Origin of the sequence: Occallatibacter sp., from assembly GCF_036502485.1 — a bacterium.
GTDB lineage: Bacteria > Acidobacteriota > Terriglobia > Terriglobales > Acidobacteriaceae > Telmatobacter.
Genome location: NZ_DASXYM010000027.1, coordinates 1 through 57671, shown reverse-complemented (window position 1 = coordinate 57671; position 57671 = coordinate 1). Strand labels below are relative to the sequence as shown.

Here is a 57671-nt window from a genome sequence, read left to right as displayed (position 1 = left end):
GTCTGGGGAAGCTGCTTGAAGTGGGTCTTCACGTCGTCTTCCTGCTCGGAGATGGTTTTGAAGATCAGCGCGTGACCGTTGATGTGCACATGGGTTTCAGTGATTTGCCAGATGCCGTCGCCGGTTTCGCGGCGCTCCACGTCAAAGCTGCCGCCGGCGTTGAGCTCGCCCAGCAGACCGCCCAGGATTTTGACGTCGCGGATCATGGTGCCTTTGAGGCTGGCGATGCGAAGCTGCCTGGTGTCGACGGCCATATCGCCTTCCATGGCGGCGAAGACCCTGGCTTCCAGATCAGGTGGATCGAAGTTGGGGTCGGGAGTGAAGTGCAGGAGGGTGCTGTCGCCGTCTTCACCTTTTTTGGTCCAGATGAACGCCTTGGGGAGCATTTGCAACATCTCGGTTGCTTGCTGGTCATCGTGCACGGAGCTCTTGCGTGCCTTGGCCTGGGCGCTGGTGTCGCCGAGGAAGCGATTGATGCGATCGAGCTGCTCGGACTGGCTGAGCGGATGGCCATCGATCTGGAGAATGCGCTTGAGGCTGCCGTTGGAGGTGTCGGCAACCCATTGCTTGACGGGGTTTTCCGGCTTGCGATCGTCCTCATAGTAGAGCCACCGGGTGTGGTCGATCTGGTCTTTGGCGAGCTCGTTCTGAACCGCCTTCTCGACGAAGGCGCGGGCGTCCTGCGGGTGGTTCTGTGCCTGGGCGTTCGCAGCCGACAGGCTCACGAACCAGGCGGTCAAAAGCCATGGAAACGTCCTGCGCATCGGTCAATCTCCTGATTGCAGGCGGCAATCCTTCAGAACCGCCCCACCAAGTTGGATGCGTGTTCGAGACCGCGAAGGAGCCTGGTGAGTTCAATAGGAGCGGCAACCGAGCTTCAGGGGCAACTGTAAGAAGCTTGGTAACCGGGTGCATCGAACTGCACTAGAATGATGTCGCGGCGTGGCCGCAGAAGGGCAGGAGGTTCAGGATGAAGCTTTCCCCATTGCCGCAAATCCAAGTGTCCCAGAGGCTTGCGGGTATTCCCCGCTGGAGCGAGCGGGGCGGCGAGATTGTGAGGACGTTCGAATTCAAGGATTTCAGCGGGTCATTGAAATTCATCAATAAGGTAGGCGAACTTGCTGAAAAGGCAGGCCATCACCCGGACATCGACATTCGCTACAGCAAAGTGCGCCTGGCACTGACCACCCATGACGCGGGCGGTCTGACGGTCAAGGACTTCGATCTGGCGTCTGAGATCGATCAGGTGGGCGGGATGTAGGGACCGAGGATTTCCAGCTTCGCCGAATCGCATCAATTTTGGCCCGACCCGGTTCGCATCGTGCTATGCTCCCGTCGTGTCAGCAACGGCTTCCCTTCCTCAGATCAAAACCCGGCGGCATACGGGCCTGGTGCGGATCACGCACTGGCTGACGTTTGTCTGCTTTGTGGCGCTGCTGGTTACGGGCGCCGAAATCGTGATTTCGCATCCGCGGTTCTACTGGGGCGAGACCGGCAACGTGAACATGCAGCCGGCGTTCGTGATTCCGATTCCGGCCTCGCGGGATACGGTGCCGACCGGGTATGGGTACGTGATGCCTGACCAGAACGGATGGAGCCGGGCGCTTCATTTCGAAGCAGCGTGGGCCATGGTGCTCACCGGACTTGTGTATGGCATTGCGGGGATGGTGACAGGGCATTTCAGGAGGCACCTGCTGCCGGGGCGGGGCGAGTGGAGCTGGCGGCCGTACGGCAGGCGGATTGCGCAATATCTGAGAATGGCTCCACTGGCCGCAGACGAGGCCGGCGCGTACAACGTGCTGCAGAAAGCAGCGTACGCGGGAGTGGTGTTTGTGCTGTTTCCGGCGGTGATTGTGACGGGGCTGGCGCTGTCGCCGGGTTTCAACGCGGCGTTTCCCTGGATCGTGGATGGGCTGGGAGGGAGGCAGTCGGCGCGAACGCTGCATTTTCTGGTAACGATTGCGCTGGTGCTGTTCCTTTTGGTGCACGTGCTGATGGTGGCGGTGTCTGGGTTCCGGGGGCGCATGCGGGCGATGATTACCGGCAGCGTCGATGGGGAGGATGGTCGATGATTCCGATATCGCGCAGGAAGCTGATTACCGGCGGGCTGGTGGCGACGGCGGGTATTGCGGGCGTGGCCGCGGCGGGTCCGCTGGTGCGGCGCTATGGATTGATTCCTCCGGATTGCCGTGGGGCTTACGGCGCGGGCGAGACGTTGACGTATGGAGCGCAGCGGCTACTGACCACGAACGCGACGGCAAGGGAGTTTCCGCGGAGCATGATCTCGAAGGTTCCATTTGCGAATGAGATCGCGCCGCCCTCGGAGGGGTTCAAGAAGCTGGCGGCGGGTGGGTTCGCGGATTGGAAACTGCAGGTTGACGGCATGGTAGCGCGGCCGACGACCTTCTCGGTCTCGGATTTGAAGCGCATGCCGATGGGCAGCCACATCACGGAAGTGTCGTGCGAGGAGGGCTGGTCGTACATAGCGGAGTGGATTGGGACGCCTCTGCACGAGGTGCTGCACGAGGTGGGCGTGCTGCCGCAGGCGCGCTATATCGTGTACCGGTCGATTGAGAAAGACTGGTGGGAGAGCGTGGACATGGCGGATGCGATGCACGCGCAGACGCTGCTGACTTATGCGATGAACGATGGCGATCTGCCGGTGAAGTTCGGCGGCCCGTTAAGGCTGCGGGTGCCGCGGCAGCTGGGATACAAGAGCGTGAAGTTTGTGGTGAGTCTGACGGCCACGGATTCGATGAAGGGATTTGGCAAGGGGCTGGGTTCGGCTTCGCCGGAGGCGGGGTATGCGTGGTACGCGGGGATTTGAGGATGGTACGAAGGCCCGGTGGTATTTACTAATCGGTAATACCGATGATGTGGTCCATCGGAAACAGGGGCTGAGATTTGCCTCCTGTTTTCAGCCTGAAAAGTGAACTGGATCACATACGGTCGACCATCTAAGTCTATATATTTCAACGAGTGGCCCTTGGCATGCGCAGAGATAGAAAAGAAACAACCTAATAATTTTGTAGTAAACCACAGCAGAGTACTTTCTGGATTTGGCTCTGAGGGCAGAACAGCTCTCAGGGCACCCCACGGCTTTGTTATTGTGACAGATTCCAATTTCCGGTCTGTGATAGCGGTCACGGGTGGGTGTTTGGGCAGAGGCTGGGACGGAGTGGACTCTGTTGGTTCGAGGCGGGCGGTGAGGGGGCGGAGGATTGGAAGATCGATCCGATGTTGCGTGAGTCATCTCCGGTTCTGAATGCCTGTCGCCGGCCTTCGTAGAAACTGCCAAAACAGGCAACCGCAGATCCCTCGACTGCGCTCGGGATGACAAGTCTTATGGGGAAAGTGGCTGCGGCGGGAATGATAGGAAGAAAAGCAACGACAAAAGCAGGTCCTTCGCTGCGCTCAGGATGACAAGGTTATAAGCAGCGGTTTATAGCAGGATCAGGGGTCAGATCGGTTCGAGGCGGGCGGTGAAGTGGCGCAGAAACGGCGCCTCGTACGTAAGGCGCAGGCCGCGGATGTTCTGCCGGTTAGCCCAGACTTCGAGGATGACTTCGACCAGGTAGTCGATGTGGCTTTGGGTGTAGACGCGGCGCGGGATGGCGAGGCGGACTAAATCCATCTGCGCGGATTTAGCGAACATGAGGGTGCCGATTTCGACGCTGCGGACTCCGCCTTCGAGATACAGCTCGCAGCCGAGGGCAACGCCGGGAAACTGCTCGCTGGGGATGTGCGGGAGGAAGCCGCGCGCATCGATGTAAATGGCGTGGCCGCCGGGAGGTTGCACGATGGGCACGCCGGCGGCGGAGATGGCGCGACCGAGGTAGGCGGTGGAGGCGATGCGGTAGCGGAGGTAATCCTCTTCAAGCGCCTCCTGGATGCCGACGGCGATGGCTTCCAGATCGCGGCCGGCGAGACCGCCGTAGGTCGGATAGCCTTCCGTCAGGATGAGCAGGTCTTTCTCCTGCTGGGCGAGGAGGTCATCGTTGGTGCAAAGGAACCCGCCGATGTTGGCCATCCCGTCTTTTTTGGCGGACATGGTGCAGCCGTCGCCGTAGGTGAACATCTCCTGGGCGATCTGCCTGGGGGTGTGGTCTTCGTAGCCGGGCTCGCGCAGCTTGATGAACCAGGCGTTCTCTGCGAAACGGCAGGCGTCGAAATAGAGCGGGATATTGTGACGCTTGCAGACGGCGGAGACTTCGCGGACGTTTTGCATGCTGACGGGCTGGCCGCCGCCGGAGTTGTTGGTGACGGTGAGCATGACGAGCGGTACGCGCTCGCGCCCGACGCGCTCAATGAGGCTCTCGAGCGCGGCCACATCCATGTTGCCCTTGAAGGGATGCGTGGAGGCCGGCTGCCTGCCTTCAGTGATGACCAGGTCGAGGGCTTCAGCGCCGGTGAATTCGACGTTGGCGCGCGTGGTGTCGAAATGGGTGTTGTTGGGAACGACGTCGCCCTTCTTGCACATCACGCCGAACAGGATGCGCTCGGCGGCGCGGCCCTGGTGGGTGGGAATGACGTGGCGGAAGGCGGTGATGTCCTGTATGGAGTTCTTGAAGCGGTCGAAGCTGCGGCTGCCGGCATAGGATTCGTCGCCCTGCATGATGGCCGCCCACTGATTGGTGGACATGGCGCCGGTACCGGAGTCGGTCAACAGATCAATGAGGACATTGTCCGCATGCAGCAGGAAGAGGTTGTAGTGCGCAGCCTTCAAAAGCTCTTCGCGCTGGGCGCGGGTGGTCCAGCGGATGGGCTCGACGCTCTTGATGCGGAAGGGCTCAATGATGGTCTTGATGGGCATGATGGTTCCATTGAGGATTGTATGCGGTGCATGCGGACTGAGATGACGGCGGTTGGAGGTCCAGCTTTGGCACGCCTGGAAGCAGACCGTTGCCGCCGCCGGAAACGAGAAGCAGTTTTTCCTACGCTGTCGGCGACGCTGGGCCGTAAACCACTAGAACTTGAATACGCACGCGGCGGAGTCTTTGATTGTCTCGTTATTGTCCAAATCAATCCTGGTCAGACGGAACTCGGTGCCCTCGGTGCTCTTGGCAGCCCATATCTTCTGATCGAATTGGACGTCAGGCCACTCCAGATTGTCCGTTCCTCCCGGCTTGATGTCCTCATCGGAAAAATAGGTTGCAGGTTCAAGATGTTTGCCGGTTTTATCGACGTAAACAGCTTCGAACTCAACCGACTTGACCGCCATGCCGGATACATTTTTGAGGGCGACAAAAACCTTGTATCCGGTTCCTGACTCGGACTTTGAAATCCTTCCGGTAGTCACTTCAACCGGACATGACGCGCTGTAGGCGCTCACGGATCCAACCAGGGCGAGAGCCGCTAACCACAAATACTTCATGCACAACTCCTTCCATAATTCGGAGCAGACGCGCGGTTGAAACCAGGGTTGCTTGCTTACCCTGGGGAGCCGGTCTGCGTTCACTAAATCTAGAGTTTGCCGTACATGGAGCTGGTCCGTCTGTGATCGCGTTCACGCGTGTGATGCTCGCCTTGATTGTCCCTGTGGCGGCAGGCGCTCGAAGGCTGGATGCGCAGAGAGATATTTTTGATTAACGCGTATACAGGAAGGTGCCGCAGAGGTCAGGGGAGTTGCGCACCGCCTCGAAGGTGAAGACCGGCATGTTGGAACCGGAGAAGAAAGCGACGTGGAGGTTGCGGCCGTCAATCCAGGTGGCCATCCACTGGGTCTGCTCGGTGCCGCAGAGCGTGTTTTTATGCATGAACTTCTGGGCGGCGGCGATGTTGAGGCGGTAGAGATTGCCGGCCTGCGCCACGTTGCTGTCGGCATCAAACACGGCGCTGATTTCCACGGGCGTGAGAGCGCGAATGGGAGCAAGAGGCCAGGAGAGGAAGTTCATGGTGATCTTGCTTTCACCGATGATCAAGTCCCCGGTGATGGAAGTGGCGGTCTGGCTGGAGGCGCGCCAGTAGCCTTTGTCCTGCGCGGCGGCGGAGAGTGAGCCAAGCAGCAGGGCAAGGCCAAGGAAGATGTTTCGGTTCATAGTCAAGGATGGCATTTGACGTGGGGCAGGGTCAAAGGCAGTCGCCAGAGCGGACAGGGTCATGCCTCTCGCGGGATTTGGTCCCGGAGTTTTGGAAATTGCGCCGCCTTTTCGCGGAGTTGCCTGTCGAGGCGCCTGAGCAATTCAGCCGGAAGATGCAATCAGGATCCTGCATGCTTTCCAGAAGAAGTCCACGTAGAATCGGACTCGTGTATGGAAGCGGGAGATCCTTGCGGATTTCGGCAGGCCCCAGTTCCTCTTCGATTGAAGATGACTGGACCGGGCCCAGCCGGCGTCGCAGCCTCGGATTTCCCGCATATACGAAACGCCTCACCTTCACCGTTTCACACAGGATCGCTTCTTCAACATCCTCCATCGGCTCGGCTCACTGAAGGCAAACTGAAAGTCCGCGCCGCCTAACCCGTCCGAGGTCCCCGTATGCAAATGAGTACACCAACGAAAGCGCCCGCGATCACGCCGTTTCTCTGGTTCGACGGCACCGCCGAAGAGGCGGCGGACTTTTACGTCTCCATCTTTCCCAACTCGCGCAAGGTCGGCGAACTGCGCAACACGGGCGATGCGCCAGGTCCGAAGGGCGGCATCCTCACCATCTCGTTCGAACTGAGCGGGCTGCGCTTCACGGGTCTGAACGGCGGCCCGCAGCACACCTTCAATGAAGCCGTGTCCTTTGTGGTGCAATGCGACAATCAGGAAGAGATCGACTACTACTGGTCGAAACTACTTGAGGGCGGAGGGAGCCCCATCGCCTGCGGCTGGCTGAAGGACAAATACGGTCTGCGGTGGCAGATCACGCCCACGCGCATTGGCGAACTGCTGCGGAGCTCGAAGGCCATGCAGGCCATGATGCAGATGACCAAATTCGACATTGCCGAACTGGAGCGCGCGGCGGCTTCCTGACCGCCGGCGCGGCGCCCGTCTCGCATTCCGGGAACATTTCTGGACGCGCCGGTGTCTAACCGGGCCGGACTCCCATGCTCGAACTCCGGCGTGTCTCCAAGCACTTCCCGGGAATTCCCGCGGTCGTACCGGTGAAGCAGGTGCCTGAGGCGGAGCGAGGCCGCAGGCTCGCTCCTGATGCTGCTGAGTTACACCCTGGCAGTGTTCGCAGCTTCGATTTCTTCGGTAAGAATCTCGCAGGCGCGAATGCAGTCCCCGCGGCTTACGTCGCGGTGGGTCACCAGGCGCACCAGCTGCGGCCCAACTGAGCTGACGAGCACGCCGCGTACCTTGAGGCGAGCGATGAGTTCGGCGGGCGGGAACGATGCGGTGAGGCGGAAGATCACGATGTTGGTCTCGACCGTCTCGGGATCGACCTCGACTCCTTCCATGTTGTGAAGCGCTTCAGCCAGCAGGCGCGCGTTGGCGTGGTCTTCCTGCAGGCGCTTCGGCATCTCTGTGAGCGCGATGAGGCCGGCAGCAGCGAGGACTCCGGCCTGCCGCATGCCGCCGCCCAGAGCTTTGCGGAAGATGCGCGCCCTGGCCATATCGTCCGCTGAGCCGACGAGCATGGAGCCGACCGGGGCGCAGAGACCCTTCGACAGGCAGAACATGACAGTGTTGAAGCCGCGCGTGAGGGTGTTCACGTCGATGTTGAGGGCGGCAGCAGCGTTAAAGATGCGGGCGCCGTCAAGGTGCACGGGTAGATTGTGCTCTTTGGCGCCGGCCCACACCTCTTCCATAACCGCGAGGGGCGTAACGCGGCCGCCTGCCATGTTGTGCGTGTTCTCGATCTCAATGGCGCCTGTAGCTGCGCGGAAGCCGCCCCACTTGTAGATCACAGGCTCAATGTCGCGCCAGGCAAGGATGCCGTTCTGCGTGGGCACGGCGCGGATCAGGCAGCCGGAGAATGCGGCGGCGGAAGCCATCTCCCAATCGAGGATGTGGGCTTTGGCTTCGCAGATGATCTCCTGGCCGGGCTGGGTATGCAGGCGTAGCGCAATCTGGTTTCCCATCGTCCCAGTGGGCACAAAGAGCGCGTCTTCACGGCCGAAGGTCTCGGCGGCGCGCTTCTCGAGGAGATTGATCGTGGGGTCTTCCTGATACACGTCGTCGCCCACTTCGGCCGCAGCCATGGCCGCGCGCATCTCGAGGGTGGGGCGGGTTACGGTGTCGGACCGGAGGTCGATGAGGTCAAGTTGTTCAGGCACTGCAAGTCCTTTCCGTTCTAGTTTCCAGTTCGCGGTCCGTAGTTCACAGTTTTACTTTCGCAGTTCCTGGTGCGTCGTGATTTACCGCCCGGCAACCGGGAGGCGCCAGCGGCTGCGAACTGTTCCTACCGGATCTGATTCATCGGCAATTCCATCACGGGAGTCGCTTTGCCGTTGATGAGGGCATACGCCCAGAGCCCATGAAAGCTTTGACGCAGGACGGGCTGCGCCTTGAGAAACGCGCTCATGACGGCGGTGGCCTCGGTGCGCTGGGCCGCGGGGTCGGTAACCCCGGTGCTTTCGTAGTTGATCCCCAGATCTGCCTCACGCAGCGAGGCGTCGAAGTGCACATTGTCGATTTTGAAACTGCGGTCGCCCGCGTTCACGGAGTACGGAAAGGCGGGAGCGTTCTTGATAGCCGCCTGCTCCTGGTCGAGTTTTTCAAGGTTCGGCGACGAGATGAAATCCACAGGCAGCAGAAGGTAGCGCGCCGCCTGGTAGGCGAAGTATGCGGCCCAGGGCGAGTCGGCCCGTGCCAGTTCGCGGGCGCGTTGCCAGTACCAAACTCCATCGTGGCCGCCGAGCATGGCGGGGCGGATGAACACGCCGCCCAACTTCCAGGCGTTGCCATCGAGGCCGAGGATGAACGTGACCTGGGCGACGATGCCCGGAGCGGAACCGCCGGCGGCAGCGCCCATCACGTACGACTGAATGACGGCGTATTTGCCGGGCGGCAGATTGCCCAGCGTGATAGTGACGGTCATGGAGCCCTCGGTATTGGAGCAGAAGAACTGGGTGTCGGAGGCCGCGGTGTTGGCGCTGGCATCCAGCAGGTACATGGCATTGATCTGGGGCTGGCCTCCCTTGACAGCGGGAGCGCCCTGCTCGACGGCCCCTCGGATGGAATCCCATTGCTGGGCCACGGCGGGCAGCAGAGCAGCCTGAAGTGTGCCGGGATCCTGCTGAATCACCGCCACACTCAGGCGCTGGGCGGCTGTGGCGAGGGTGTCGCGGTCAGCAGCCTGCATCTCTGCCTGGGACGTGCAAGTGGCCGCCTGAGTGGCCGAAGGCGCGAGAAATCCGCACAGCAAACCGCATGAAATGAGGGCCGGGGCCCATTGCTTCGAGAGGCGCATGGACAAACTCTCCACCCCGAAAAACCGGGGCCATGTTGAACAAAACCAAGGCCTGTTGTGAGCGTTTACGGGCCACTGCTAGTCTAGTACATGGATAGACGCTCGTTTCCGGCCGGGCGGGAGAGCCGGTTTGATGCTTGAGTGGATGAGGAGAACGAAGGCTTCAGGCGGCGCGGGAAACCGCGCCTTGCGCACGCTTGCGGCATTCGCCGGAGCGCTTGCAATGGGATCGGCGCTGTGGGCGCAGACGGCCCCCGCAAGCGGAGCATCGAAGCCGCACCGCACCCACAAGCCGCGAGCAGCGCAGCCCGTGATTGCGACTCCTCCGGCTGAAGCCGCTCCGCCGCAGGCCGAGGCACCAAAATGGCCCGCGAACGAAGCGCCCAGCCAGCCCAGGGTTACCTGGAACAGCCAGGGTTTGTTGATTCAGGCCTCCAACTCCAGCCTCAGCCAGATTCTGAATGCAGTTTCGACGCAGACCGGCGCCAAGATTGAAGGCGCGAACGGCGATGAGCGGGTGTTTGGCGATTATGGTCCGGGGACGGCGCGCGATGTGCTTTCCCAGCTTCTGCGCGGGTCGAAGTACAACTTCCTCATGCTGGGCGACCAAGGCCAGGGAACGCCGCGGCAGGTGATCCTCACGGCGCGGCGGACGGGCGGCGGCAGCAATCAAAACCACCCTGGAACCGCGCAGCAGGATCCCCAGGAAGTTCAGCAGGACGAGGAGCCACCCGAGCAGCCCGAGCCACCACCGGAAGAGCCGCCGCAGCCCATTCAGCCCCAGCCGCAGCAAGTGCCGCCTCCCGGCGAGCAGATGACGCCGGAGCAGCGGATGCAGTTGATGCAGCAGCAGCGCCTGCAGCAGATGCAGCAGCTCCAGCAGCAGTATCAGCAACAACAACAGCAGCAACCACAGCAGCAGCCGCAGTAACCGGACCTGGGCCTTCAGCCCTCAGCTTTCACTCTTCAGAGGCAAGCTGCTTCAGGGCGCGGCGCGCAGCAAACTCGCGCGGCGATGGGATGGGCGTGAGATTGCGGCCGGCAAACAGATCTTCGAAAAGCCGGGTGAGTTCTTCGTGGATCAGGCCGTTGGAGGCCAGCACTTCCCTGCTGTTGAGCTGAAACGGCCCGCTGCTGAAATCCGTAACGCGGCCACCGGACTCCTGCAGCAGAAGCACGCCGGCGGCGGTATCCCACGGGTTCAGATGAAATTCCCAGAATGCTTCGAAACGTCCGCAGGCCACGTAGGCAAGGTCGAGGGCGGCTGAGCCGGCGCGCCGCACGCCATGCGAGCGCAGGGTGAACTCCTGGTAGAAGTGGATGTTGGGACTGTCGTGTCGCTTGCGGCTGGGGAAGCCGGTGGCGACAAGCGACTCGGCCAGGTCGGGCACACGGGAGACGTGAATGGGGCGGCCGTTGAGGCTTGCGCCCTGGCCACGCTCCGCGGTGAAAAGCTCATCGAGCATGGGGTTGTAGATCACGCCCGCTACGAGCTGGCCGTCCTGATCGGCGGCGAGACCGGGCGTTCGATGCTCGAGCCCCATGGACACGCAGAAATGCGGAATGCCATGCGCGAAGTTGGTGGTGCCGTCGAGCGGATCGACATACCAGCGGTACTGCTGGTCGAGGCGCTCGCGCGTGCCTTCCTCACCGTACATGCCGTGATCCGGGAAAGACTCGGCAAGACGCGTGCGGATGAGCTTCTCGACGGTACGATCGGCGACGGTGACCAGATCGACATCACCCTTGTACTCGGTTGCGACGCCCTGGGCGAGGAATTCGCGCAGGCGTTCTCCGGCTTCTCGGGCGATTGCAGAGGCTTTGGGAACCCACTCGAGCTGGGTTGCGGAATTGTTCACAGGGCCGGACCAGCTGGCGAGTGAGCAGCCGTAGCCGCCTCGAGCGGGCTGCGGCGTTTGTTGGCCTCTGTGATGGTGCGGATCTGATGCTTGTAGATGAAGAGATTCGGCTTGCCTTCGCGGGTGAGGCGAAGCATGCCGTCATCAAAGTACTCGATCCACCCTTTCACCGTTTCGCCGTCGCGCAGTTTGACCGTGACGGGGATTTTGCGCTCGCTGAGGGATTTCAGGTAGAGCGCTTCCTGCCCGGTTTCGCCAGGCGGAGGTGTCTTGGAACGGCGGCGGTTCGGCAGAGGTGGAGTCATATTGCCATTTTAGATGCCGCGCGGAGCAGAAATCGACGCATGTTGTTTCGACTTCCGCCGCGGAGAACGATTGCCGGTCGCTTATTTGCCCCTGGGGCCGGTGGGGAAGTTTTTAGAGAGATCCTGAATGATGCCGTCGGACTGATTTCCGCCTTTGCAGGAGGGATGGCCGAAGCCGCTCTGGCTCACGCCGTTGTTGAAGTCGAGGATCAGGTTGTCATTGTGATCGGGGCTGGGACCCATGGGCACGGCATCGAGATGCAGTTCATGGCGGACCTTCCAGGCGATCACGTGATCGGTGCAGGAGGTGTCGCCACTAAGGCCCAGGGCGCCGACGATCTTGCCGTCGCTGGAGTAGAGCGGAAGGCCCCCGGCGAAGACAATGATGCCGCCAATGGCGAGGCCGATCATGGGATCAGTGGGCGTGCCGAAGGTGGTGGGGTTGCCGAAAACGGCGAGCGGGTTGGGGGGGGCCGAAGTTGCGAGGCTGTAGAGGCTCTGGCCTGGTTGTGCGGCTGCATACACGTTGGCTGTGGAGAGCGCGTAGTCGCGGCCGCTGAGGGCGTTCGCGGTGTTGGCTTTTTCCGCGGCGATAACCCGGCTGCCGGGCCACTGATCGGAGCGCGTGTTACCGCTGAACACGATGGCGCACACCTGGCCGTCCCGATTGACGATAGCCGCCCACTCCTGGTTTCCCATGCCGCCGTTTTTCGAGGCGCCTTCTCTCACCACGCTCTGCACCACGGAGCGCAGACGCTGCGCATCGGGCAGGCCGGGGCAGTCGGGTTTGGTCTGGGCAAGGACAGGCGCGGCGAGGAGAGGCGCGGCAAGCAGGCCTGCATGGAGCAGGAATGCGAGGTGAAGGGTGTGCAGTCGGAATCCAGCGTACATGGGGTTCTCCTGAAGGTTTATTGAAGCTGGCGGAGATACGCGACGAGGTCGGCCAGTTGCTCGCCAGTGAAGTGCGTGAGGTCAGGCATCTCCGCCTCGGGTTTGAGTGACTGCGCGTGGGTAATCCACGCTTCAAGCCAGGCGTCGTTGTTCTTGTAGTAATTGGCCGCGATCATCTGCCGGCTCCCAATGTGGGTGAGGTCGGGCGCGACCGATCCCCCTGCCGGCGTACCGCGCACGGTGTGACACATGGAGCACGGGCCGGCAAGAAAGATCTGCCGGCCGGCTTTGGCTGCGTCTGTGGCTGGCTCGGCTCCAGGCCGGCGCTGCGCATTGAGCCACGCTTCGTACTCGTCGGGCGGCTGGGCAATGGCCAGGATGCGCATGCGCGCGTGCTCCGCACCGCAGTACTCGGCGCACTGGCCCTGGTATTCGCCGGGCTCGGAGGCTTCAAGGCGCACATAGTTTGGCTGGCCGGGAATCAAGTCGACCTTGCCATGCAGTTGCGGAACCCAGAACGAATGCATGACATCGCGCGTTTCCAGGCGGATGTTCACGGGCTGACCGACCGGCAGGTGGAGTTCGTTGGCAGTGGTGACTTCTTTGGAATGATCGTCGTCGAGGTAGTGAATCTCCCACCACCACTGGTGCCCGACGATGAGAATGTCAGGCTTCATGCTGTGAGCCATCGTGTGGTGATTCGAGTCGCCATGCATGCCGTGAATGGGAAACGCGCGGAGCAGGTCGAGGCCCCATACAAAAAGGATGCTGAGCACAACGAGGGGAATGGCGAGGCCGCCGACCGCAATCCACATTTCGCCGCCGCCGGCATCAATAGGCGCGTGTTCGGTCAAATCGCCGCGCCGGCGATAAAACGCGTACGCAAACAGAAGCCACATGATGGCGGAAATGACAATAAACATCACTGTCATGAACGTCTCAAGGTGGGAGATCTGATTGGCTGCGGGCCCGTGCACGTCGAACGACGATTCCAGCGTGTGGCAGCCCGTCAGCGCAATCGCGCCGGCGATGCTTGCGGTGACACCGAGGCAACGGCGCAGCATCAGTGCCTCTCCGCGTGGCTGGTTTGCTGGGCCTTGCCGGGCTTCTCTTCCTGCTGCGGATCAGGCACCTGCTCATGTGCAGGTTCAACCGGCGGGTCAGGCTCCTCAGGCGTGCCCATCGTCTTGATATAAGACACGAGTTCCCATATCTGCTGCTCGGGAATCTTGGTGCCCCACGCGGGCATGCCGCGGGAGCGGCCGTGCGCGATGGTGTCAAAGATCTGGTCGTCGCGATTGCCATAGAGCCAGACGGGGTCGCGCAGGCTGGGCCCCATGCCGCCGCCGGCGTGGCCTCCGTGGCAGCCGGAGCAGTTGTACCAGTTGAAGAGCCGGCGGCCGTCCTGCAGTGCAACGGCATCATGGGTGTAAGGGCTGGTAGGGTAATGAACGTTTTGCACGCCACCTGGAATGGGGCCAACAGGGTTATCTGTAATTGCCTGGCCGTTAACCGAAACGGAATTCGAGTTGGAGGATCGGCGGCACCCGGCAGCACACACCAGGAGCGATCCGGCAAGCACGAGTACGCTGATGCCCTTCATTGAGTCCTCCCCACTTCACCTCCCGCGCGGGCGGCCTGAACCGGGCGCTCTGCTGGCGGAATGCCGTAGTTTTTGAGGATGCGATCGATGTCGGCTTGCCTGCGATCGAGTTCATGATCGAGCAGGTCGCGCCAGCCCGCGTCTCGCTCACGCACGCCAATGCCGATGTCGAACTGGAAGGGGATGTCGGGGTGCTTCGAGTCCGCCTCAATAGGCGTGATGCTCAGCGGCACAGACGCGTTGCGGCTGAAGTAGCCGCCCAGCGGACCCCAGACGATTGCCACATCGACCTTGCCGTCCTCAAGCGCGTGAATCACATCGGCGGGAGGATTTTTCTCATTGAGATTGCCGAAGATGCTATAGCCCACCAGGTTTTTGACGATGCCGCGGCGGATGAGCGCGTGCACGGGGGGCGTGCTGTCATTGGCATCGCCAAGAATATGAACGCCGATGCGGACAGTGCGCAGGCGCGGATCGTCGAGCGAGGTGATGTCAAGATGATCCGATCGCCGCGTGATGAAGACGTACGTGGAGCGATAGTAGGGCTTGGTGGTTGCCGCTTCATCAAACCCGGTGGGAACACCCATGACAATGTCGCAGAGGCAGCTGTTGAGCGTGCGCTTGAAAAACTTCTCGCCCTGACGGAACCAGAGGTATTCGACGTTCATATTGAAGTCTTTGGCGATGAGATCGGCGATCTGGTTTTCAAATCCCTGCTTCTGTTCGTTGGAGTAGGGCAGGTTGTTGGGGTCCGCGCACACACGGAGGGTATGCGGCAGGGCGGGCGTAGCGGCCTGGGCAGGCGCCTGCTGGGCGCAGGCGCCTGCAATCATCAAAATCGCCAGGAACCTAGAGACCGAAGACATAGAGCAGGTCTCCTGGCGGGCTGAGGGTTTTGATTTTCTTCATGGCCCCGACCGTCCCGAGCGCTGCATAGGGATCGTCGGTCGAGACCTCGGGCAGCGCAGTTGCGCCCATCCATCCGCCCACGCCCGAATAGATGGCAACGTATTGCTTGCCGTCAGGGCCGGTGAACGTCATGGGATTGCCGACGATGCCCGACGGCGTTTTGAACTGCCACAAAATCTTGCCGCTGTGCGCATCCAGCGCGCGGAACCAGCCGTCCATGGTGCCGTAGAAAACAACGTCGCCGCCGGTGGAGAGCACCCCGCTGTAGACCGGCAGGTCAGGCTCCTTGACGCCCCACACCTTCTTGCCCTGCGCAACGTCCCAGGCTACAAGTTCGCCCTGGTAGCCGCCCGGCCCGGGATACATGCGCACGCTGGCGCCAAGATAAGGCGTGCCCGCGATGTAATTCACAGCGGTCCCCATGTAATCCATGCAGGTGTTGTGCGCGGGAATGTAGAGCAGCCCGGTGCGCGGCGAAAACGAAGACGGGATGAAGTCCTTGGCGCCGGTGGACGAAGGACAGATGTCCTTGGTGTATTTGCCGAAGTGCGTCTCCTTCTCTTTCACTTCGATGGGCTGCCCGGTCTTGAGGTCGTAGCTGGTGGCCCAGTTCACTGGCTCAAACTGCGAGGCCGACAGCACTTCGCCGGTTTGACGATCGACGACGAACATGAAGCCGTTGCGGCCGGGATGAATGAGCAGCTTGCGCATCTGCCCCTTCCAGGGCATGTCGACAAGAATGTTCTCCATGATCTCGTCGTAGTCCCACTCATCATGCGGGCTGATTTGCCAGGCCCACCTGGCCATGCCGGTGTCGGCGTCGCGCGCGAAGAGGGTGACGGTCCACTTGTTGTCGCCGGGGCGCATGTCAGGGTTCCACGGGCCGGGGTTGCCGGTGCCGTAGTAAATGAGATTGGATTCCGGATCGTATGAGACCCAGCCCCAGATGGTGCCGCCGCCGGTCTTCCACTGGCCGGGCGTCCAAGTTTTGAGGCCCTGATCTTTGCCCTGCTGCTCATGCGCATAGAACGGCTTGAAGTCGGAGCCGATGCGCACGTCTTCATCCGATCCCGTGCTGTAGGCGATCCAGTCGATCTTGCCGGTTTTCACGTCGAGCGCGGTGAGCTTGCCGCGCACGCCGAGTTCGCCGCCGCTGTTGCCCACGTAGACTTTGTCCTTCACCACGATCGGCGCCATCGTGGTCGTTTCGCCGTAATGAATATCGCCCACCTGGGTGCGCCATGCTTCATGCCCGTTCTCGGCATCCACGGCGACTACGTGCGCGTCAAGCAGCGCGTAGATAATCTTTCCGTCAGCAAAACTCGCGCCGCGATTGACCACGTCACAACACGCAACGCCCTGCGATGCCACTTCGGGGTGCGGTTCGTACTTCCACTTCAACGGAAAGTTCGGCTTGCTGAGGTCATAGGCGAGAAGATTGTTGGGATAAGGCGTGACCATGTAAAGCGTGGCGCCAACGACGAGCGGGCCGCCTTCGTGGCCGTGCGGAATGCCATCCGTCATGTTCGCCACAACGTGCAGGTTGTGCACATTACCCGTATTGATCTGCGCGAGAGGACTGTAGCGAAGATTGCCGTAATCGCCGGCAGGCATGGTCCATTGCCCATTGGCCAGAGGCGACACCGGATGGAAGTTCGGCAACGCGCCGGGAATGTCCGTCGTCATGCCGCTGCCTTGTTCTTTCTGTGCTATTCCAGCACCGGCCGCAACGATAACAACTGCCATGGTTGCGCGCCGGAGGATTGGAATCAGTCGATCCATGATGTTCCTTCCCTTCCCCTCAGGGTGTAGAGATAGGCTGCGATATCGTTGGCCTCATCCTGGGTAACTCCCAGTTCAGGCATGGCCGTTTTTGGTTCAACCTCTCGCGGGTGCTGGATCCAGCGGGTTAGATTGGGCGGCGTGTTGGGCAGTTCGCCCGCAATCATGGTGCGCTGGCTGAGGTTGAGCAGCGGCGGCCCGACTTTGCCGCGCGCGCCGCGCACGCCGGGGATCATGTGACAGGCGCCGCAGCCATAGTTGGAAATGAGCTGGCGGCCGTGCTCGGAGTTACCCAGGTTGGCGACGCTCACCTCGCGCGTGGTCTTACCGTCGTTACATCCTGCCATGGCGACACAGAAGGCAATCCAGGCAAGCCCGGCGATACCGAAGCGGGCGTTCATCGCGCCCTCCAGCAGAGATCGAGGAACAGCGGCGGCAAAGCAAGCCAGAGAATACCCATTCCCATGGTGATGGCGACGATGACGCCGCCGATGGCCAGGAACTCGCGACGCTCCACCCCCTCGGCATCGAGCAGGGCCCGATGCGCCGACAGGTACCGCCACGTGCGATAGGAGGTAAAGCCGGCCCACACGGTGACAGCGAGCAGAGCCACGGCAAGCGCGAAGTAGAGAATACGCGCGCCGGGATGCGACGGGGGAATGCCGTAGTCCTCCTGCACCATGCACGCGCGCCACGTGATGACAAGGTCCGCGCAGCCCAGCAGCACCCACGCGATGGCCGCGCTGACAGTGCCGAACCAGAGCCGCCGCGGCGGCACGGGCTTGCCTTCGCGCAGGCTGAGGTTCTGCTCAGTGGTGGACATGCATATACCTCTGCAGGTTTGGAATGATGTAGAGCAGCAGCACAATAAAGACCCACACCGCGTCGACGAAGTGCCAATACATGCCGACGGTGGTGTAGGGTTTGTGCGGGGTGCGAGCCGTGGGCCCGTAGCGCGGCATCACTCCCACGTACATCAGCAGCAGCAGCCCCGCGATCACGTGCAGAGCATGCAGGCTGGTAATGGCGTAAAAAATCGAGCCGTACGAGTCGCTGTAGGGGGTCGTGTCCTTCCACTCCACTGCGTACTCAAAACCCTGCAGCGCCAGAAACCCGAGCCCCATAAGGACGGTTACCCAGAGGGCGATGCGTGCGGCTGTAAATCCACCCTTCTTGACCTGGTGCTCACCCCACATGAGCACAGCGCTGCTGGCCAGCAGGATGACCATGAGAATCAGGGCCAGCCACCACTTTGGCGCCACGAGGTCTGCCCAGCGATCCTTGTTCGAGCCCAGGTAGTAGTAGGCCGCAAACATGGTGACGAACAGCATGGACTCCGTCGCGATCACGCACCACATGCCATGCATGCCGCGTTTCTGATCCAGGGGGAGCGTGGCAAGGCTTACGCGCGGAGGAGGAATCTGAACGGTGCTCATTCGATCACCACCTCCTCTTTGGTGCGCGGCCACATCCAGAAGCAGCCGATGAGCAGCGTGAGGATGAGCGCTGACAGCGTCCACCACATCATCTGGTAGATGATGGCGAGAAAGAACCCAAACAGAGCCAGGCTCATGAGCAAGGGCGCGAGGGAGTCCTCGGGGATGGTGGCGACCCCTACGGGTATGGCATCGAGCACGGTGCTTGTCGGTGTCAGCCGACCCCAGTCGAGTACGCGATCGTTTTCGGGATCCTCTTCCTCGTCAAAGTCGTCCCATAACGGATGGCGTGTAGCGACGAGGGGGATGTGCTCTGAGCCGTAGGCCTTGGGCGGGGAGCTGGTCGACCACTCCAGTGTGTCGGCGTTCCAGGGGTTTTCGCCGGCGCGCGCGCCACTCTTCATGCTGTAAAAGAAGTTGCAAATACTGATGAGAACTCCGATACCGAACAGGAACGCGCCGAAGGTGATGAGCTCATTCATGCCGTCGAATCCGACGCCTTGGGGATAGGTATAGATGCGGCGCACCATGCCCAGCAGGCCCACGTTCTGCATGGGGAAGAAACCCAGGTTGAAGCCGATGAACATGACCCAGAAGCTGAGCTTTCCAATCTTCTCGTTCATCATGCGGCCCGACATCTTGGGAATCCAGTAATAGAAGCCGGCAAAGACCGGGAATACGTTCGATCCGATCAGCACATAATGAATGTGCCCGACAACGAAGTAGGTATTGTGAGCCTGCCAGTCCACCGGAATCACGCCGGTGAAGACTCCGCTGAGGCCGCCGATGACGAGCAGCACAATGGAACCCACGGCGTAATACATGGCCGTGGTCGCGACGGGCCGGCCCTTCCAGATGGTGGCCAGCCATGCAAACACCTGGATGGTGGTGAAGATGCTCACCGTCATGCTGCCGGCTGAGAAGATGCTCATGGCGATGTCAGACATGCCGGTAGTGAACATATGGTGCAGCCACACGCCGAAGCCCACCACGCCGGTGAGAAACGTGGCGATGGCCACAAACGGATAGCCCACGATGGGCCGCCGCGAAAACACCGGCACAATCATCGACAACATGCCGGTTGCGGGCAGGAAGATGATGTAGACCCAGGGATGGCCGAAGAACCAGAAAAGCTGCTGCCAGAGAAACGTGCTGCCGCCATCGGCGATGCCGAAGAAGTGCGTGCCCCAGCGCCGATCGAGTTCGAGGAAGATGCAGTCAGCGGTGAGCGCCGGCAGCGCGAACAGCGTCACAAACGAGATGGTTCCGGTGCTGTAAAGGAACAGGGGCATGCGGCTGATGGCCATGCCGGGCGCGCGCATACGCAGAATGGTGACAATGAAATTGATGGCCCCGCCCGTCGTAGAAATAGTGAGGAAGATCAGCGCGGCAGCGTAGAAGTCGAGCCCCATGCCGGGAGAAAACTCGGTCAGCGTGTAAGGCACGTAGGCAAACCAGCCGGCATGCGGAGCCTGCCCGAGGAAGGGCGAGATATAGAGGAAGAGGCCTGACAGCAGAAACATCCAGTAGGTGAACGCGTTGAGCCGCGGGAACGCCATATCGCGCGCGCCGATCATCAGGGGAACAAGGAAGACAGCAAAGCCGGAGAGAATGGGCTGCGCGTACCAGAAGATCATCGTCATGCCATGCATGGTGAAGATCTGGTTGTATTGCTCGGGCGTCAGGACTGACATGTCCGAGTGAAACAACTGAATGCGCATCAGGAGCGCTTCAAGGCCGCCGAGGATGAGAAACGAGAATGCCGTTACCAGGTAGCGGATGCCGAGGGTTTTGTGATCGACAGTGGCAAACCACCCGTAAACGGTTTTGGGCGACTCCCATAATGTCGTGAGGCGACTTATTGTGGTCGTGCTCGAAGCCATTCGACGTCCCTTATCGCTTACTCAGAACGGCAGGCTTAGAACGGCGCTAGCCCGCAGGTTGTCAGAGGGTACGCCGGATAAATTGCTGTCCCCTGGCGTACTCTCCCCAAGATGCGGGTGTGTTTCGGCGAGTTGTCCGTTTCACGATGTGAGAAGGATGCGAATTTCTTCTGACCGGAGCCCCCCGGCCTCCTACACCGCCACGGGACGCACCTTGCGGCGCTGACGCCAGGTGAGCACGGGCCGCGCCAGCAGCAGCACGATAACCGCGACGGTGAACGGCAGCGGAAGCAGCACACCCGTCTTCACCTGCCACCAGTAGTGAATGACACCGCAGAGGGCAGCCGCATAGACGAGCTTGTGCAGAAGATTCCAGCGCTTGCCGCCGAGCTTGCGAATGGCCCAGTTGGTCGACGTGAGAGCGAGCGGGATCAGAAGCAGATATGCGGTAACGCCCATAGTGATGAAGCGCCGCTTGGCTATGTCCTCAAGCATGGACTGCACGCTGAATCCCGCATACAGCCCGACATAGGCCAGCATGTGAACCGTGGCATAGAAGAACGCAAACAGGCCGATGAGGCGGCGGAACTTGATCAGCCAGCTCAGGCGCGGCGAGACCCGGCGCAGGGGGGTGATGCCCAGGCCAATGGTCAAAAGCATCAGTGTGGTGTAGCCCGTGGTGAGTTCGATATGCGCGGTCGGATCAGCGCCCAGCGTATTGTTGACCGCGCCCCAGGCGAGCACCGCGAAAGGCCACAGGCAGGCGATCCAAGCCAGAGTCTTGAGCAGGACAAGATTTGATTTCTTCATCGATCAATGCCGCCTAGTAGTTCTTGCGCAGATCCATGCCGTTGTAGAGCGAGGCCACCTGCTCGCCGTATCCGTTGAACATGAGCGTGGTGCGGCGCTGCGCATAGAACGGCTGCCCGATGCGCCGCTCCGTCTTCTGGCTCCAGCGCGGATGGTCCACAGTCGGGTTCACGTTTGAATAGAATCCATACTCTCGCGCGTTCTGCTGCTGCCACGTGGTCCCGGGCTGCTTGTCAACAAAGCGCACCTTGACGATCGATTTCGCTGACTTGAAGCCGTACTTCCACGGCACCACGATGCGCACAGGCGCGCCGTTCTGGTTCGGCAGCACATCCCCGTACAGGCCGAAGGTAAGCAGCGTCAGCGGATTCATGGCTTCATCCATGCGCAGGCCTTCGGAGTAAGGCCAGAAGATCGACGTCTCCTGCGTGCCCCACTTGTCGATCTTCTTGTCATAGAACGTGAGGAACTGCACGTATTTCGCGGTGCTCAGCGGCTCACAGTCCTTGATGAACTCCGAAAGCGAATAGCCCACCCAGGGAATCACCATGCTCCACGCCTCGACGCAGCGGTGGCGATAGACGCGGTCCTCCAGCGGCCGAAACTTCAGCAGCGTATCGATGTCATAGGTCTTCGGCTTCTTGACCAGCCCGTCCACCTGTACCGCCCAAGGCCGGGTAGGCAGGATTCCGGCATTCTGCGCGGGCTTGTCTTTCTCCACGCCGAATTCGTAATAGTTGTTGTAATGCGTGATGTCCTGGAGGCTGGTGAGCTGCTCGCCGCTGGTGCTGAGCGGGCTCTTTACAGTCTGCAGTTTCGTATCTGCGAACACGCGCGCCGAGGGCGAGATCAGATCAACCAGACGGTCAGCGCCCAGCAGGGCAGCACCCGCCCCCAGGCCGCTTGCCACCGCCCCCCGCAGGAAGCGCCGACGATTGATGTACTCATCTTTGGGCGTGATGGCGGAAGAGGGGAACTCGGACGGTTTGCGGATGAGCATGGGCGACCTCGTGGGGAAGTACAGCTTCTATTAAATACCTACGCGCGGAATTTGACTTTGGATTTGTTGCGGATCGGGCTGATTGGGCTATGGAGATGGAGGGCTGTGGAACGGCCACTCTCGCAGTCCCCTGGCCCGAACCAGATAGATGATGGTTCCTGACAAGCCGATCCCTCCCGCCACGGCGAACCCCATGAACGCGTTGGGGCGATAGATGAGCAAGTAGACAAACCCTGCCATGGCCGCCAGGGGCGGCAGCGGAAACAGCGGCATGCGGAACGGCCGAGGCAGATCCGGCCGCTGCACACGGAGCAGCATCACCCCCGCCTGCTGCAACAAGAATTGCAGGAGGATGCGGGTGATGACCAGCATCGTAATCACCTGTGAGAGCGACAGGAAACAGAAACACGCAGCCACCAGCCCCAGCGCCACCAGAGAACGGTGCGGAATGTGGTGCCTGGGATGGACGGCGTCAAGGAAGCGGAAATAGTTGCCATCGCGCGCCGCGGCGTAGGGCACGCGGGAGTAGCCCAGCAGCAGCGAGAACACGGAGGCGAAAGCTGTCCACATCACCAGGGCGGCCATCAATGCGCCGGCCCAGGTTCCGAAGGCGGATTGAGAAATGTCCGCCACCAGTTGCAGCCGGGATGCCGCTTGCGTGAGCGCCCGGCCGGCGCCCGTTGCCGCGTCGTGCACAGCAGGAAGCGCTGCCAGATTCATGACCACATACATGGCGGAGACCAGAACCACCGACAGCAGAATCGCGCGCGGAATGGTCTTCTCCGGCTGTCGTACTTCACTGCCGAGGAACGTGATGTTGTAGTAGCCCCAGTAATCGTACGTGGTGATCAGCGTAGCCTGGGCCAGGCCGCTGGCCGCCAGCGCAGCCGAAACGCCCGGCGAAGTGGGCATGTGCCAGCCCCCGGTAGCGGCCGCGTGCACAAAGCCCGACGTGATAACACCGGCGATGGCCGCCATTACGCCTGCAAACAGGATCCATGCCAGCCCGGTAACGATGCTGAGGCGGCGATAGAGCATCCACGTGACCAGAAGGCACGCTGCCGCGGCGGCGAAGTTGCCGTAGTGCAGTTGAGGCAGTGCTGCGAAGGGCGCGTGATCGAAGCCCGGCCAGAACCAGGCCAGAAAGCTCGAGAGCCCGATGCATCCTGAAGCGATCGACAGCGGCGCCGAGAAGCTCAACTGCCACACATAGAGGAAGCCTAGCCAGTTTCCAGCGCGGTCGGGGCCATAGATCTCGCGCAGAAAGGCATAGGAACCGCCCGCGCGCGGAAAGGCGGCTCCCAGCTCCGCCCACACCAGGCCGTCGGCCACGGCAATGGCCGCGCCCAGCAGCCATGCCCACGTGGAAAGACGAAACCCCGCTGCCGCAATCACCAGCGGCAGCGTGATGAACGGACCCACTCCGATCATCTCCAGCATGTTGAAAAGCACCGCGGAGCGCAGCCCGATGCGGCGCTCGAGGTGGGGTGCGTTGTCAGGAGATGAAGAGGCGGTGAGCACGTGCGATTCCCTCGGGTTCTCTGGCGGATTGTACACTGAGCGCAGCTATGTTCATGGGCGCAAAGGCAGGCAAGACGGCGGCTTCATCAACCACAACAAGCATCATTACAGCCATTCTTCTGGGCGCTTTTCTGCGGATGGAAGCGCTGGCACAAGCTCCGGACCCCTCGGTGGTCTCGTTCGCGGAGCCCAGTGCCATCGCCTTGCCGCTGCCGGAAGACCGCGGTGCGAGCGCGCTCGAACAGGCGCTGAAGCGGCTGCACACAACAGCCAGCGTCATGATGATCGTGGCCCATCCGGATGACGAAGACGGACCGCTGCTGACCTATCTGAGCCGGGGGCTTGGGGTGCGCTGCGTCCTGTACACGCTGACCCGCGGCGAAGGCGGACAGAACGTGATGTCGGCGGACACCTACGATGCACTTGGCGTCATCCGCACCAATGAGTTGCTTGCCGCCGATGAATATTACGGCGCGAAGCAGTTGTGGGGCACCGAGGCAGACTTCGGTTTCTCCAAGACCCAGGAAGAAGCCTTCTCGCGCTGGGGACACGAGCGCGTGCTCTACGACGCCGTACTCGCGGTGCGTCGCGAACGGCCGCAGGTGATCGTGGCAACGTTTGTGGGCGCCGTGAGCGATGGCCACGGCCAGCACCAGGTATCAGGCGAGATTGCCCAGGAGGTGTTCAAGGCGGCGGGCGATCCCAAGGTCTTCCCTGAGCAGTTGAAAGACGGGCTTGAGCCATGGCAGCCGCTGGCTGTCTACGGCATGGTTCCGTTCGCGCCCATCAACGACAAGGGCATGATGTTCGATTACGCGACCGGCAAGTGGGCGCCGGCCCAGTTCCGCAATTACGTCACAGGCGAGATCGTGAAGGGCGCTCTCTCCACCGATGCCACCATGGAGGTGGGCAAGCGCGATTCCCTTCTGGGCCGCAGTTACACGCAGATCGCGCGCCAGGGATGGGGCGAGCAGCGATCCCAGAACGGCGGAGCCAACCCCACGCTCAGCGATCCGGGAACCGCGAGTTATCACCTCTGGGCAGTTGCACCACCGGCGGCTGTCGACAACGAGGGCTCCGCGAAGAATCTTTTTCAGAACCACTCGGTGCTCATCGACACCCGCATCGTAGGCCTGGCGCAGCTTGTGTCAGGGCAGAAGCCGGCCTGGCTTCTGGAAGGTCTGCGAACCATGCAGGCGGAACTGGACGCGTTCGAAAACCAGCGCCGTGCCCGGGCTGAACTGGAAAATGCGCGGAGCCTCGCGCAGATTTACAAGCGCGCCATCGACCTGCGCACGCGCGTCGCCGACAGCAAGGAGATGACCGCATCGTCTCGCGCCGGCCTGCTGCTTGAGCTCGACGCGAAACAGATCCAGTTTCAGAACGCGCTCCAGGAACTGCTGGGCATCGACGTGATCGGGTTTCGCACCAAAGAAGCCAAGGTATCGGGCGGCGGTTTCCGCGGCAACTCAGCCGATGAGACATCGGACACAGTCTCTCCCGGTGAGGCGTTCAACGTGCGGGTTCACACCGCGGCAAGTTCCGCCGATGCCCACCTGAACAAAATATCGTTCGACGCGGAAGGCGGCGCGTCATGGCAGCAAGGCGATGCGCTCAGCACAGCAGGCACCCCGCCTTATTCCGATAGCATCTTCAAGCTGCAAGTACCGGAGAGCGCGCGGCCAACACAGCCTTTCTTCACCCGGCCTTCGATCGAGCAGCCCTACTACAACATCAGCAATGAGAACTGGCGCGAGCGCTCCTTCGCGCCGTGGCCGGTCAGTGCCACAGCCGAATTCACATTCGACGGCGTCCCCGTTCGCGTAAGCGAGGTGGTGCAGAGCCTGCAACGCGTCTCCGGCCGCGGGGGCTTTTACCAGCCTCTGGTGGTCGCTCCGGCGGTGGGCGTGAGCGTCACGCCGGAAGCCCGCATTCTGCCCCTCGATGGCGGCGCCCTCCCGGTGAAAGTGATGGTGCATACAGAGCGCGCAGCCGAAGGCACAGTGAAGCTCAAGCTGCCCGCGGGTTGGAAGTGCGATCCCGCAGAGGCGCAGTTTCATCGCACGGATGCCGGCGATTCCGCGCCGATCATGTTTTCAGTCCGGCCGGAAGATGGGCAAGCGAACGCGGATGGCACTTTCACCGTGCAAGCCATCGCGCAATCAGGCGGCCGCGACTACAACAGCGGCTGGCGCAGCGTTGGTTATGCGGGTCTCCGCCCTTACAACATCTATCGCGATTCGGTCCTGGAAACGCGGCGCGTCAACGTGAAGCTCGCTCCGGGGCTTCGCATCGGCTACGTGATGGGCCCGGGGGATCTGGTGCCGGACGCTATCGAGGCAATGGGCGTCACTCCTCACCTGCTCACCGCGGACGAACTCGCTTCCGACCTGTCGCAGTGGAACGTAATCGTGATCGGGATTCGCGCCTATGCCACGCGCCCGGAGCTCACCGCGGTTCAGCCGCGCCTCGACGAATATGTCCGCAACGGCGGTACGTTGATTGTTCAGTACCAGAGCGCGACCTTCCCCGCCCCTCTGCCGCTCTCGCTGGGCCGCATACCCGAGCGAGTGGTCAACGAGGAATCCCCGGTCAAGCTGGTCAACCCTGATAACGCGGTTCTCACCTCGCCGAATCGCATCACCTCGGCGGATTTTGACGGATGGGTAGAAGAGCGCGGCCACTCCTTTCTCAGCACCTGGGATCCCGCCTATACACCGCTCACGGAGACGGCCGATGACGGACAGGATCCGCAACGCGGAGGACTTGTCGTAGCCCATCCCGGCAAGGGTACATACGTGTATGTTGCCTACGCACTTTACCGGCAGCTTCCGGAATTGGTGCCGGGCGCGTACCGGCTGCTCGCCAATCTGCTGAGCGCCGGCGCGGCGTCGCCGGCAACTTCTCCGCGATAAAAAACGCAGCCTGGAACACACTTGCCGTTCGCCGCTGAAATGGTGTTCGGCCCGCCTTTGTGAACACACGAAGAATTTCTTCCACTGCTGCCTAAGTGCCTCAAAACTCCAGCATTTGGCCTCGTTAAAACTGTGTGAATTCGTCAAATATTCATCTGCATTTGAGAAGCTTTGATTCGGAACCAGGCCAGGGATAAGGCGCTTCACACGCGATCTTCCAGGCTCCAGGTCTGCATTTGCCCAGGCGTCGCCTGCAACACCGCAACTTCGCGGGGCACCGAACTCATCGCGCTCGCCGGGGGGTGAGCGCACTCAACTAGCAATTGGAATTGACGGAGAAGAGAGGCCAAATGAACTCACGTCTCAAGGCGGCTGCCGCACTCGTATTGGCAGCCTGTGTCGCCGGCTCGTCCTATGCGAGCGATGCCACACCGCCCGCCAAAAAAACTCACCGCAAGGCTGCCCCCAAAGGTCCCAGCGTTGACGACCAGATCCAATCGCTGCGCCAGGACTTGCAAAACCAGATCAATGAACTCAAGTCTGATCTGGCCAGCAAGGATGCCCAGCTGAAACAGGCACAGCAACAGGCCGCGGATGCGCAAGCTGCTGCAGCTCGCGCCCAGGATGCCGCCAACACCCAGCAACAGGCCGTCACGGAAAACCAGACTGCGGTGAACTCGCTTCAGTCTACGGTTACCGACCTCAAGGCCAACGCGTCCTCGCTGGCTGTGACAGTGTCCGACGAGAATGCCAAGATCAAGCAGCAGATAACGAGCCCGGATGCCATTTACTTCAAGGGCATCACCCTCTCTCCCACTGGCAGCTTCCTGGCGGCGGAAACCGTGTGGCGCCAGGGCGCAACAGGCGGCGATATCAACACCGCGTTCACCGGCGTTCCGCTTGATCACGCCGATGCCGCCCAACTGAGCGAGTTCCAGGGGACAGGCCGGCAGTCGCGTCTTGCCCTGAAAGCGACCGGCAAACTGGCAAGCGCCACACTCACCGGCTACTACGAAATGGACTGGCTGGGCACCGGCATCACGTCGAACAATAACCAATCCAATAGTTATGTGCTGCGTATGCGGCAGCTCTGGGCAGATGCTCGCTTCACCAACGGCTGGGACTTCTCCGCCGGCCAGGGCTGGTCTCTCGCGACGGAAACCACCAAGGGCCTGCAGCGCACCAGTGAAATTCTGCCCTCCGTTATCGACCCGCAATACACCGCTGGCTTTGTCTGGACCCGCCAGTACGGCGCGCGTGTCACCAAGGACTTTGGGAACAAGTTCTTTGTGGGTATCTCAGCCGAGAATGCTGAGACTCTGAATCCGGCCGGCGCCAATTTGCCCACCAACCTCCTCATCGGCTCCCCGGGTGTAGGCGGCGGTCTGTACAACTCGACGGCTAACTACTCCTTCAACCTGACGCCCGACTTCGTCGCCAAGCTCGCGGTTGAACCCGGATGGGGCCACTGGGAAGCTTTCGGCATCGGCCGCAGCTTCCGTGACCGCATCTATCCAACTGCCGCCGGCGCAACGCCCTATAACGACACGGTCTGGGGCGGTGGAATCGGCGGTGGCTTCCGCGGTCCGCTCGCAAGCAAGAAAGTATCCATCGGACTCAAGGGCCTTTGGGGCCAGGGTGTCGGCCGCTACGGTTCGTCCACCATTGCAGACGTAACCCTGCGTCCGGATGCCACCATCTCTCCGCTGCACGGATTCTCAGCGCTGAGCACGTTGGAATTCACGCCCACGCCGCGTCTGACAGCGTATCTCAACTACGGCGCCGACTATATCGGTCGTAACTGGGCGGTTGATCCGGCGACCGGAAAGAAAGTCGGCTACGGCACCTACGATGTAGACATGTCCGGCTGCAATGTTGAGTCAACCACCGGCGGAGCCTTCAGCCCCAGCACCCCGTCGGGCTGCAAGGCCAACAACAAGGACGTGCAGGAATTCACGGCCGGTTACTCCTACAACCTCTACAAAGGACCCAAGGGCACTTTCCGCTACGGTCTGCAGTACGCTCTGTTCCGGCGTGATCTCTGGTCGGGCAACGGCGGGACAACCAACCCCGGCAATGGAGCCAAGGGCACAGACAACATGTTCTGGACCCAGGTTCGTTACTACCTCCCTTAGTCACTCTGTTGCAACCAACGCAAAAGGGCAGCCCGCGCGGGCTGCCCTTTTGCGTTGCCTGTTCTGTGTTTTGCCGGTTCTCGTCTCAGGGAATGATCGGCTCTCCTGTCGATCGGAAAGCTACGCCGCCGAGCGCCGTACCGGAGGCCAGCACTTCGCGCAATCGATCGGGATTTGCGCCGCCCTGCCCAACAGCGATCCGCAGCATCTGAATCGCCGCGGAAACGCGGGTTTCCGCCGGCATCCTGAATATCCACGGAACATTGGTCGAAGTGAGCGTCTTGTCATCGCTCATGGCAATGACGGGCACAAACACCTTAAGCGCCAATTGCTCCGAGAGGTGCGCCGCGTCCCGATCGAGCGCCACGATGGCTACGGGGTGTTCGTTCATCAGGCGCTGGACGAGCTGGGTCGACGCGGCGCCCCAATTCTGCTTGCTGTCGATGGCGAGGAGTTTCCAGTCCTTCCCGCCGCCTGCAACACTGAGCGCTGATTGCACCTCGGCCGATTGCGCGAGCTCGGCGGCGTGGGGTCCGAAGAGGACCACGCGAACTTCGTCACTCTGATCCTGCCCGCGGCCCGGCCCTGCATAGCTCACGCCCTCTTCGCCCACACGCGCATAGGGTAGCGGGGTCGCAGCCGCGGATCCCGCCTGCGGTTGCGCAGATTGCTTTTCCAACGGCATCAGCCGGTATGAGATCGCGCCCTGGTGCACGGTGGCCAGGTACATGGGCGCCACATTTTTCTGATTCGGGTCGAACACCATGTGTCCGGTAACCCCGTCATAGGAATCAATGTTCGCTAAGGCGTCATGGATGCGTGCGCGGTTGAGCCCGGCCTTGCAGATCGATTCCAGCAGAGCATTCATGGCGTCATAGGCCAGGGCTGCAAATTGCTCGGCAGGCTCGTGGAACTGCACTTCAAACCGCTGCTGAAAGCCAATCCACTTCGGGTCATTGCGCGTGGGGTCATAAGGAAACACTGCCTCAAAACCCTCTGCCGCCTCGCCGGCCTGGGCCAGCAGTTCCGGCCCCAGCGTGCGGTATGCGCCAAACACGCGCTGCTTCAGGCCGAGTGCGCGCATCTGCTTGAGAATACCCGCGGTCGGCGCTTCGTCCGCCCACAATACAATCGCATCCGCGCGCGAAGACTGAATCACCTTCAGGGCGCGCGCGAAGTCCATATCGCCCGGCATGAACTTTTGCTCAATGACGATGGGGTGGCCGAGCCTTCGCGAAGCATCGCGCAGCTTCAGTACACCGAATCGTCCGTAGCGATTGTTAACGCGAAGGATCGCAACCCGCTTCAATCCCAACTCCGTGAAGATGCGCCGCGCCAGCGTATAACACTGCACACGATCGTCCTGCAAGTCAGTGAAGTACCACGGAATGTAAGTCTCCGGAATGGTGGGGTCAGTCGAGGCGGAGTTCACAACCGGGATCTCTGCGCGCAGCGCCACACGAATGGCAATATGCGTCGACTCCGAACTGATCGATCCGAAGATCGCCCAGTCCTGATCGTCGTAAACCATCTTCACGGCTTCATTCGAGGCCGAGCCCCAGATAGTGGGATCGGTGGGCCGGTCTTCGCCATAAACCGCCTTCGCCTGCCAGTTGTCATAGTCATTGTGGAGCATGAGGCGGAACGGCTTTCCGCCGTAACCGCCGCTCGCGTTCCACTCATCCACCGCAAGCTGCGCGCCGTGCAGCATGCGCAGCCCGAATGCCTGATCAGGGTTGTGCTCAATGGGACCGAAGAAGCCAATGCGCACTTCCTTCAGGTCTTTCGGCTCCGGCGCATCGCGCCCCGCGCCTGAGTAGATGTTCGGATGGATGTAGTTGTAGTCGTATGGAGCCGCGAATTTGGCGTAGGGACTCATATCCGCGGGCTCACCCGCATACGGTGTCACCACGCGATCTTTCGGCGGCCCTGGCGGATGCGCGCCGCATGGACATACGTGCGCATCCTGAGCCGGCGCGCTCCATGCCATCAGGGCGCATGCTGCAACCAACATCCATGCCTTCGGGTTCACAGCCTTACTCCTTGGTGTTTGTGCGATCCGTCAGAAACATTGCAATGGCTTCAATCTCGATAAGCAACTCGGGCCGGCAAAGGTGCGCCTGAATGCCCGTCGAAGCCGGCAGCGGATCGAGCCCCTGCTCCGCGAAAAACTTGGTGCGCTCCTCGTTGAACACGTCGTAGTCACGATCGATGTCGCGCAGATAGCAAGTGGTCCGCACCATGTCCTTCCATGTGCATCCCTCGCTTGCCAGCAGCCCGGTGATGTTGTCGTAGGTTCTGCGCAACTGCGCGCGGAAGTCGCCGATGTGGACGCTTTGTCCCTGCTCATCAATCGATGCCGTGCCGGAGATCAGCAGGATGGTGACTCCGTTCAGGTCGATGCGCATGCCCCGCGAGAACGAACTCGGCTTGGCATAGGCGTACGCCTCATTGAGTACACCGTGATTGGTCATCGCCCGCATTTGGATGGGCGCGTGCGCAATGGTCTCCAGTACTTCAGCAAAAGTGCTCATGATTTCTCCTTATGGATGTTGTCGAATCCCGTGACTTAAACCCTTGGCGGTGGCGACCCAGACGTCATCTCCCTGAAAGTCGATACCGAGAACATAGTTGTGCGCCGGAGCGGTGGTGACGTGAACGGGCGTAACCACTCCGTTCGCATCGCGCACGCTCATCTCCGGTGTGCCGTCTTTGAGCGATGGCCGATACACAGCCCAGTTCGTGCCGTCGTAGTAGGCCAGACCCCTGTCCGTGCCGAACCAGGCGCGGTTCGCGTCAATGCCTTTCACCACATTGGTGAAGTTCGAAGGCAGACCGCTGTCTTTGGTAAGAAAGTTATGCCAGTAGCGCCCGTCATAACGGCTGTCGCCGAAGTAAGTGGCCGCCCACACGATGTTATCGACATAACTCACCGATGTAACGATCTCGTGGATCAGGCCTTGATCTTTGAACAGCACCATCTCGGTCTCGCCATCCGGATCGTCGTACTTATCCCAGCGGCCGGTCTTCTGGTCATACTCCAGCAGGCCGCTGCCCCACACCGCCAGGTACACCTTCGTGGGCGTGGCATGCACGCCGTACACCCAGATCTCACTCATCGGCGTGTTGCGTTCGTTATAGAGCGTCCATCGATTCGTCTTCAGATCCAGGCGCGACGCCCCGGCGGCAGTCGCCGTCCACACGTTGTCGCCTTCAACGGATACGCCATACACAACATCGTTACTCAATCCGGAGTTGAGCTGCGTATAACTGTCAATGCGTCCGCCCGACACGCGGCTGAGCCCGCCCATGGTGCCGGCCCAGACATCGCCCGTCCGCTTGTCCAGCGCCAGCGAAAGAACAGCACGATGCGCAAGCCCATCCGCGGTCGTAAATGTCTTCCACGCGCCGCTCTCGTACACAGCAAGGCCGTTCTCGGTTCCCGCCCACACGCGGTCGCCATCCACCAGCACTGAAAACACATGATCATTCGGCAGTCCGTTCGCCGTGGTGAAGTTCTCAAACCGGAAATACGGAACCGCATCTACCGCAGCCATCTTCGATACATCAGGCTTTGCGGTGGCAGGATGAGCACCGCTCTTCGCGGGCGGCGCGCCACAGGCCAACGGTCCCGCAGCCACAAACAATGCGATTGCACAGAGCTTCTTCATCGCGTCCTCAGGTACTCGATCAGGTCGTTGAGTTCGTCTTTGGTCAGGTCGTTGGTGCGGCCGTGCTTGTCCTCCGGGTTGAACACGGTCCATATCTCTTCCAGAGTTTTGGCCGACCCGTCGTGCAGGTACGGCGCCGTCAGCCCCACGTTGATCAGCTGCGGCGTATCCAGCAGCCCCCCATTGTCCGTCGGCTTCTTCGTCCCCACATCGAACGAGCGCTGACTGGTCCCCTTCGGGCCGCTGTGGCAGTATGCGCAACGGTTGGCCTCCGCAATGGGCTTGCCAAACTTATCCGTAGTGCGATCGAACAGCGCCTTCCCGCGCTCCTGCGCAGGCGTCACGCTGCCGTCCGCCTGCCGCCACCGATTCGGCCGCAGAGGCAGATGCCGCACATACACCACAAGATCCGTAAGGGTGAGATCGTCGTAATTCTCTGACCGCCAGAAATACTTCTCCGTCCGCGGCCCGCACTCCATCGGAAGATTGGGATTGCCGCCGTTCCACTTGTAGGGCTCAGTGTCGCGAATGTCTTCAAGCAGCCGGTTATCGACGATGTCACGCCCGAACCCATCCGGCTCCAGATCCCACGTCAAGCCGTCAAAGGTCGAGTCGATGTGGCAGCTCGCGCAACCTATCTGTCCCTGAAACGAGTACCGCGACGTGTAAAAAGCCTGCTCTCCGTTCCGCAGGACTGTGATCCCCGTCGGCCCATCCAGATGAAGAGTGCGGATCACCAGGTTTGTGCGCGTATCGACCACACTGATCGAATCGTCAAGCCTGTTGGCAACCAGCACTCTCGAACCATCGCGCGTCATCACCATGCCCCGAGGATCATGGCCCACCGCGATCCGCGTGATCACATACTTTGCGCTCGCGCTCAGATCGCGTGCGCTCGACCCCGGGTGTGCGCGGGCGAACTGCAGCAACCGCGGCACGTCAATCACGGTGACGAATTCCGCGCCTCCGCTCGTCACGTAAATGCGGGACTTGTCAGGCGCAATCGCCACGCCGAATGGCCGCGTCGCATAGCGTTCCAACTCGTCCAGCGGCACCTCCACCGGCTCGCCCACGTCAGCGCCGAAGAGCATCAGCGTATCCGCAAATGCGCCGCTGTGCTCCAGGTGCGCAAGCGGTACAAGGTTTTTAGGATGCAGTTGCGCCACTACTCCGAGTCTGCCATCGTGTGAAAACGCCACATGAAATCCATGCGCGACGCTCTTCAGGCGAATGCGATCAGTGACCGTCGCGCGCGACGCATCGATCACAGTGATCTCCGACTGCGGCACGCTGCGATTCCCCATCTCTGTCGATTCACGCGGCGGATTGGGGTAGACGTGCGTCACATAGAGCCGCGCACCATCGGCAGAGGTCGCAATGTAACTTGCTCCTCGGCCGGCTGCCAGGCGCTTCACTTCCGCACCCGTGGCCGCGTCCAGCACGGCTACGTCATTCGAAATGCGGTTCGCCACGAAGACTTGCTTGCCGGCGCGATCTTCGGCCACGCCTGACGGCTCCGCACCCACAACCCACGTCGCTGTAACCGCCAGCGTGCGTGTGTCGATTACGCTGACCGTGTCGTCCCACGTGTTCGTCACCAGCAGGCGCCGCCCATCCCGCGATAGCGACATCCCGCGCGGAACATGTCCCACCGCCACGTTCTTGATCACTGCCCAGGTTGCGCTGTTGAGAACACGTACCTGATCGCTTCCCTGACACAACACGAAGAGCCGCCCGCCATCGAGCGAAAACGCCATCTCCAGCGGTGATGCATACGTGAGCACTTCCTGCGACAGCGGCTTGTGCGTCGCAGCCTTCACCTCTGTGCCGCAACGCACGGCTATCCCGAGCATCGCAACCACAGCCGCCAACAGCCCTCCCGCAATCACGAGAGATGCGCGTCTCTGGAGCCGACGACTCACCTTGTCTCCTCAATCGTGATCACGCGATCCAGCGCGGGTTTCTCCACGGTCTGCTCTGTTCCGCTCGGCCAATGCACAACAACCTTGTCCACCGCGGATGCCGCGCCCAGTCCGAAATGCAGCCGGCCGTCATTCTGCGACAGGTAGCCGCTTCCGCCCACGCGCTCAGCCAGCCAGTGCTTGCCGCCTGCGAAGACCTCCACCTTGGCGCCAATTCCATCGCGATTGCTCTTCGTGCCCTTCAGCTTCACATCCACCCAGTGACCGGTCGCCGCAGACACGTTGTGAACCAGCGTGCCGCGCGCGCCCAGGTTCACGACAAAGGCATCCATCCTGCCGTCATTGTCGTAATCTCCAAAACATGCGCCGCGCGCCGTGGTGCGCACGCTCAACACGGGGCCGGCATCGCGGGACACGTCTTCGAACTTGGCCTTGCCGAGGCCGCGGAAGACCGTGTGCTCCTGCGGAATAAGGTGGATCAGCCCACCATGAAAGATCAGTATGTCGAGCAGCCCATCGTTGTCGTAGTCGTATACGCCGGTGCCCCAGCTTACATATTGAGCGTTCGTTTGAGACACCCCATTCGATGCTCCGGCGTCCTCGAACCCCTGCTTGCCCGCGTTGCGCAAGTAGCGGTTATAGTGCCCGTCCGTGACCCACAGGTCGAATGCACCGCGCTGTTCAAAGTCCGCGAACACCGGCCCCATCGACGAGGTCGACTCGCCGTTCTGCCCAAATGCCGTACCGGTCTCGTTGGCAACCTCTTCAAACGTGCCATCGTGCTTGTTATGAAAAAGGAAGTTCTCCGTGCGATCGTTGGCAACATAAATGTCGTCCCATCCGTCGCCGTCATAGTCCGCAGCGGTCACGCCCATCGTGCGCCCCACAAAGGCGCTGATGCCCGACTTCTCAGACACATCCGTGAATGTGCCTTTGCAGTCACCGTGAAACAGTTTGTTGGTCTCGCCTTCGTAATCAAGAGGCCCCGGATAGTTATCCGCGGCGTAGAACGCGCGATACTTCGGATCGAACTTCACATAGCGCCCAACAAACAGATCCAGGCATCCATCCTTGTCGTAGTCCAGCCATGTCGACGCAATCGCCCACCCGTCCACCTTGAGGCCGGACTTCTCCGTCACGTCCGTGAAGTGTCCGTTGCCGTCGTTGTGGTAAAGAGCTAGGCGCCCGTAGCCCGTCACCAGCAAATCCACAAAGCCGTCGTTATCGTAGTCAGCCGCGGCCACCGCGATCGAATACATGTCCGGATTCAAGCCGGCCTTCTCTGTCACATCCGTGAAGCGCCCGTTGCCGTCGTTGCGATACAGATGGTTATGCGGCAGCGGGTTGGGCTTCTCTTTCAACGGATACGGGTGCATCGCATCGTCAAGCGGCCGGCCGTTCACCACGTACAGATCGGGCAAGCCGTCATTGTTGTAGTCGAACCACACGCAGCCTGCGCCCGTTCCCTCCAGCAGCGACCCCAACTGTCGCGATCCAAAGCTGTGCACAAAGTCGATGCCTGCTTTAGCAGTCGCATCTTCAAATTGAATAGCCGGCTTCGGCGATGTCTCCTGCGCCTTCCCCTGCGTCCATCCGTACGGCGCTCCTGAAACACCAATCACTGCAATCGCAACAAGCAACTTCATTTTCAAGGTCTCCCCGCAACCGCCGGCTGCGCTGCCCCGGTCAGATCCACTGCGGTCGTGGTGCGCAACAGAACAGCCGGCACGCGATTCTCTGCAGCGCGTTCCGGGCCGGTATGGCAGCCCACGCAGATCCGCTGTTCGCCTTTGCGCATCCAGAACCAGCCGTGCTCCTGGCGCAGCACCTTCCCCTTCGCATCCAGCAACGCAAACCGAATCGGCGCGTCCGCCGGCGCCTTCACAAAAAACGATCCATCCTGTTCCACCGGCGCGCTGCCCAGCGCAACCGTGTTTCCGCCGGCATCAAGCATGTCCAGCCGCACGCGCGCAGGGACCTCCGTCAAATCGCCCTCACGCGATTCCCGCGCATCCAGCGCCAACACATTCCCGTAGTTCCAGTCGTGCAGCGCCGACGGATGGCGGTGCGGCCGCATCCGCTCCTTCACCAGCACCGGCTGCACCAGGCTCTCTCCCGGCAAAGAAAAAAACGGCTGCAGTTGCGACGCTCCCTGTTTCCATAACTTGAGCGATGCGTGCGCGCCGCCTGGCTCTCCGGCGCTCACCAGCCACTCGCCCGTACGCGTCTCGACAACCCCACCCATGTATTCCGCCCTCGGCGCTGCCACGGGCGCCTCAGCCGCAAGAGGCGAAGCAAACCGCGCCAGCCCTGCCCCTGCACCCGCCCCGTGCGTAAACACCACGTCTCCCGATGCAAGCTGCTTTCCACCCCACCGTGCCGCGCCATGGTCACAGCGGTATGACTCCACACCTGAACCATCCGAGTAGACCAGGTAGAGTTCCGGCGTTTTGCCCCCGCCCAGCGGATACGCTGACTCAAAAAGAATGCGTCCATCTGCCAGCACGTCTGCCGGAACCGCGCTGCCAGGAATGTGCGTGAGCTCAACCCGCTCCGATCCATCCAGCTTTGCCGCCGTCAGTTGGAATCCATTCTTGGTTCGCTGTGCAAACACCAGGCGATCGTCAGGCAGATATAGCGGCCGGATCCTGTCCGCATCACCGCCCGCCACCTCGCGTACCGAACCGTCGGCGAGCGTCACTTCCCAAATCGCCCACGGATCGCTTTGGTTCTTCTTACCGGCGAAGAGCGCCCTCTTCGCGTCAAACGAGACATCCCCATCGGCCGTGGCGGCAAAGCCCTCTACGAGGGGCTCGGCTTTTCCATTCCTGATGAGGAGCAAGCGCGCGCCACGCACAAATCTCTCTGCACCACGCACGGCAGCAGTGGCGTCGTAGGCCTCCGTGGCCGTCACAAGCACCGGTTCCTTCACTGTCGAGGCGATTTGCCCGCCAAATCCACAAAAGCTCAGCACAGCTAAACACGGAGCGGAGGCTGCAAGCAGTCCGTACAACAACCTCATCCCACGGCCTCCATCGCACGCGTGCGCTCGCCCCCGCGGGCCGGCACGCGCTGCCGCAGGGCCACGTACGGTTCAAGCGATGCCATCATCTCGTCGAAATCGGCGAAACTCAGCGTCTGGTCCGCATCGCTCCATGCCTTGTCCGGATTGGGATGCACTTCAACAATCACGCCATCCGCGCCGGCCGCCACCGCGACGCGCGCCAGCGGCGCCACCAGCTCGCGAACGCCCGCCGCATGGCTCGGATCAGCAATCACCGGCAGATGCGATATCTGCTTCAGCAGCGCAATCGCAGCCACGTCGAAGGTGTTGCGCGTCGCCGTTTCGAACGTGCGGATTCCGCGTTCGCAAAGGATCACATGGGGATTGCCATTATCGAGAATGATCTGCGCCGAACGCAGAAAGTCCGCAATCGTCGCCACCATGCCGCGCTTCAGCAGAATGGGACGGCCCGACCGCGCCGCCGCCTCCAGCAGCGAGTAGTTCTCCATGTTGCGCGTGCCGATCTGCAGAATGTCCGCATACTCTGCCACCGCCGGCACATCGCACTCGCTCATCACTTCGGTCACAATGGCGAGACCGCTCTCCTCGCGCGCACGAGCGAGCATCTTGAGCCCTTCCAAACCCAAACCCTGAAATGCGTACGGAGAACTGCGCGGTTTGAATGCGCCTCCACGAAGGATGCGCGCGCCCGCGCGGCGCACATGATTGGCGGTCGCCAGCAACTGGAACTCCGTCTCCACCGAGCACGGTCCAGCCATGGTAATAAATTCGTCGCCGCCGATCTCTAAGTCCAGCACCGGCACAACCGTCTGTTGATGCCGCGTGCCTTTTAAAACATCCGGGGACTCGGAAAACTGCTCGTGCCAGCTAGCTCGCACGTCCGCTCCATTCCGGGGAAGAAGGTTCAGCCTACGCTGTTCGCCGCCTCCCCGCCTCCACCCAAAGGTTGAGCTGCCTGAGCCACTTACGGCCGCACCAGCCTCTCCGTTTCTACCGGCGGAATAAACGTCTGTCTGTGACGGATGACCTTGACCGAGATCCCAAAAAACGTTTGTAGTTATGTGCTCGAGAGACAATCACGGCGCTCATCTGCGCCGAATCCTTCACATCTCAATCGAGTCAGCTTCTCGCACCCGGCAACTATCCGCGCGCCAGGGCCGGCGCTCGATATCCAAACGCCGCATCCAGCACCGCCGCCACGCCCAGCACCACTTCATCGTCGAACGGCCTCGACGCAATCTGCACACCAATGGGCAAACCTTCCTTCGACTTGCCCACCGGCACAATGGCCGCTGGCGCAGCCATCGCATTGAACCATTGCGTGTAGCGCCATGCATCGAGGTACTCCACGCGCTGTCCCTCAACCATCCACGCGCGCTCCCCATGCCGAAACGCCGGCACACTCGCCGCCGGGCACAGCAGCACAGGATAATCGCGCAACTCCTCCAGCGTCTTCGCTCGCAACACGTCCAGCTCGGCCCAGGCATTGAGCAGTTCCGTTGCCGACAGCGGTCCAGCAGCCTCCGCAAACCCAAGAAACTCGCGAAACACAGGACTCAGCCGCTCCCGTTTGCCTCGGATCGCCGGCTCATAAAACATCGCGCCGCATTGAACAAAGAAGGTGTTCCACAGCTTCCGCAACTGCTCCAGCGTGCGCGGCCGGAACGGCTCCACTATGAACCCAGCCTGGCGTAAGGCCTGCGCGGCACTCTGCACCGCAGCACGCGTTTCCTCGGTCACCGGCGCAAAACCGTCATCCTCAAACAATCCGATGCGCCGCTGCCGCAGTTCATCCAGCGTGTGCGTGCGCAGAGGCACCGGCGGGCTCATCGGATCCTCAGCATCCTGTCCCGCCAGCACCCGGAACATCAGCGACACATCCTCGATGGTTCGTGCCATCGGCCCAATCGCTCCCAGAATCGCAAACGGCCCCACGCACGGCGGACAATGCCCGCGCCCCGGCACACGCCCCGGCGTCGGCTTCAGCGAGCAGATGCCCGTGAAATGCGCCGGAACCCGCACTGATCCTCCGCTATCGGATCCCAGCCCCGCGGCCGACATACCCGCCGCAATCGCCGCCGACTCGCCGCCACTCGAACCTCCCGGCGACCGCTCCAGATCCCACGGATTGCGCGTCTGCCCGTGCAGCAGGTTCTCGGTCTCATACGCCATCAGAAACTCGGGGCAGTTCGTCGTGCCCAGGATCAACGCCCCCGCCGCGCGCAGTCTCCGCACCACCTCAGCATCCTCCCGCGGCACATCGCCCTTGTTCAGCAGGCTCCCAATCTCGCACCGGTATCCCGCCGTCGCAATCGACGACTTCACCGTCACTGGCAGCCCGTGCAGCGGCCCCCGCGGCTCGCCCGCCGCATCCATGGCGCGCGCTTGCACACGCACCCGCTCCCCATCGAAATCTGCAAACGCGTGGATCTGCGGCTCCAGGCGCTCAATCTGCGCGATGTGCTCCTCCGCCAGTTCGCGCACGCTCACTGCACGCGCGCGTAACATTGCAAGCTGCCGCACGGCAGGAGCCAACACCAGTTCGCTCACCTGTGCGCGGCTCCTCGTTGTGTGCTCTTATCCTCGGCGGGAGTAGAAACCAGATCGCGATAGTCAAATCGGAACGCCCGCACCGGTTCCCCTGAATCGAAGCGGTTGTTCCAGTCCAGCTGATAACTCAACGCGCCGTTGTCATCCGGGAACGCCTCGCTCGCCGGATACGGATACTTGCTCATTCCATGGAACGGCATCTGCGACACCGTAAACGGCGAAGCATCCCACCAGTCCATGTCCTTCACAAACCCGTTCGCGTAGAAGAAGTAGTCGCGCTTCCATCCCGCAGGCAGCATGGGCAGCTTCGCCTCATCAAACTCCGCAGCGATCTCTTCACCGCTGCCGAAGATGACATAGCGATCGTCAATGCCCTTCACCAGCTCCGTCACGTCGCCAAAGCGCGTGTAATTCCCGCGCTGATGCTGGAACGGTCCTGTCAGGCTCACGCGATCGTAGTCGTAATCGAGGTCGCCCGGGCTCGCGCCCTCCATCTGCTTCGGATAGCCCCGGAAGTGCAGCGTGGCCGCGCTCATCGGCACCTCGGTAGTCTGCGCCTGCGCATGGGCGCTCTGATCAATCAGCGCCTGGTCCCAATAAATTTCGAGGTTCGTCATCAGCCGGATCTTGCGCGTACCCGCCGGCACCTTGCCCGTCAGATCAATCACGATGGTGCGCTCCAGGCCTGCCGGGAATCCCGCCTCGCCCGGCGTGATCCGCTGCCATGAGCCATCCGCCATCTGCGCCTCCGCATACGGCGACACCGGCTTGATCCCCGCCTGCCACGCGGCATAGAGCGACGTCGCGCTGAAGTAGTTCACATACCCCGTCATCAGCAGCCGCAACGGGGACTGCGCGTCCAGCGAACCCACGTCGATTGTCAGCGCATGCAGATTCGCGAATCCGTCGTACGGCGTCGCCGCAAATCCGCTCGCGAAGCGATGATCGCGCCGGCTCAGCGCATCGAGCACATCGTGGCCCTCCCCATCCCATGCGCCCAGCGGCAGCCGCGCGCCTTCTGAAGCGATCACCCGCCCCGATGCAAACGGCGGATCATCCAGGAACTTCTCATCCGGATTCACCTCCACATCCGCCCGATGATCCACCGCGACCAGCCGCAACTGATCGATGTAGTTCACCTCTTCCATGGGCTCGATGAAGCGCAGGCTCAGCTTGCCGTCCACACTCGCTAGCTGCTTCCCATCCACCTTGATCCACTCGCCGGGATTGGGAATGTTTCTGCGCGTCGGCGTGAACCAGTGCCCCACCACGCCGGCGCCGATCACATCCGTCACCAGCTTGTACTTATGCCCGTCCCACGCAAACAGCACCGGGCACGAGCTGCCGCGCCGGTCTGCTTCCTTCATCGCAATCACCGGCCCTTTGGGCAAATCAATCTCATCCTGCAGCACGCCCGTGGGCCAAAGGATGCGCAGCAACTCCACCCGGTCCGCGTCCCCCAGCCCCACCAGGATCTGCGGCGCCGACTGCGTTCCATACCCCACCGCGCCCGCCAATTCCCACTTCTGCCAGTGCCCTTCTGCAAACGCCTCCATCTTCACGCCAATGGCCGTCTTGTTATCGGCATAGCCGCTCAGGTCGAGCCGCACGGAATGATTCTTGTTCCCCCCCACATTGCGCAGCAGCACCGGCGCCGCGTTCTCCTGCGTCACAATCAGGTCCGCGGCCCCATCGCCGTCCACATCCGCTGCAATCAATCCGCGCGGCGCCGTCAGCTTCACCGCATCCAGCCCCAGCGTTTTGCTCACGTCCTCAAAGCTGCCGTCGCCTCGATTGCGCCACACCCGTACCTGCGCCCCCGCTTTGGTCTCAACAATCGCGGCCAGGTCAATCCACCCATCATTGTCGATATCCACCGGCGTCAAGCCCCAGCCGCGAACCGCGCCCTCCACTGGCAACGTCGCGCGTTCAAAACGCCGCGCTCCCTTTTCGCCCTCCACATTCCGCCACAGGGTCACGCCGGGCGCACCGGCATGCGTCACCGCGATGTCCATCCAGCCGTCTTTGTTGAAGTCGAGCACCGCAATGCCTTCGGTCGCCGCAAGCTTCTCCTCATACAACGCCTGCGTCGGATACTTCCCTTCCCGCGGATTGACAAACAGAACCGGCGCAGCCCCGTCGCCGGTGGTCGCAATGTCCACTGCGCGATCATTATTGAAATCCGTCAGGATCGCGGCCGCGGTCTTCCCCGCTCCGCCCAGGCCGGTCGGCTCAGTCCACTCCGTGAATGTCTTGTTCCCATTGTTCCGCCACAGCACATTCGCAGTAGCAGCGGCCCCTGCCGAACCCGTCACGAACAGATCCAGATCGCCATCATGATCGAAGTCAATCCACGTGATCCCCGTCGGCTTGTTCTTCGCAGCCAGCCCCGCCTCATCCGTCACATCCTGGAACTTGCCCATCCCAAGATTGCGATAGAGACGCAGCGAATCATCCATGGCCACCGCCAGATCGTTCAACCCATCGGCGTCATAATCCCCCACCGCGCACGCCACCGCACGCCCGCTCGCCTTCAGGCCCGCCGCCGCTGCATCCAGGCTCTCGAACTTCCCGTCAGCCTTCCGATGCATCACCCCAATCGCCTGCGCCCCCGACTGCATCAGCACCAAGTCCATCTGCCCTGACCCAGTCACATCCAGCATGCATGCCCCGCCGGTAAACCCGGTTGCCGGTACGGGTGCAGGTGCGTGTGCAGGTGCGGGTGCCCCATCCAGGCTTTGCTTGGGTGGGCTGGCAACACCCATCGCCTCCCCCACCAGCTTCACCGCGATCATCGCCTTCCGCCCGCCCTCATGCTGCTCAATCGGCGTGACGGTCGAGTAATGACCCTGCTCTCCATACGCCAGCCCGATGGCCGAGGAAATCTTGGTGCTGGTCAAATGCTGGAACGTCTTGAAGTGCTCGCGCGCGTCCTGCGTATTGCCTGACCGCTGCAGCGCGCGCGCCAGCGCAAATTCCGCCGAGGCATGCATGGGATTGATCGCCAGTGCCTGCTTGAAGGTGGCGATCGCCTTGTCATATTCCTTCAGCTCCGCGTAGCAAACGCCTTCGAAGTAATACGAATCCACGTCGCGCGGGTCCAGCTTCACCGCCTCCTGGAAGCTCTTCAGCGCCGCCTCCAGTTCGTTGCCCGCATGCTGTGCCAGCCCCAGGTTGTACCACGCCTGCGCACTCTTCGCGTCCAGCACGATCGCCTTCTGCAGCACTTCTTTGGCGCCGTCCAGCTTCTGCAGCGTCATCAGCGCGATGCCCTCATTGATGGCGGCCTGCGCCATCTTTGGATCGGCCTTCATCGCCTCCGCAAAGCTATCGGCGGCCTTCTCCGTAAACTGCTGGCTCATCTGCGCCACGCCGCGATTGTTCAGCCGAGCCGCCCGGTCGTACTCCCCATCCGCGCCATAAGCGGGAAGCCCCGCCACCAGCACCGCCAACGCAATCCAAAGCCTCGTCCATCCAGTCAACATCTTCCCCACTTCAACCCCAGGCGCAAGCGCGCATTTCCTGACCCGTCTGCTGTGAAGTTCCAGTGTATTTCAGCCGATCCTCCGCCGCCTTCCACCCCGCCGCCGCGTTCAGTGCGATCAACAAAGTTGAATCAGCCTTATACTGCAGGAGTGATCGCTAAGATGGGCAGGCTCGATTGGCAACCCCTTCTCGCCCGGCTCCGGTTGCCTTCTCCGCCGCTCCAGGTGCTCGATCAGCTCTATCGCCAACCCATACTGATCACCGGGGCCGGCGGCACCATCGGCTCCGCCCTTGCGCTCCGCCTGGGAAACATCGGCCCGTCCTCGCTCCTTCTCCTCGACACCGCCGAGAGCCGCCTCTACGATCTGCAGCAATCCTGGCAAACCGAAGGCGTTCCCGGCGCGATGACACCCATTCTCGGCAGCACCGCCGACCGTGCCCTGCTCGACGAGATATTCACCACTCGCGCCCCATCCATCGTCTTTCACACCGCCGCATTCAAGCATGTCGCGTTAATGGAAGAGCAGCCCCTTGCCGCCATCGCCAACAACGTCTATGGCACCTTGACGCTCTCGCGAGCCGCATCCGCCGTGGGCGCGCGCACCATCCTGCTCTCCAGTGACAAGGCAGTCGAGCCCGCTTCCGTCATGGGCGCCACCCGGTGGTTGTCGGAACGCATTGTGCTCGCGGCCGGCGGCATTGTTCTCCGCACCGGCAATGTGCTCGGGTCCCGCGACAGCGTCACCGAAACCTTCGCGCTCCAGATCGCTGCGGGCCAGCCGCTCACCATCACAGATCCCGCCGCCCGCCGCTACTTCCTCACCCTCGACGAAGCCGTCAACCTGCTCATGATGACCCTCGCGGAACCCCCAGGTTCGCTGCTCGCCCCTGAACTTCGCGAACCCACTTACATCACCGACCTGGCACACTTCATGGCTCAATCTCTCGCGCCCGATCGCAGCGTGCCGATCGATTTCACCGCCCCACGCCCCGGCGAGAAAGATCCGCTTCACTTCTGGGCGGCCGCCGAGTCGCCCCGCCCTGCCGCCCTGCCCGGACTGCTCTCCCTGCAGTACCACCCCATCGACGTGCCGTCCCTCGAATCAGGACTCGCCGACCTCCGCGCAACCCTTGAAATGCGCGACGCCTCTGCCGCCATGACGCAACTCTGCGAACTCGTTCCTGATTACACGCCCAGCCCTGCCGTGCGCGCCGCCTCCAACCTTCGGGTCTCTTCGTGACGCCTCCTCCGGCGCGCCGCCGCATCGGCGTCGTCACCACCTCGCGTGCCGATTACAGTCACCTCTACTGGCCGCTTCGTGAACTGGCGGCCCGGCCTGACGTCGAACTCGGCGTCTGCGTTCTCGGCCCCCACCTCTCGCCCACATTCGGTTCCACGGTGCAGGAGATCGAACGCGATGGCTTCCCCATCCGCGCCCGCATTGAATGTCTGCTCAGCTCCGATACCGACACCGCCATGGCTAAAACCATCGGCGTCGCCATGCTGGGCCTCGCCGACGCGCTCACCGCCTGGCGCCCTGACATCCTCCTGCTCATCGCCGATCGCTACGAGATGCTCGCCCCCGCCGCCACTGCTCTCGCCATGCGCATTCCCATCGCCCACATCGAAGGCGGTGAAGTCAGCCAGGGCGCCATCGATGACGCCGTGCGCAACGCCCTCACCAAGCTCGCCCACATCCATTTCACCTCCACGCCCGCGGCTCGGCGGCGCGTCATCGGTATGGGCGAAGAACCCTGGCGGGTGCATCACGCCGGAGCGCCGTCCATCGATCACCTCTATCGCTCCCGCCTGCTCGATCGCCCAGCTCTCGAGGCGCGGCTCGGCCTGGCTCTCTCTCCTCCCGCCGTGCTCGCTGCCTGGCATCCGGTCACAATCCACCACAACACCAATGCGGAAGCCGACGCCCTCTTCGCCGCCCTCGCGCAGTTCCAGGGTCAGCTCATCTTCGTCTATCCCAACGCCGACGCCGGGGGCCACGCTCTCATCGAGCGCACAAAACTCTTATCGGCTGTCCGCCCCGCGACACATATCTTCGTAAATCTCGATGCGGTAACTTACTGGAGTCTTCTCTCCCACGTGGACGCGATGATAGGTAACTCCTCCAGCGGAATTATGGAAGCAGCTTCCTTTGCCCTGCCTGTCATCGACATCGGCATGCGCCAGCAAGGTCGCGAACGCGCAGCCAACGTCCTCGACACACCCGCGGATCCAAACGCCATCCAAGCCGCCCTGTCGCGCGCCGTCAGCAAAGAGTTCCGCGCTTCCCTTGCCGGCATGACCAATCCCTACGGCAACGGAACCGCCGCGAATACCATCGCCCGGGTCATAGCCGAAGTGAGTCTCGACGGCCTGCTCATCAAAGCGCCCGCCCCCCTCGGCCCCGCATGCGATCCCGTTATCTCCTGACCATTCATCCCCGCCCATTTGGAATGCCGCTCCGTCGCACATCGTGAGCCTTTACACATAATCGTTTTAGTGCGCGACTTAGCTCAAGACTTGCCAAGCTGTTGATTTCTTGATATGTTGGGAATGTCAGTTACTTCCTATCTAAAACAAAATATCTCTAACCGAGCAAGGCAACCAGGATGAGATGGCATGCATCATCTCAAGTTTTTCGGAGATCTCCGATTTTTGCTCCTGGGGTTGTAAGTCCCGAAGGTTACAGATGAAAGCAACTCTCTGTAAGCAAGTGGCATCAACTGCAAAAGTACGGCTTCAACAACGTTGAATCAACCTGAACGGTCCAGGGCTGGCGACGATAGCGCACGCCCCTTCCCACATCTGGTTTTCTGGCCGAGCGAGCCCGATTCGGAACTCGCCCCCGTGCCTTCTCCTCGTTGCGTTGCGACTTTTGCAGTTTGCGTGTCCTTAACTGTAGGCATCATTTCAGTGTGAAGAGCAGGTGTATATGGTGGTCAAAGCGCAAAGCAAAGGTCAGGGTCTCTCTGGAATCCACGTCGGCACCGATAACGTCCGCCGCTATTTCCCGAAGAACATCTCGACCATCGAGTTACAGTTGGATCATCTTCAGATCCAGTGTGGACTGGCTCCTGATTTCTGGCAGGGCCAGCCTGAAATCAACGACCCGCGCCTCTGCGCGTGGCTCGAAACCAAGCACATGCACGCAAGCCGCAACCGCACTCCCGTTCCGCTGGCCATGGTCCCGGCGGGCAAAAACGCGTTCCGTCTCCAACCCGTCTCCGCAGACGCCGTGCGCGCCAAGATGCACACCCGCCCGGCGGCCTGAAAACCTCTACCCTGCCTTCTGCCGGAAGGGATGCGCGGTTCCATCGCCGTCCACTTCCGGCATTCGTGTTTCTGGCCCTGAAAACGTTTCGCAAGCCGCCCGCCCTGCTTTCACTCCTTCCCAATTGATATCCTCGACAAGGAATGAATACCGCACAACTTCAGCAGGCCATTGAATACGCCTTCGCGGCCGGCCCGGCCGCCGTTACCGATCCTGCCGCCCTCCATGTTTTCAATGAATTCCGCAGTGCCCTCGAGCGCGGAGAAATTCGCTCCGCCTCCCCCGACCCCGCCTCCCCCACCGCCTGGAAGGTAAACGTCTGGGTCAAGCAGGGCATCCTCCTTGGCTTCCGCCTCGGAGTCCTTGAAGACCTCCCCGCCCCCGGCCTCTCCTTCGTCGACAAGAACACCTACCCGGCGCGCCACTTCACCAGCCACGACGGCGTACGCGTTGTGCCCGGCGGCTCCGCGGTGCGCGCCGGCGCCTTCGTAGCCCGCGGCGTCGTCTGCATGCCCCCGATGTATATCAACACCGGCGCCTATGTCGACGAAGGAACCATGGTCGATTCGCACGCCCTCGTCGGCTCCTGCGCGCAAATTGGCAAGCGCGTCCACCTCAGCGCCGCCGCCCAGATCGGCGGCGTCCTCGAGCCCGTCAACGCCAGCCCCGTCATCATCGAAGACGACGTCCTCATCGGCGGCAACTGCGGCGTCTATGAAGGCACGCTGGTCCGCACCGGCGCCGTACTCGCCGCCGGGGTCATCCTCACCCGCGGCACCCCGGTCTACGACCTCGTCCACGGCACCGTGCTGCGCGCCACCGACGAAGCACCCCTCATCGTCCCCAGGGATGCCGTGGTCGTCCCCGGCTCCCGCGCCGTAAGCAAGGGCAAGGGACAGGAATGGGGCCTCAGCCTCTACTGCCCCGTCATCGTGAAATACCGCGACGACAAAACCAACCTCAGCACCACCCTTGAAGACCTGCTGCGATGATCCGCTTCGGCATCGTCGGCCCCGGCCGCGCCGCGGCCCGCTTCGCGCAAGGGCTCGCCGCCCTTCCTGAGGCTTCGCTCGACGCCGTCTGGGGCCGCACGCCCGCACGCGCGCAAGCCCTCGCAGAGCGCTTTCACATCCCCCGCGTCGCCCCGTCCCTCGCCCACCTCCTCGCCGCCGACATCGACGCCGTCTACATCGCCACCCACCCTGACACGCACGCCGAGCTCTCCATCCAGGCCCTCGCCGCAGGCAAGCACGTGCTCTGCGAGAAGCCCGCCACCCTCAACCTGCGCCAGCTCGAACACGTCCTCGCCGCCGCCGGCCGTCACCACCGCCTCTTCATGGAAGCCATGAAGCCGCCCTTCTTCCCTCTCTACCAGAAGCTGCGCCGGCACCTGCTGCATGACCCCATCGGCCCCATCGGCTTTGTGCGCGCCGGCCACTGCGACTCCACCATCGGCCCCGACTACCCCCTGCACTTCCTCGAACTCGGCGGCGGCGGCCTCCTCGGCATCGGCCCCTATGAAGCCTTCCTCGCGCTCGATTGGCTGGGCCCTCTGAAACGCGTACAGACCATGGGCCGCCTCAGCCCCGCCGGCGTTGACAACTTCGCCCTCTTCCAGACCGAGCACGAACACGGCATGGCCCAGCTCCACACCGGACTCGACCTGCTCAGCCGCGGCGATGCCCTGCTCTGCGGACCTCGCGGCTATGTCCTTCTCCACGCCAACTGGTGGAACCCCGCCCGCGCCACAATCCATTACGCCGACGGCCGCCAGGTCCACCTCGATGAGCCCTTCACGCACGGCGGCTTCAACTACGAAACCGCCCACTTCTGCGGCCTGATCCGCGATGGCAAGCCCGAGAGCCCTGTTCTCACCCATGCCCTCTCTCTCGGCACGGCGCGCCTCCTTGAAGAAGCCCGCACCGCCCTCGGCGTCCGCTTCCCCGGCGAATAACCCGCAAAGCAAAGGCCGCTCCGAAGAGCGGCCCCGCTTCACCATTGTTGATGGCCGGATGTGTTGATGGCCGGATGCCCCACCCTCGCGGCGCCTTTGTTTTTTGCCGCCAGGGTGGGAGAAGTTTACTGCTGCGGCGGATGCGCCGTGCTCTGCTGCGTTCCATCGCCCTGCCCCGGCTGCGACGCATTGCCCGTCTGCCCCGGCTGGCTCTCCTGCACGCCAATCGACTGTCCTGACACCACCAGTTCCACGCGCCGGTTCTGCGCACGGCCTGACGATGTCGCGTTATCGGCCACGGGATGCGTCTTGCCGTATCCCTGCGCGGTCACATTCGCATCCGGCACGCTCTGCTGCACCAGGTAGTCGCGCACAGAATCGGCACGCTGGTCGCTCAGCTTCAGGTTGTAGTCGTCCGAGCCGATGCTGTCGGTATATCCCTCCACCTGCACCTTCAAATCGGGATACGCCAGCAGAATGCCCGACACCTTCGCCAGCTTCTCTCGCGCTTCGCCTTTCAGCGTGTACTTGTTGAAGTCGAACAGCACATCCGGCATGCTCACAATCAGTCCGCGCGCCGTGTCCTGCGTCTGCAGCACCTGGTTCAATTGCTGCTTCAGGCGCTCGCGCATCTGCTGCTCCTGCTGCTGAGCATCCTGTGCCTGCTGCTGCGCCTGGGCGGCCTGTTGCTGGGCTGCCTGCGCCTGCGCCGCGGCCTGTGCTGCCTGTGCCTCAGCCTGCTCGCGAGCCGCCTTGGCCGTCTCCGCGCGCGCCTTGGCCTCTTCCGCCGCGGCCTCGGCCTGCGCCCGCTGCGCCGCTTCCTGCTGCTGCTGCATCTGCGCCTCGTGCGCCTGGCGCTCCGCATCTTCCCGCGCCTTGACCTGCGCCGCGTCATCCTCTTCCTTGATCTTGCGGATGGTGATGATGCGCGCATCTTCGGCGGCCTGCACAGCCTCGCGGGCGTACGTAATCACTTCCTTCCGATCCCGCTTGTGCGCATCGCCTGCTTCCGCATTCTGAAGCGCCGTCGTGGCCGTGCCCAGGGAGTCCGAAGCATACTTCTCCGCTCCGCCGGCCTCGGCGATCTGCACCGCATTCTCCGCCTCGTATATCTCCAGCGGGGATTTCCCGTTACGGCCAATCGGCTTCAGAACGCTTTTGCGTCCCGCCGTCTGCGCATACGCCCCGCGAGGCAGCAGGTTATAGTGCGCCACCACGCTCTCAATCACGCCCGTCGTGCGCTTCTCCACCACGTTCTGCATCACCACCAGGTCGCTCGGCGTGGTTACGGCAAAGTACGGCTCCGCCGTGACAATCAATCCGAACGCCTGCAGGTTAGTTGTCACCTGCATCTGCAGCTTGTCCTTGCCGCCGGAAGGCAACACCTCGCCCAGGTTCACCGGCCGGCCTTCCGGAGTAATCGCCCACAGCACATAGGTCAGATACTCAGAGCCAAATCCATTCGCCGGGCTAAGTCCCTTTAACTGCAGATCGATCGAAGTCCGCCCGGCATGCGGATCCACCTTCGCCTCACCGCTCGCCTCCGGCATCAACTGCGTGCCCTCAAAGCCGATATGCGTCGCGCCGCTGCGATGAAAATAGTTGACGGCCGGAATGTCGCGCGCCACCACCTGGATGCGATAAAGCGGCTCCCCCCCATTGATCTGCGGCACGGGTTGCTGCGGCTGATTCTGCGGCTCCGTCGGATTCGACTCCTGCGCCGAAACCACTCCGCATGCTGTAAGCGCCAGCAGAGCCAGCGAGTATCTCAGTGTTCCGGTCATCATCTGCATTCCCTTTCAATATGTAGCTATTTAGATAAGCTCAGAAGCTCGCGTCGCCGGCGTCCGGGCGCGATTGCTCATGTGGAATGGATGCCGCGCCTTAAGTCACAGTTGGTTTTCGATACGGTTCTGACCCCTCGCAGGCCCGTGGTCCATCGCGTATTCGCCACGCATCGGGCTACCGGGCAGCCACGCCGTTACTAACGGCTGCACGCAACCAGTGCAGCAACCCGGACCTTCATGAGAATGGCCTGCCGGCTAAATCCACTGGAACTTGTCCCAGTGTCACTCAGCCTTACCTGTGGCTAGCCTTGACCCGTTTTTGGCAGAGCTCTTGGAAAGAGGAGTACCCGCATGTCTTCACACCAGCCCCCGAACAATGCTTCCAGAAACGAAGTGAAGGTGATGGTTCTTGCCGACCTGGCCCAGATCTGCCGAAAGCTGGCTGACCATGAGGCGATACCGGAAGCAATGCGTGAACAAGCCCGCAATTATGTGAGACAGTTCGAGTTTCTTTTGCCAGTCCGCGGCCAGGGTAATCCCGATGAGCATACATGGGGCGAGACGCTGCTGGTCCAGATCGCCCAGTTTCTCCCCACTGTGGTTCAACTGCAATCATGGCCTGCTGTGCGATGACAGCGTCAAGCCACCCCTTGCCTCACATCCACAGCGTCGTATGCCCCGCCATGCACGCCTCCATGGCGCGCTCCACCAGCATCTCTGACAACTCAAAGCCGTGGCGCGCGTAATACCACGCCGCACCATGCACGCGCTCCTGCAGATGCCCGCCCGGAATCAGCGCATTGTGAATCGCCTGCGCATGCCGCCCCAGCGACTCTTCCTTCTGCGTCTGGAACCGTGCCGCCAGCCTGCGCAGCCTGTTCATCTGGTAGCGCATCTTGCTCGCCGCCGTGTCAGCCGAGCGCCCCAGGCCCGCATCCATGGCATGCATCCACTCCAGCAGCGCCGTCAGCTCTTGATCCAACCCGTTGCCCGCCGCGGACAACTTGCGCTTGCCGTCAATCGGCAGCGCCCGCGCCGCCACCAACTGCGTCAGCCCATCCAGCGTCTCGGAATAAACGCGGTCCAGTGTCAGCTCGTGCCTGCGCAGCAGTTCCGCAATGTCGGGCTCCACAACCGTCGCCGAGAAGCGCGGCTGCGCCGGCGTCATGCGCCCCAGTATGCCCTCGAACAGCACCTGCGACTGCGCAAAGTACGCCACCTCCGCAGGCCCGCCAATTGTCAGTGAGGTCGAAAATAGATAGTCCTGAAACACCGGCCGCAGAAGAGCCGACGGGGAGATGCGCTCCGGCTCCGACTCCAGAATGCCCAGCAGATCCGCGGTCGAACATCGTTCCCGCCCCGCCTGCCACATTCCATCCGGCTCTTCCGCACTCTCCGCCAGACGCTTCAATGCATTGCGCGCTCCGCTTTTCTTATCGATCAAAAACAACAGGCTGGAGCGCTCTGAAACCAATACCTGGGAGTGATAGCCGGCGCTCTTCAGTTCCTTGTCGCGCTCCAGCAGCCTCGCCGTGAATTCGTCCGCGCGCGTGATCGCTTCTCGCAGAATCGGCGCGCCCATCCCATGCACCTCGCGGCTGCATGCGTCGAACACCAGTAGCCCCTGCGCCCCAAACGCGCGCCGGTAAAAATCCCCAAAAGCCTGCGCAAAAGTCCGCCCCGGCTGATACGCCTCGTTCAGCGCTTCCAGCGCGTCTGACCAGCCAATCAGCTCGCCGGCCGCCTCCAGCAGCGGCTCAATCGCCCCATCCAGAACGATTCCGCCCACCGGTACAGCGGCTTGCGGCGTCGTCCCGTACACCAGCTTGCGCAGCTCGCGGCGAAACGGAAACTCGACATTGTTGATCTCCGCAAAGTCGTGGTCCTCGCTCGCCAGCCAGAAGATGCCCACATGCGGTCGTCCCGCCTCGGTGGCGCTACGCGCGCGCGCCAGCGCCGTCGCAGCCTTCAGCGGAACAAACAACGGGCCTCCGAACAGCCCCACCTGCTGCCCCGTGAGCACCGCGCCCGCGCCCTGCCGCAGCGCTTCAATCGAACCCGCGGCCGTCGCTCCAGGATTCTGCCGCGCAAGAATGTCAATGAGTTCAGTCCGGTGAGCAGCAGGAGCGGGGCGCTGCTGCCAGCGCTCAGGATCGGAGCCGCCGTAGAATCGACGCGCCGCCGGCTCGCCGGAACAATAGTCCAGAAACAACCGGCTCATACCCGGAGCCACGGTAATTGGATGACACTCTGCAGTCGGCAACGGATCAACTCTCAGCGTGGTTTGGACCGGGGGGCCCGGCGCGTGTTCGGAACGGCTCATTTAAGGATGCCACGCGCCGCAGGTTCGATGCAGGAATGCGCCGCGAGCATGCTCCAGGGCGGCCCCGCGCAGCCACCACCCGGCCCCTGCGTATACTCGAACTGTCTGCGAACTGAGGAGATACAATCCACAATGCCCAAGGCCAAAAAGGCACCCGCCCCATCCTCAAAGAAGTCCGCAAAGAAATCCCCCGCCCCCACCCCCGCCAGGGGCAGGAAGGCGAAATCCGCAAAGTCCGCCAAACCCGCGCCCCTGCCCAGGAAGAAACACCTGCCCCTCGGCTCTCCTGAGCCCATGGAAACGGCCGAGGTGCTCGCCTCCGAGGTGGTCTACACGGGTCCCGTCTTCCGCGTCACCAAAGACAAGATCGTCGAGCCCAATGGCAAGCAGGGCGTCAAGGACGTGGTCCGCCACAACGGCAGCGCCGTCATCCTCGCGGTCGACAAAAGCAAAAACAAAAATGATCCCTGGATCGTTCTCGAACGGCAATACCGCCACGCCGCCCGCCAGTTCCTCTGGGAGCTGCCCGCCGGCACTCTCGATCCCGGCGAAGACCCGCTCGCAGGCGCCCAGCGCGAGCTCGAAGAGGAAACCGGATACCGCGCTAAAAAATGGAAACCCCTGGTCCGCTATTTCGCCAGCCCCGGCTTTCTGGGCGAAGCCATGAACGTGTTCCTCGCCGAGGGCCTGGTCGCCGGAGAAGCCAAACCAGAAGACGACGAAGACATCGAGTTCCGCCTCGTCAAGTTATCGAAAATCATGAAGATGATCCGCAAAGGAGCCCTCCTCGACGGCAAAACCCTCACCTGCGTCCTGCTCTATCACGAGCTGCTGCGGAAAAAATGATCCACTGCGATCGGCGCGAGGCCTTCGCACACCATCGCCCGCTCACCATCGCCGCTTATGACCCTTTTGAACAGGGAATCTGGATTACGGAAAAACCTTTGCTCCCGTTTTCACGTCATAGTGTGGTAGCGACGCGGCGAAGTTCCCCATCCTCACCTCTTTCGCAGCGTGGCGTACTTCTCTCGATGCAAGGAAGGCGGGGGCCTGTGGCTCAGTACAAAGGAAAGGTCAAGTGGTTTAACAACGCCAAGGGCTACGGATTCATCGGACGTGAAGACGGGCCAGACGTGTTCGTCCATTACTCTGCGATTCAGCTGGACGGTTACAAAACCCTGAAAGAGGGCGATGATGTTGAGTTCGACATCGTTCAGGGCCAGAAAGGACCTCAAGCCGATGGAGTGTTGCGGCTGAGGGACAGCGGCACAACCGCCCATAACACCGCAGCCTGATCTGATTCGTCTTACGGCGTAGGCCGGAATCTCCGGCCGTCGTGCGTGTGGGCTTCGCCCACCATCAGGCTGCATCTATGTCTTGGCCTCTCTGAGCACGCTGTTTCCGGCGCGCCCCGCACCCGGGGTGCGCCGTTTGATTTTGCGCCCCACCACGAATCGTCCCGCCACCAACACAGATGCCCACCCTCGCCGCGTCTTTGTTCTCGCCGCGTCCTTGTTCTCCCCGTCAGGTTCCGACGCCACCCCCTTTCCTATACTGTGTTGGGAGAGCCAACCCATGGACAACGCATCAATGGCGCGTCTGCTCGAGCAGACAGCCGATCTGATGGAGATCGACGGAGCCGACGGTTTCCGTATCCGCAGCTACCGCAACGCCGCTGAAGCCATCACCCAGGCCACCGCGGACGTCGCCTCCCTTTGCGATGACACCGCCAAACTCCTCGCCATTCCCGGCATCGGCAAAGGCATGGCCGCCAACGTCAAAGCCATGGCCTGCACCAGCACCCTTCCCCTGCGCGATGAGCTGCTGGCCAAATACGGCATCAGCATTCTCGAACTCATGAAGCTCCCCGGCATGGGCCCAAAAACCATTGCCCTCTTCTGGTCCACGGCTCAGGTCAACTCCATCGATACATTGGCCGCTGCCATTGAAACCGGCAACCTCGCAAAGCTGCCGCGCATGGGCGCCAAGGCCATTGAGAAGATCAAGAAAGGCATCAACGATTACCGCCGCAGCGCCGGGCGCTTCCGCATTGACCAGGCGCAGGATGCCGCCAACCAGCTCACCACGTATCTCCTCGCCTTCCCTGGATTCGAGCGCGTCACCCCTGCCGGTTCCCTCCGCCGCGGCCGCGACACCGCCGGCGATCTTGATCTCCTGGTCACCGGCCCCGCCTGCGCGCCCGAGCACACCGCTCAAGGCGTCGAGTACGTAGCCGCCTATCCCGCCATCGCCGACCTCATCGTCAAAGGCGACAACAAGGTCAGCTTCCACCTCGCCAACGCGCTCCAGGTGGATGTGCGCCTGCTCCCCACCGCAAGCTACGGCGCCGCGCTGCAATACTTCACCGGCTCGAAAGCGCACAACGTCACCCTGCGCCAGCGCGCCCTCAAACTGGGCTACACCCTCAGCGAGTGGTCCCTCGCGCGCCTCGATGACGAATCCGTAGTCGTGGCCGCCGCCACCGAAGAAGAAATCTACGCCGCTCTCGGCATGGACTGGATCCCGCCCGAACTGCGCGAGAATCTTGGTGAAATTGACAGCGCCCTCGCTCACACGCTGCCCCGCCTCATTGAAGAGGCGGACATTCGCGGCGACGTGCACATGCACACCCATGAGACCGACGGCCGCAACTCCATCCGCGAGATGGCCGAAGCCGCCATCGCCTGCGGCTACCAGTACATCGCCATCACCGATCACTCCCAGTCCCTGGCCATGACCAACGGCCTCGACGAGGCGCGCGCCCTCGCGCACCTCGCCCGCATCCGCGACGTCGAGCGTGAACTCGAAGGCCGCCTTCGCATCTTCACAGGGATTGAAGTGGACATCCTCGCCGACGGCGCCCTCGATCTCGACGACGAAGTGCTGGCCCAGATGGACGTGGTCATCGCCAGCATCCACTCGCGCTTCGATCAGAGCCGCGAGGAAACCACCGCACGCCTTCTCCGCGCCATTGAAAATCCATACGTCCGCATCCTCGGCCACCCCACCGGCCGCATGATCCTGCGCCGTGAGCCTTACGCGCTCGATATGGCTGCCGTCCTGCGCCGCGCCGCGGAACTGGGCGTCGCAGTCGAACACAACGCTTCCCCTGAGCGCCTCGATCTCAGCGACCGCGACCTCCGCCTCGCCAAAGAGCTGGGCTGCCGCATCGTCATCAACACCGACGCTCACGAGTGCCGCACCCTGGGCAGGATGAGCTTCGGCCTGCGCCAGCTCCGCCGCGCCTGGCTTACTCCCCACGACGTTCTCAATACCCTTCCCGCGGACCAGTTCCTGTCCTCACTGCGCACGCGTGCGCAGACTCTAGCCTAGGGGCGTGGCATGAACGCAAATCGTTGGATTCGAGCGTTGCGTTCGCTGCCAGCTCTCGCTGCCCTGTATCTGCCCACACTGGCCGCGCAGCAAACCCCGCGCATAGACGAAGCCGCCCTCATCCACCGCATCGACGCGGCCAATCACTCCCGCTACGAACACGTGCTCAGTTTTACCGACGTCGAGCACTACGCCGTCTTCCGCGGCGACGACCAGAAGCCCGCAGCCGAGATGACCGTCAAGATGACCTACCGCAAAGGCGTGGGCAAGAACTACGAGATACTCTCGCGATCCGGCTCCGGCCTCATTCAGAAATTCGGCCTCGAGCCGCTCCTCGCGAACGAGAAACAGATCAACGATCCCGCCGTAGTGAAAAACTCCTGGTTCAGCTCCGCCAACTACCAGATGCACCTCAAGCCCGGCGCTACCCTCGAGATCAACGGCCGCACCTGCGTGGCCCTGGCCATCGAGCCCAGACGCAAAGCGCCCAACATGATTGACGGCACCCTCTGGGTTGACCCGCGCGATGGCACCATCGCGCAGGTGGAGGGCGTGGGCACCAAAAGCCCTTCCCCCCTCGCCGGCGCCGCGCACATGACCCGCCAGTACTCCAACATCCAGGGCTTCTCCATGGCCCTGCACGCCCGCGCCGAGTCCCACAACGCGCTCATCGGAAAAACCGCCGTCACCGTCGACTACACCAACTATTCCCTGCAGAGTGTCAGATAGAGCGCGCTTCTAAGTCCTAAATCCCTACTCCCTGTTCTCTGGTCCCTGGTCCCTGTTCCTCGCCTCAAAGCAACCGCCCCCTCCAACCTCCGCATCCCACGGTCCGTGCCGGCGGAAGCAAGCTTTCAACCGGCTGCCCAGGAGGGAACGCAATGCGAAAAAATTCTGAATCTCCGAGCACTTCAAACTCACAGGATCAAAGCGGCAAAGGCTCGGATTCACGCAGCGATACCCAGATGAAAAGCGGCGCTGGCGCTGGCAGCACCCACAGCGGCGGCTCCGGTTCCACCGCGAACAGCTCTCAGACCTCCGCCAACACGGACCGCAGCAACACGGACCGCAGCAACACGGATCGCAGCAGCACGGACCGCAGCAACAATCGCGGCACCGACCAGAGCAACGAACGCTCCGGCATGCAGCACACCAACGCTGGCAACACTGGCACCGGCAGCGGCCAAATCTCGCCCGTCACGCAGCACCCTCACGACCGCGGCAAGTCAGCCGGCGGCTCGCAACCCAGCTCTGGCGGATCCGACAGCAAGCGCTGATCTTTCACGCAAGTTCCACTCCACCCCAAGCCCTGCCGGAGCACTCCCGGCAGGGCCGAAACTTGATGTCAACCTCCCGCTAATTGGTACCCTCCTGGCCGAGGCTTCAGCACCAACACAGCGCCGAATGAATCTCCGTACGATGGAGGAAGCGGAGCTCTGCAACAAGGGCACGACTTCAGTCGTGCCGCCAGATCCTCATTCAATGAGCATCTGGGCTTTTACAGGCTGCGGAAAAACTGAAAATGAGCAAGGTTTGTAACAGGGCACGACTTCAGTCGTGCCGCTAAGGCTAATAGAATGTGTGGCTCTACAGGCTGCGGAAAAACGTGGGATTCTGGGTAGGCCAGCCGTAGCAGGGGCTTTTACAGGCTGCGGAAAAACTCAAAATGAGCAGGATTTGTAACAGGGCACGACTTCAGTCGTGCCGCTAAGGCTAATAGAATTTGTGGGCTTTAGCCCCTGCCACTGCCCGACTCACCACAAAACCCGCCTTTTTCCGCAGCCTCTTTAGCCCCTGCCGCACTCCCCCTCCCAGAGAACCCTGTCCGAACCGCCCCTTCCGGATTCCTCGCCAAGCCGCGTCAATCCGGCTATCATGATTGCGTTATGAGCCTTCTCCAGCAGGGCCCCTCCGGTATTGACGATGCCTCCCGCGGCGAGGAACTGACCAAGGGCACCAG

49 protein-coding genes (1 of these 49 running past the window's edge) are annotated in these 57671 nt (G+C 62.0%); 18 read left to right on the top strand and 31 right to left on the bottom strand.

All coding sequences use genetic code 11. The features are described from left to right. Positions 1-764 carry the 5' portion of a hypothetical protein gene (locus VGL22_RS05100; RefSeq protein ID WP_465265813.1) on the bottom strand. It extends 73 nt beyond the left edge of the window, so the window shows 764 of its 837 coding nt (coding positions 1-764); its start codon is at positions 762-764; the stop codon falls past the left edge of the window. 206 nt (positions 765-970) lie between these two features. Between VGL22_RS05100 and VGL22_RS05095 the strand changes: the two genes are divergently transcribed. The 3 genes from VGL22_RS05095 (at position 971) to VGL22_RS05085 (ending at position 2827) form a co-directional block, all read left to right on the top strand. Continuing rightward, positions 971-1261, top strand: a complete 291-nt coding sequence (locus tag VGL22_RS05095; protein WP_465265812.1) for a 4a-hydroxytetrahydrobiopterin dehydratase — start codon at positions 971-973, stop codon at positions 1259-1261. A gap of 76 nt (positions 1262-1337) precedes the next feature. Beyond that, entirely contained in the window at positions 1338-2072 is a 735-nt protein-coding gene (locus VGL22_RS05090; RefSeq protein WP_465265811.1) for a cytochrome b/b6 domain-containing protein, read from the top strand. Next, positions 2069-2827, top strand: a complete 759-nt coding sequence (locus VGL22_RS05085) for a molybdopterin-dependent oxidoreductase (protein WP_465265810.1) — start codon at positions 2069-2071, stop codon at positions 2825-2827. The genes VGL22_RS05090 and VGL22_RS05085 overlap by 4 nt, the downstream gene beginning before the upstream one ends. Before the next feature lie 633 nt (positions 2828-3460). On the opposite strand, the gene VGL22_RS05080 is transcribed toward VGL22_RS05085, so the two are convergent. The 3 genes from VGL22_RS05080 to VGL22_RS05070 form a co-directional block, all read right to left on the bottom strand. Next, positions 3461-4813: a tryptophanase gene (locus VGL22_RS05080; RefSeq protein WP_465265809.1), complete on the bottom strand. Its 1353-nt coding sequence runs from the start codon at positions 4811-4813 to the stop codon at positions 3461-3463. Between the two features lie 153 nt (positions 4814-4966). Then, on the bottom strand, positions 4967-5374 hold the full coding sequence (locus VGL22_RS05075) for a hypothetical protein (RefSeq protein ID WP_465265808.1): 408 nt from the start codon (positions 5372-5374) through the stop codon (positions 4967-4969). Between the two features lie 211 nt (positions 5375-5585). Next, positions 5586-6038: a hypothetical protein gene (locus tag VGL22_RS05070; protein ID WP_465265807.1), complete on the bottom strand. Its 453-nt coding sequence runs from the start codon at positions 6036-6038 to the stop codon at positions 5586-5588. A 444-nt stretch (positions 6039-6482) separates the two neighbouring features. Here VGL22_RS05070 and VGL22_RS05065 point away from each other — a divergent pair, with 444 nt between their 5' ends. Further along, positions 6483-6956 (top strand): VOC family protein, encoded by a 474-nt coding sequence (locus tag VGL22_RS05065; protein ID WP_465265806.1) that lies wholly within the window; start codon positions 6483-6485, stop codon positions 6954-6956. Positions 6957-7144: 188 nt separating this feature from the next. Here VGL22_RS05065 and VGL22_RS05060 read toward each other — a convergent pair whose 3' ends face one another. Together VGL22_RS05060 and VGL22_RS05055 are read right to left on the bottom strand one after the other, a co-directional pair. After that, complete coding sequence (locus VGL22_RS05060) at positions 7145-8206, bottom strand: threonine aldolase family protein (protein ID WP_465265805.1); 1062 nt, start codon at positions 8204-8206, stop codon at positions 7145-7147. A gap of 125 nt (positions 8207-8331) precedes the next feature. Then, on the bottom strand, positions 8332-9342 hold the full coding sequence (locus VGL22_RS05055; RefSeq protein ID WP_465265804.1) for a hypothetical protein: 1011 nt from the start codon (positions 9340-9342) through the stop codon (positions 8332-8334). Positions 9343-9487: 145 nt separating this feature from the next. Here VGL22_RS05055 and VGL22_RS05050 point away from each other — a divergent pair, with 145 nt between their 5' ends. Continuing rightward, on the top strand, positions 9488-10273 hold the full coding sequence (locus VGL22_RS05050) for a hypothetical protein (protein ID WP_465265803.1): 786 nt from the start codon (positions 9488-9490) through the stop codon (positions 10271-10273). Positions 10274-10301: 28 nt separating this feature from the next. On the opposite strand, the gene VGL22_RS05045 is transcribed toward VGL22_RS05050, so the two are convergent. The 14 genes from VGL22_RS05045 to VGL22_RS04980 form a co-directional block, all read right to left on the bottom strand. After that, entirely contained in the window at positions 10302-11201 is a 900-nt protein-coding gene (locus tag VGL22_RS05045; protein WP_465265802.1) for an inositol monophosphatase family protein, read from the bottom strand. Continuing rightward, positions 11198-11506, bottom strand: coding sequence for an RNA chaperone Hfq (locus VGL22_RS05040; RefSeq protein WP_465265801.1), 309 nt, complete (start codon positions 11504-11506; stop codon positions 11198-11200). The genes VGL22_RS05045 and VGL22_RS05040 overlap by 4 nt, the downstream gene beginning before the upstream one ends. Positions 11507-11587: 81 nt before the next feature. Then, complete coding sequence (locus tag VGL22_RS05035) at positions 11588-12397, bottom strand: GlcG/HbpS family heme-binding protein (RefSeq protein ID WP_465265800.1); 810 nt, start codon at positions 12395-12397, stop codon at positions 11588-11590. A gap of 17 nt (positions 12398-12414) precedes the next feature. Beyond that, on the bottom strand, positions 12415-13461 hold the full coding sequence (gene coxB, locus VGL22_RS05030; RefSeq protein ID WP_465265799.1) for a cytochrome c oxidase subunit II: 1047 nt from the start codon (positions 13459-13461) through the stop codon (positions 12415-12417). Next, positions 13461-14000 (bottom strand): c-type cytochrome, encoded by a 540-nt coding sequence (locus VGL22_RS05025; RefSeq protein ID WP_465265798.1) that lies wholly within the window; start codon positions 13998-14000, stop codon positions 13461-13463. Before VGL22_RS05025 ends, coxB begins: the two co-directional genes overlap by 1 nt. After that, entirely contained in the window at positions 13997-14866 is an 870-nt protein-coding gene (locus VGL22_RS05020; protein WP_465265797.1) for a substrate-binding domain-containing protein, read from the bottom strand. Before VGL22_RS05020 ends, VGL22_RS05025 begins: the two co-directional genes overlap by 4 nt. After that, positions 14850-16691, bottom strand: a complete 1842-nt coding sequence (locus tag VGL22_RS05015; protein WP_465265796.1) for a PQQ-dependent dehydrogenase, methanol/ethanol family — start codon at positions 16689-16691, stop codon at positions 14850-14852. Before VGL22_RS05015 ends, VGL22_RS05020 begins: the two co-directional genes overlap by 17 nt. Beyond that, a complete protein-coding gene (locus VGL22_RS05010) occupies positions 16679-17092 on the bottom strand; it encodes a c-type cytochrome (RefSeq protein ID WP_465265795.1) in 414 nt (137 codons plus the stop codon). The genes VGL22_RS05015 and VGL22_RS05010 overlap by 13 nt, the downstream gene beginning before the upstream one ends. Continuing rightward, positions 17089-17514: a hypothetical protein gene (locus VGL22_RS05005; RefSeq protein WP_465265794.1), complete on the bottom strand. Its 426-nt coding sequence runs from the start codon at positions 17512-17514 to the stop codon at positions 17089-17091. The genes VGL22_RS05010 and VGL22_RS05005 overlap by 4 nt, the downstream gene beginning before the upstream one ends. Beyond that, positions 17501-18127 carry a cytochrome c oxidase subunit 3 gene (locus VGL22_RS05000; RefSeq protein ID WP_465265793.1) on the bottom strand — a complete coding sequence of 209 codons (627 nt, stop codon included), beginning with the start codon at positions 18125-18127 and terminating at the stop codon, positions 17501-17503. The genes VGL22_RS05005 and VGL22_RS05000 overlap by 14 nt, the downstream gene beginning before the upstream one ends. Next, a complete protein-coding gene (locus tag VGL22_RS04995; RefSeq protein WP_465265792.1) occupies positions 18124-20010 on the bottom strand; it encodes a cytochrome c oxidase subunit I in 1887 nt (628 codons plus the stop codon). Before VGL22_RS04995 ends, VGL22_RS05000 begins: the two co-directional genes overlap by 4 nt. A 192-nt stretch (positions 20011-20202) precedes the next feature. Beyond that, entirely contained in the window at positions 20203-20820 is a 618-nt protein-coding gene (locus VGL22_RS04990; protein WP_465265791.1) for a protein-methionine-sulfoxide reductase heme-binding subunit MsrQ, read from the bottom strand. A gap of 13 nt (positions 20821-20833) precedes the next feature. Further along, a complete protein-coding gene (gene msrP / locus VGL22_RS04985) occupies positions 20834-21820 on the bottom strand; it encodes a protein-methionine-sulfoxide reductase catalytic subunit MsrP (protein ID WP_465265790.1) in 987 nt (328 codons plus the stop codon). A gap of 87 nt (positions 21821-21907) precedes the next feature. After that, positions 21908-23341, bottom strand: a complete 1434-nt coding sequence (locus tag VGL22_RS04980) for an APC family permease (RefSeq protein WP_465265789.1) — start codon at positions 23339-23341, stop codon at positions 21908-21910. 53 nt (positions 23342-23394) lie between these two features. Here VGL22_RS04980 and VGL22_RS04975 point away from each other — a divergent pair, with 53 nt between their 5' ends. Continuing rightward, positions 23395-26256 carry a PIG-L family deacetylase gene (locus tag VGL22_RS04975; RefSeq protein WP_465265788.1) on the top strand — a complete coding sequence of 954 codons (2862 nt, stop codon included), beginning with the start codon at positions 23395-23397 and terminating at the stop codon, positions 26254-26256. 350 nt (positions 26257-26606) lie between these two features. Continuing rightward, on the top strand, positions 26607-28391 hold the full coding sequence (locus tag VGL22_RS04970; protein ID WP_465265787.1) for a hypothetical protein: 1785 nt from the start codon (positions 26607-26609) through the stop codon (positions 28389-28391). 85 nt (positions 28392-28476) lie between these two features. Here VGL22_RS04970 and VGL22_RS04965 read toward each other — a convergent pair whose 3' ends face one another. From VGL22_RS04965 to VGL22_RS04925, 9 genes are all read right to left on the bottom strand, one after another. After that, positions 28477-30405 carry an ABC transporter substrate-binding protein gene (locus VGL22_RS04965; RefSeq protein ID WP_465265786.1) on the bottom strand — a complete coding sequence of 643 codons (1929 nt, stop codon included), beginning with the start codon at positions 30403-30405 and terminating at the stop codon, positions 28477-28479. 22 nt (positions 30406-30427) lie between these two features. Next, positions 30428-30925 (bottom strand): Rid family hydrolase, encoded by a 498-nt coding sequence (locus VGL22_RS04960; protein ID WP_465265785.1) that lies wholly within the window; start codon positions 30923-30925, stop codon positions 30428-30430. A 9-nt stretch (positions 30926-30934) separates the two neighbouring features. After that, entirely contained in the window at positions 30935-32062 is a 1128-nt protein-coding gene (locus tag VGL22_RS04955) for a ligand-binding sensor domain-containing protein (RefSeq protein ID WP_465265784.1), read from the bottom strand. Continuing rightward, entirely contained in the window at positions 32059-33984 is a 1926-nt protein-coding gene (locus VGL22_RS04950; RefSeq protein WP_465265783.1) for a YVTN family beta-propeller repeat protein, read from the bottom strand. Before VGL22_RS04950 ends, VGL22_RS04955 begins: the two co-directional genes overlap by 4 nt. Next, the gene (locus VGL22_RS04945; protein ID WP_465265782.1) at positions 33981-35630 is read right to left on the bottom strand and encodes a CRTAC1 family protein; all 1650 of its coding nucleotides are present in this window, start codon (positions 35628-35630) and stop codon (positions 33981-33983) included. Before VGL22_RS04945 ends, VGL22_RS04950 begins: the two co-directional genes overlap by 4 nt. 2 nt (positions 35631-35632) lie before the next feature. Then, positions 35633-37006, bottom strand: coding sequence for an HzsA-related protein (locus tag VGL22_RS04940; protein ID WP_465265781.1), 1374 nt, complete (start codon positions 37004-37006; stop codon positions 35633-35635). After that, a complete protein-coding gene (gene aroF, locus VGL22_RS04935) occupies positions 37003-37887 on the bottom strand; it encodes a 3-deoxy-7-phosphoheptulonate synthase (RefSeq protein WP_465265780.1) in 885 nt (294 codons plus the stop codon). Before aroF ends, VGL22_RS04940 begins: the two co-directional genes overlap by 4 nt. 262 nt (positions 37888-38149) lie before the next feature. Then, entirely contained in the window at positions 38150-39559 is a 1410-nt protein-coding gene (locus VGL22_RS04930; protein WP_465265779.1) for an amidase, read from the bottom strand. After that, on the bottom strand, positions 39556-43044 hold the full coding sequence (locus VGL22_RS04925; RefSeq protein WP_465265778.1) for a CRTAC1 family protein: 3489 nt from the start codon (positions 43042-43044) through the stop codon (positions 39556-39558). The genes VGL22_RS04930 and VGL22_RS04925 overlap by 4 nt, the downstream gene beginning before the upstream one ends. A 162-nt stretch (positions 43045-43206) precedes the next feature. On the opposite strand from VGL22_RS04925, the gene VGL22_RS04920 reads away from it, so the two are divergent. The 5 genes from VGL22_RS04920 to VGL22_RS04900 all read left to right on the top strand — a co-directional run bounded on the left by VGL22_RS04920 (position 43207) and on the right by VGL22_RS04900 (position 48268). Then, entirely contained in the window at positions 43207-44286 is a 1080-nt protein-coding gene (locus VGL22_RS04920) for a polysaccharide biosynthesis protein (RefSeq protein ID WP_465265777.1), read from the top strand. Next, complete coding sequence (neuC, locus tag VGL22_RS04915; RefSeq protein WP_465265776.1) at positions 44283-45473, top strand: UDP-N-acetylglucosamine 2-epimerase; 1191 nt, start codon at positions 44283-44285, stop codon at positions 45471-45473. Before VGL22_RS04920 ends, neuC begins: the two co-directional genes overlap by 4 nt. A 502-nt stretch (positions 45474-45975) precedes the next feature. Further along, the gene (locus VGL22_RS04910) at positions 45976-46314 is read left to right on the top strand and encodes a hypothetical protein (protein WP_465265775.1); all 339 of its coding nucleotides are present in this window, start codon (positions 45976-45978) and stop codon (positions 46312-46314) included. Positions 46315-46457: 143 nt separating this feature from the next. Further along, positions 46458-47306: a 2,3,4,5-tetrahydropyridine-2,6-dicarboxylate N-succinyltransferase gene (locus tag VGL22_RS04905; RefSeq protein ID WP_465265774.1), complete on the top strand. Its 849-nt coding sequence runs from the start codon at positions 46458-46460 to the stop codon at positions 47304-47306. Beyond that, positions 47303-48268: a Gfo/Idh/MocA family protein gene (locus VGL22_RS04900; RefSeq protein ID WP_465265773.1), complete on the top strand. Its 966-nt coding sequence runs from the start codon at positions 47303-47305 to the stop codon at positions 48266-48268. Before VGL22_RS04905 ends, VGL22_RS04900 begins: the two co-directional genes overlap by 4 nt. A gap of 125 nt (positions 48269-48393) precedes the next feature. On the opposite strand, the gene VGL22_RS04895 is transcribed toward VGL22_RS04900, so the two are convergent. Then, positions 48394-50055, bottom strand: coding sequence for an OmpA family protein (locus tag VGL22_RS04895; RefSeq protein ID WP_465265772.1), 1662 nt, complete (start codon positions 50053-50055; stop codon positions 48394-48396). A 351-nt stretch (positions 50056-50406) separates the two neighbouring features. Here VGL22_RS04895 and VGL22_RS04890 point away from each other — a divergent pair, with 351 nt between their 5' ends. After that, entirely contained in the window at positions 50407-50688 is a 282-nt protein-coding gene (locus tag VGL22_RS04890; protein ID WP_465265771.1) for a hypothetical protein, read from the top strand. A gap of 22 nt (positions 50689-50710) precedes the next feature. Here VGL22_RS04890 and bshC read toward each other — a convergent pair whose 3' ends face one another. Then, positions 50711-52378 carry a bacillithiol biosynthesis cysteine-adding enzyme BshC gene (bshC, locus tag VGL22_RS04885; RefSeq protein WP_465265770.1) on the bottom strand — a complete coding sequence of 556 codons (1668 nt, stop codon included), beginning with the start codon at positions 52376-52378 and terminating at the stop codon, positions 50711-50713. A gap of 132 nt (positions 52379-52510) precedes the next feature. Between bshC and VGL22_RS04880 the strand changes: the two genes are divergently transcribed. The 5 genes from VGL22_RS04880 (at position 52511) to VGL22_RS04860 (ending at position 56988) form a co-directional block, all read left to right on the top strand. Then, complete coding sequence (locus tag VGL22_RS04880) at positions 52511-53224, top strand: NUDIX hydrolase (RefSeq protein WP_465265769.1); 714 nt, start codon at positions 52511-52513, stop codon at positions 53222-53224. Positions 53225-53430: 206 nt separating this feature from the next. Further along, positions 53431-53673 carry a cold shock domain-containing protein gene (locus VGL22_RS04875; RefSeq protein ID WP_465265768.1) on the top strand — a complete coding sequence of 81 codons (243 nt, stop codon included), beginning with the start codon at positions 53431-53433 and terminating at the stop codon, positions 53671-53673. A 280-nt stretch (positions 53674-53953) separates the two neighbouring features. Continuing rightward, a complete protein-coding gene (polX, locus tag VGL22_RS04870; protein ID WP_465265767.1) occupies positions 53954-55711 on the top strand; it encodes a DNA polymerase/3'-5' exonuclease PolX in 1758 nt (585 codons plus the stop codon). 9 nt (positions 55712-55720) lie between these two features. Continuing rightward, on the top strand, positions 55721-56440 hold the full coding sequence (locus VGL22_RS04865; protein ID WP_465265766.1) for a hypothetical protein: 720 nt from the start codon (positions 55721-55723) through the stop codon (positions 56438-56440). A 236-nt stretch (positions 56441-56676) separates the two neighbouring features. Further along, a complete protein-coding gene (locus VGL22_RS04860; protein ID WP_465265765.1) occupies positions 56677-56988 on the top strand; it encodes a hypothetical protein in 312 nt (103 codons plus the stop codon). Positions 56989-57671: the final 683 nt, after the last annotated feature.

What these genes read in the sequence shown, in the direction of transcription:
- VGL22_RS05080 (WP_465265809.1), bottom strand. Translation starts at nt 4,813, where the DNA reads ATGCCCATCAAGACCATCATTGAGCCCTTCCGCATCAAGAGCGTCGAG.
- VGL22_RS04965 (WP_465265786.1), bottom strand. Translation starts at nt 30,405, where the DNA reads ATGTTGGTTGCAGCATGCGCCCTGATGGCATGGAGCGCGCCGGCTCAG.
- VGL22_RS05085 (WP_465265810.1), top strand. Translation starts at nt 2,069, where the DNA reads ATGATTCCGATATCGCGCAGGAAGCTGATTACCGGCGGGCTGGTGGCG.
- VGL22_RS05095 (WP_465265812.1), top strand. Translation starts at nt 971, where the DNA reads ATGAAGCTTTCCCCATTGCCGCAAATCCAAGTGTCCCAGAGGCTTGCG.
- VGL22_RS04925 (WP_465265778.1), bottom strand. Translation starts at nt 43,044, where the DNA reads ATGTTGACTGGATGGACGAGGCTTTGGATTGCGTTGGCGGTGCTGGTG.
- VGL22_RS04945 (WP_465265782.1), bottom strand. Translation starts at nt 35,630, where the DNA reads ATGAAGTTGCTTGTTGCGATTGCAGTGATTGGTGTTTCAGGAGCGCCG.
- polX (WP_465265767.1), top strand. Translation starts at nt 53,954, where the DNA reads ATGGACAACGCATCAATGGCGCGTCTGCTCGAGCAGACAGCCGATCTG.
- msrP (WP_465265790.1), bottom strand. Translation starts at nt 21,820, where the DNA reads ATGCTCATCCGCAAACCGTCCGAGTTCCCCTCTTCCGCCATCACGCCC.
- VGL22_RS05065 (WP_465265806.1), top strand. Translation starts at nt 6,483, where the DNA reads ATGAGTACACCAACGAAAGCGCCCGCGATCACGCCGTTTCTCTGGTTC.
- VGL22_RS05010 (WP_465265795.1), bottom strand. Translation starts at nt 17,092, where the DNA reads ATGAACGCCCGCTTCGGTATCGCCGGGCTTGCCTGGATTGCCTTCTGT.
- VGL22_RS04990 (WP_465265791.1), bottom strand. Translation starts at nt 20,820, where the DNA reads ATGAAGAAATCAAATCTTGTCCTGCTCAAGACTCTGGCTTGGATCGCC.
- VGL22_RS04865 (WP_465265766.1), top strand. Translation starts at nt 55,721, where the DNA reads ATGAACGCAAATCGTTGGATTCGAGCGTTGCGTTCGCTGCCAGCTCTC.
- VGL22_RS04920 (WP_465265777.1), top strand. Translation starts at nt 43,207, where the DNA reads ATGGGCAGGCTCGATTGGCAACCCCTTCTCGCCCGGCTCCGGTTGCCT.
- VGL22_RS05015 (WP_465265796.1), bottom strand. Translation starts at nt 16,691, where the DNA reads ATGGATCGACTGATTCCAATCCTCCGGCGCGCAACCATGGCAGTTGTT.
- VGL22_RS05070 (WP_465265807.1), bottom strand. Translation starts at nt 6,038, where the DNA reads ATGAACCGAAACATCTTCCTTGGCCTTGCCCTGCTGCTTGGCTCACTC.
- VGL22_RS04900 (WP_465265773.1), top strand. Translation starts at nt 47,303, where the DNA reads ATGATCCGCTTCGGCATCGTCGGCCCCGGCCGCGCCGCGGCCCGCTTC.
- VGL22_RS04970 (WP_465265787.1), top strand. Translation starts at nt 26,607, where the DNA reads ATGAACTCACGTCTCAAGGCGGCTGCCGCACTCGTATTGGCAGCCTGT.
- coxB (WP_465265799.1), bottom strand. Translation starts at nt 13,461, where the DNA reads ATGCTGCGCCGTTGCCTCGGTGTCACCGCAAGCATCGCCGGCGCGATT.
- bshC (WP_465265770.1), bottom strand. Translation starts at nt 52,378, where the DNA reads ATGAGCCGTTCCGAACACGCGCCGGGCCCCCCGGTCCAAACCACGCTG.
- VGL22_RS05025 (WP_465265798.1), bottom strand. Translation starts at nt 14,000, where the DNA reads ATGAAGGGCATCAGCGTACTCGTGCTTGCCGGATCGCTCCTGGTGTGT.
- VGL22_RS04995 (WP_465265792.1), bottom strand. Translation starts at nt 20,010, where the DNA reads ATGGCTTCGAGCACGACCACAATAAGTCGCCTCACGACATTATGGGAG.
- VGL22_RS04955 (WP_465265784.1), bottom strand. Translation starts at nt 32,062, where the DNA reads ATGAAGAAGCTCTGTGCAATCGCATTGTTTGTGGCTGCGGGACCGTTG.
- VGL22_RS04975 (WP_465265788.1), top strand. Translation starts at nt 23,395, where the DNA reads ATGGGCGCAAAGGCAGGCAAGACGGCGGCTTCATCAACCACAACAAGC.
- VGL22_RS05000 (WP_465265793.1), bottom strand. Translation starts at nt 18,127, where the DNA reads ATGAGCACCGTTCAGATTCCTCCTCCGCGCGTAAGCCTTGCCACGCTC.
- VGL22_RS04895 (WP_465265772.1), bottom strand. Translation starts at nt 50,055, where the DNA reads ATGATGACCGGAACACTGAGATACTCGCTGGCTCTGCTGGCGCTTACA.
- VGL22_RS05050 (WP_465265803.1), top strand. Translation starts at nt 9,488, where the DNA reads ATGAGGAGAACGAAGGCTTCAGGCGGCGCGGGAAACCGCGCCTTGCGC.
- VGL22_RS04960 (WP_465265785.1), bottom strand. Translation starts at nt 30,925, where the DNA reads ATGAGCACTTTTGCTGAAGTACTGGAGACCATTGCGCACGCGCCCATC.
- VGL22_RS04905 (WP_465265774.1), top strand. Translation starts at nt 46,458, where the DNA reads ATGAATACCGCACAACTTCAGCAGGCCATTGAATACGCCTTCGCGGCC.
- VGL22_RS05040 (WP_465265801.1), bottom strand. Translation starts at nt 11,506, where the DNA reads ATGACTCCACCTCTGCCGAACCGCCGCCGTTCCAAGACACCTCCGCCT.
- VGL22_RS04880 (WP_465265769.1), top strand. Translation starts at nt 52,511, where the DNA reads ATGCCCAAGGCCAAAAAGGCACCCGCCCCATCCTCAAAGAAGTCCGCA.
- VGL22_RS04860 (WP_465265765.1), top strand. Translation starts at nt 56,677, where the DNA reads ATGAAAAGCGGCGCTGGCGCTGGCAGCACCCACAGCGGCGGCTCCGGT.
- VGL22_RS05005 (WP_465265794.1), bottom strand. Translation starts at nt 17,514, where the DNA reads ATGTCCACCACTGAGCAGAACCTCAGCCTGCGCGAAGGCAAGCCCGTG.
- VGL22_RS04940 (WP_465265781.1), bottom strand. Translation starts at nt 37,006, where the DNA reads ATGAGGTTGTTGTACGGACTGCTTGCAGCCTCCGCTCCGTGTTTAGCT.
- VGL22_RS05020 (WP_465265797.1), bottom strand. Translation starts at nt 14,866, where the DNA reads ATGTCTTCGGTCTCTAGGTTCCTGGCGATTTTGATGATTGCAGGCGCC.
- VGL22_RS04890 (WP_465265771.1), top strand. Translation starts at nt 50,407, where the DNA reads ATGTCTTCACACCAGCCCCCGAACAATGCTTCCAGAAACGAAGTGAAG.
- VGL22_RS04910 (WP_465265775.1), top strand. Translation starts at nt 45,976, where the DNA reads ATGGTGGTCAAAGCGCAAAGCAAAGGTCAGGGTCTCTCTGGAATCCAC.
- VGL22_RS05055 (WP_465265804.1), bottom strand. Translation starts at nt 9,342, where the DNA reads ATGCGCCTCTCGAAGCAATGGGCCCCGGCCCTCATTTCATGCGGTTTG.
- VGL22_RS05075 (WP_465265808.1), bottom strand. Translation starts at nt 5,374, where the DNA reads ATGAAGTATTTGTGGTTAGCGGCTCTCGCCCTGGTTGGATCCGTGAGC.
- VGL22_RS05035 (WP_465265800.1), bottom strand. Translation starts at nt 12,397, where the DNA reads ATGTACGCTGGATTCCGACTGCACACCCTTCACCTCGCATTCCTGCTC.